The 41,122-nt window shown below is 68.8% G+C and carries 44 protein-coding genes and 1 pseudogene (1 of these 45 cut by a window edge); 24 read left to right on the forward strand and 21 right to left on the reverse strand.

Annotated elements, in window-relative coordinates; all coding sequences use genetic code 11:
* The 4 genes from EJ913_RS16395 to EJ913_RS16410 form a co-directional block, all read right to left on the reverse strand.
* Positions 1–1,095, reverse strand: the 5' portion of a protein-coding gene (locus EJ913_RS16395) for an ArnT family glycosyltransferase (RefSeq protein ID WP_126999752.1). 603 nt of this gene lie to the left of the window's left edge; only the first 1,095 of its 1,698 coding nucleotides appear in the window; its start codon is at positions 1,093–1,095; its stop codon lies off the left edge, out of view.
* A complete protein-coding gene (locus EJ913_RS16400; RefSeq protein ID WP_126999754.1) occupies positions 1,092–1,427 on the reverse strand; it encodes a lipid-A-disaccharide synthase N-terminal domain-containing protein in 336 nt (111 codons plus the stop codon). The genes EJ913_RS16395 and EJ913_RS16400 overlap by 4 nt, the downstream gene beginning before the upstream one ends.
* Before the next feature lie 25 nt (positions 1,428–1,452).
* Positions 1,453–2,199: a glycosyltransferase family 2 protein gene (locus EJ913_RS16405; protein WP_126999756.1), complete on the reverse strand. Its 747-nt coding sequence runs from the start codon at positions 2,197–2,199 to the stop codon at positions 1,453–1,455.
* Positions 2,200–2,403: 204 nt separating this feature from the next.
* A complete protein-coding gene (locus tag EJ913_RS16410; protein WP_126999758.1) occupies positions 2,404–3,969 on the reverse strand; it encodes a Do family serine endopeptidase in 1,566 nt (521 codons plus the stop codon).
* 395 nt (positions 3,970–4,364) lie between these two features.
* On the opposite strand from EJ913_RS16410, the gene EJ913_RS16415 reads away from it, so the two are divergent.
* On the forward strand, positions 4,365–5,228 hold the full coding sequence (locus tag EJ913_RS16415; protein WP_126999760.1) for a hypothetical protein: 864 nt from the start codon (positions 4,365–4,367) through the stop codon (positions 5,226–5,228).
* Between the two features lie 122 nt (positions 5,229–5,350).
* On the opposite strand, the gene EJ913_RS16420 is transcribed toward EJ913_RS16415, so the two are convergent.
* A complete protein-coding gene (locus tag EJ913_RS16420) occupies positions 5,351–7,297 on the reverse strand; it encodes a MacB family efflux pump subunit (RefSeq protein WP_244939381.1) in 1,947 nt (648 codons plus the stop codon).
* Positions 7,294–8,517: an efflux RND transporter periplasmic adaptor subunit gene (locus EJ913_RS16425; RefSeq protein WP_126999762.1), complete on the reverse strand. Its 1,224-nt coding sequence runs from the start codon at positions 8,515–8,517 to the stop codon at positions 7,294–7,296. Before EJ913_RS16425 ends, EJ913_RS16420 begins: the two co-directional genes overlap by 4 nt.
* Positions 8,518–8,788: 271 nt before the next feature.
* Here EJ913_RS16425 and EJ913_RS16430 point away from each other — a divergent pair, with 271 nt between their 5' ends.
* The 3 genes from EJ913_RS16430 to EJ913_RS16440 all read left to right on the forward strand — a co-directional run bounded on the left by EJ913_RS16430 (position 8,789) and on the right by EJ913_RS16440 (position 12,856).
* Positions 8,789–9,295: an RNA polymerase sigma factor gene (locus EJ913_RS16430; RefSeq protein WP_126999764.1), complete on the forward strand. Its 507-nt coding sequence runs from the start codon at positions 8,789–8,791 to the stop codon at positions 9,293–9,295.
* Positions 9,295–10,272: a FecR family protein gene (locus EJ913_RS16435; protein WP_126999766.1), complete on the forward strand. Its 978-nt coding sequence runs from the start codon at positions 9,295–9,297 to the stop codon at positions 10,270–10,272. Before EJ913_RS16430 ends, EJ913_RS16435 begins: the two co-directional genes overlap by 1 nt.
* Before the next feature lie 106 nt (positions 10,273–10,378).
* Positions 10,379–12,856, forward strand: coding sequence for a TonB-dependent siderophore receptor (locus EJ913_RS16440; RefSeq protein ID WP_244939382.1), 2,478 nt, complete (start codon positions 10,379–10,381; stop codon positions 12,854–12,856).
* A gap of 97 nt (positions 12,857–12,953) precedes the next feature.
* Here the strand turns inward: EJ913_RS16440 and EJ913_RS16445 are convergent, their stop codons facing one another.
* Positions 12,954–13,676, reverse strand: a complete 723-nt coding sequence (locus tag EJ913_RS16445) for a TetR/AcrR family transcriptional regulator (RefSeq protein WP_244939383.1) — start codon at positions 13,674–13,676, stop codon at positions 12,954–12,956.
* Positions 13,677–13,804: 128 nt separating this feature from the next.
* Here EJ913_RS16445 and EJ913_RS16450 point away from each other — a divergent pair, with 128 nt between their 5' ends.
* The 6 genes from EJ913_RS16450 (at position 13,805) to EJ913_RS31665 (ending at position 18,245) form a co-directional block, all read left to right on the forward strand.
* The gene (locus tag EJ913_RS16450; RefSeq protein ID WP_126999768.1) at positions 13,805–14,572 is read left to right on the forward strand and encodes an SDR family NAD(P)-dependent oxidoreductase; all 768 of its coding nucleotides are present in this window, start codon (positions 13,805–13,807) and stop codon (positions 14,570–14,572) included.
* Positions 14,573–14,591: 19 nt separating this feature from the next.
* A complete protein-coding gene (locus EJ913_RS16455) occupies positions 14,592–15,788 on the forward strand; it encodes an acyl-CoA dehydrogenase family protein (protein WP_126999770.1) in 1,197 nt (398 codons plus the stop codon).
* On the forward strand, positions 15,785–16,831 hold the full coding sequence (locus EJ913_RS16460; RefSeq protein WP_126999772.1) for a phosphotransferase family protein: 1,047 nt from the start codon (positions 15,785–15,787) through the stop codon (positions 16,829–16,831). The genes EJ913_RS16455 and EJ913_RS16460 overlap by 4 nt, the downstream gene beginning before the upstream one ends.
* A complete protein-coding gene (locus tag EJ913_RS16465; RefSeq protein WP_126999774.1) occupies positions 16,828–17,196 on the forward strand; it encodes a DUF6285 domain-containing protein in 369 nt (122 codons plus the stop codon). The genes EJ913_RS16460 and EJ913_RS16465 overlap by 4 nt, the downstream gene beginning before the upstream one ends.
* Positions 17,193–17,921, forward strand: a complete 729-nt coding sequence (locus EJ913_RS16470; protein WP_126999776.1) for a histidine phosphatase family protein — start codon at positions 17,193–17,195, stop codon at positions 17,919–17,921. The genes EJ913_RS16465 and EJ913_RS16470 overlap by 4 nt, the downstream gene beginning before the upstream one ends.
* Positions 17,922–18,083: 162 nt before the next feature.
* A complete protein-coding gene (locus EJ913_RS31665; RefSeq protein WP_185909799.1) occupies positions 18,084–18,245 on the forward strand; it encodes a hypothetical protein in 162 nt (53 codons plus the stop codon).
* Here the strand turns inward: EJ913_RS31665 and EJ913_RS16475 are convergent.
* The gene (locus tag EJ913_RS16475; RefSeq protein ID WP_126999778.1) at positions 18,214–19,830 is read right to left on the reverse strand and encodes an acyl-CoA synthetase; all 1,617 of its coding nucleotides are present in this window, start codon (positions 19,828–19,830) and stop codon (positions 18,214–18,216) included. The two genes, EJ913_RS31665 and EJ913_RS16475, sit on opposite strands and share 32 nt — an antisense overlap.
* Before the next feature lie 173 nt (positions 19,831–20,003).
* Between EJ913_RS16475 and EJ913_RS16480 the strand changes: the two genes are divergently transcribed.
* A complete protein-coding gene (locus EJ913_RS16480) occupies positions 20,004–20,789 on the forward strand; it encodes an SDR family oxidoreductase (RefSeq protein WP_126999780.1) in 786 nt (261 codons plus the stop codon).
* A gap of 13 nt (positions 20,790–20,802) precedes the next feature.
* On the opposite strand, the gene EJ913_RS16485 is transcribed toward EJ913_RS16480, so the two are convergent.
* The 6 genes from EJ913_RS16485 to EJ913_RS16510 form a co-directional block, all read right to left on the reverse strand.
* Positions 20,803–22,494, reverse strand: a complete 1,692-nt coding sequence (locus EJ913_RS16485) for a methyl-accepting chemotaxis protein (RefSeq protein ID WP_126999781.1) — start codon at positions 22,492–22,494, stop codon at positions 20,803–20,805.
* A 35-nt stretch (positions 22,495–22,529) separates the two neighbouring features.
* Positions 22,530–22,766: a hypothetical protein gene (locus EJ913_RS16490; protein ID WP_126999783.1), complete on the reverse strand. Its 237-nt coding sequence runs from the start codon at positions 22,764–22,766 to the stop codon at positions 22,530–22,532.
* Positions 22,767–22,837: 71 nt separating this feature from the next.
* Entirely contained in the window at positions 22,838–24,013 is a 1,176-nt protein-coding gene (locus tag EJ913_RS16495; RefSeq protein ID WP_126999785.1) for an acetyl-CoA C-acetyltransferase, read from the reverse strand.
* Between the two features lie 90 nt (positions 24,014–24,103).
* Positions 24,104–25,489, reverse strand: a complete 1,386-nt coding sequence (locus EJ913_RS16500) for a TIGR00366 family protein (RefSeq protein ID WP_126999787.1) — start codon at positions 25,487–25,489, stop codon at positions 24,104–24,106.
* Positions 25,490–25,562: 73 nt separating this feature from the next.
* The gene (locus EJ913_RS16505) at positions 25,563–26,219 is read right to left on the reverse strand and encodes a 3-oxoacid CoA-transferase subunit B (RefSeq protein WP_126999789.1); all 657 of its coding nucleotides are present in this window, start codon (positions 26,217–26,219) and stop codon (positions 25,563–25,565) included.
* Positions 26,212–26,874, reverse strand: a complete 663-nt coding sequence (locus EJ913_RS16510; RefSeq protein WP_126999791.1) for a CoA transferase subunit A — start codon at positions 26,872–26,874, stop codon at positions 26,212–26,214. Before EJ913_RS16510 ends, EJ913_RS16505 begins: the two co-directional genes overlap by 8 nt.
* A gap of 475 nt (positions 26,875–27,349) precedes the next feature.
* Here EJ913_RS16510 and EJ913_RS16515 point away from each other — a divergent pair, with 475 nt between their 5' ends.
* The 9 genes from EJ913_RS16515 (at position 27,350) to mog (ending at position 33,940) form a co-directional block, all read left to right on the forward strand.
* The gene (locus EJ913_RS16515) at positions 27,350–28,486 is read left to right on the forward strand and encodes a PepSY-associated TM helix domain-containing protein (protein WP_126999793.1); all 1,137 of its coding nucleotides are present in this window, start codon (positions 27,350–27,352) and stop codon (positions 28,484–28,486) included.
* Positions 28,479–28,952, forward strand: a complete 474-nt coding sequence (locus EJ913_RS16520) for a PA2404 family protein (RefSeq protein ID WP_126999795.1) — start codon at positions 28,479–28,481, stop codon at positions 28,950–28,952. The genes EJ913_RS16515 and EJ913_RS16520 overlap by 8 nt, the downstream gene beginning before the upstream one ends.
* Positions 28,949–29,275 (forward strand): hypothetical protein, encoded by a 327-nt coding sequence (locus tag EJ913_RS16525; RefSeq protein WP_185909800.1) that lies wholly within the window; start codon positions 28,949–28,951, stop codon positions 29,273–29,275. The genes EJ913_RS16520 and EJ913_RS16525 overlap by 4 nt, the downstream gene beginning before the upstream one ends.
* Positions 29,276–29,282: 7 nt before the next feature.
* Positions 29,283–29,849, forward strand: coding sequence for a DUF6162 family protein (locus EJ913_RS16530; RefSeq protein WP_126999797.1), 567 nt, complete (start codon positions 29,283–29,285; stop codon positions 29,847–29,849).
* The gene (locus EJ913_RS16535) at positions 29,846–30,784 is read left to right on the forward strand and encodes a metal ABC transporter solute-binding protein, Zn/Mn family (protein ID WP_244939384.1); all 939 of its coding nucleotides are present in this window, start codon (positions 29,846–29,848) and stop codon (positions 30,782–30,784) included. The genes EJ913_RS16530 and EJ913_RS16535 overlap by 4 nt, the downstream gene beginning before the upstream one ends.
* Entirely contained in the window at positions 30,781–31,560 is a 780-nt protein-coding gene (locus tag EJ913_RS16540; protein WP_126999799.1) for a metal ABC transporter ATP-binding protein, read from the forward strand. Before EJ913_RS16535 ends, EJ913_RS16540 begins: the two co-directional genes overlap by 4 nt.
* Positions 31,557–32,447 (forward strand): metal ABC transporter permease, encoded by an 891-nt coding sequence (locus EJ913_RS16545; RefSeq protein WP_126999801.1) that lies wholly within the window; start codon positions 31,557–31,559, stop codon positions 32,445–32,447. The genes EJ913_RS16540 and EJ913_RS16545 overlap by 4 nt, the downstream gene beginning before the upstream one ends.
* On the forward strand, positions 32,444–33,304 hold the full coding sequence (locus EJ913_RS16550; RefSeq protein ID WP_126999803.1) for a metal ABC transporter solute-binding protein, Zn/Mn family: 861 nt from the start codon (positions 32,444–32,446) through the stop codon (positions 33,302–33,304). The genes EJ913_RS16545 and EJ913_RS16550 overlap by 4 nt, the downstream gene beginning before the upstream one ends.
* Positions 33,305–33,400: 96 nt before the next feature.
* The gene (gene mog, locus EJ913_RS16555; RefSeq protein WP_126999806.1) at positions 33,401–33,940 is read left to right on the forward strand and encodes a molybdopterin adenylyltransferase; all 540 of its coding nucleotides are present in this window, start codon (positions 33,401–33,403) and stop codon (positions 33,938–33,940) included.
* Positions 33,941–33,983: 43 nt separating this feature from the next.
* Here the strand turns inward: mog and EJ913_RS16560 are convergent, their stop codons facing one another.
* Both EJ913_RS16560 and EJ913_RS16565 read right to left on the reverse strand, forming a co-directional pair.
* The gene (locus EJ913_RS16560; RefSeq protein ID WP_126999808.1) at positions 33,984–34,250 is read right to left on the reverse strand and encodes a DUF1858 domain-containing protein; all 267 of its coding nucleotides are present in this window, start codon (positions 34,248–34,250) and stop codon (positions 33,984–33,986) included.
* Between the two features lie 90 nt (positions 34,251–34,340).
* Entirely contained in the window at positions 34,341–35,060 is a 720-nt protein-coding gene (locus EJ913_RS16565) for a Crp/Fnr family transcriptional regulator (RefSeq protein ID WP_126999810.1), read from the reverse strand.
* Between the two features lie 216 nt (positions 35,061–35,276).
* Between EJ913_RS16565 and EJ913_RS16570 the strand changes: the two genes are divergently transcribed.
* Positions 35,277–35,786, forward strand: coding sequence for a DUF2249 domain-containing protein (locus tag EJ913_RS16570; RefSeq protein ID WP_126999812.1), 510 nt, complete (start codon positions 35,277–35,279; stop codon positions 35,784–35,786).
* Positions 35,787–36,038: 252 nt separating this feature from the next.
* The gene (locus EJ913_RS16575; RefSeq protein WP_126999814.1) at positions 36,039–36,221 is read left to right on the forward strand and encodes a hypothetical protein; all 183 of its coding nucleotides are present in this window, start codon (positions 36,039–36,041) and stop codon (positions 36,219–36,221) included.
* Between the two features lie 21 nt (positions 36,222–36,242).
* Here EJ913_RS16575 and EJ913_RS16580 read toward each other — a convergent pair whose 3' ends face one another.
* Entirely contained in the window at positions 36,243–36,716 is a 474-nt protein-coding gene (locus EJ913_RS16580; protein ID WP_126999816.1) for a hypothetical protein, read from the reverse strand.
* 560 nt (positions 36,717–37,276) lie between these two features.
* Here EJ913_RS16580 and EJ913_RS16585 point away from each other — a divergent pair.
* On the forward strand, positions 37,277–37,588 hold the full coding sequence (locus tag EJ913_RS16585; protein ID WP_126999818.1) for a hypothetical protein: 312 nt from the start codon (positions 37,277–37,279) through the stop codon (positions 37,586–37,588).
* Positions 37,589–37,633: 45 nt separating this feature from the next.
* On the opposite strand, the gene EJ913_RS33035 is transcribed toward EJ913_RS16585, so the two are convergent.
* The 3 genes and pseudogenes from EJ913_RS33035 to EJ913_RS31670 all read right to left on the reverse strand — a co-directional run bounded on the left by EJ913_RS33035 (position 37,634) and on the right by EJ913_RS31670 (position 38,575).
* Positions 37,634–37,855 carry a peptidoglycan-binding domain-containing protein gene (locus tag EJ913_RS33035; RefSeq protein ID WP_211098973.1) on the reverse strand — a complete coding sequence of 74 codons (222 nt, stop codon included), beginning with the start codon at positions 37,853–37,855 and terminating at the stop codon, positions 37,634–37,636.
* Positions 37,856–37,891: 36 nt separating this feature from the next.
* Positions 37,892–38,359, reverse strand: a pseudogene (locus tag EJ913_RS32130) (lysozyme); the annotation flags it as partial.
* Between the two features lie 51 nt (positions 38,360–38,410).
* The gene (locus tag EJ913_RS31670; protein ID WP_185909801.1) at positions 38,411–38,575 is read right to left on the reverse strand and encodes a hypothetical protein; all 165 of its coding nucleotides are present in this window, start codon (positions 38,573–38,575) and stop codon (positions 38,411–38,413) included.
* Between the two features lie 320 nt (positions 38,576–38,895).
* On the opposite strand from EJ913_RS31670, the gene EJ913_RS16595 reads away from it, so the two are divergent.
* Positions 38,896–39,780, forward strand: a complete 885-nt coding sequence (locus EJ913_RS16595) for a hypothetical protein (RefSeq protein ID WP_126999822.1) — start codon at positions 38,896–38,898, stop codon at positions 39,778–39,780.
* A gap of 98 nt (positions 39,781–39,878) precedes the next feature.
* Here EJ913_RS16595 and EJ913_RS16600 read toward each other — a convergent pair whose 3' ends face one another.
* The gene (locus EJ913_RS16600; protein ID WP_126999824.1) at positions 39,879–41,048 is read right to left on the reverse strand and encodes a discoidin domain-containing protein; all 1,170 of its coding nucleotides are present in this window, start codon (positions 41,046–41,048) and stop codon (positions 39,879–39,881) included.
* Between the last annotated feature and the right edge of the window lie 74 nt (positions 41,049–41,122).

Genomic DNA, 41,122 nt, shown 5'->3' on the forward strand with positions numbered 1-41,122 from the left:
GCGGCTGCGCCCGAAACCGTCAAGGACAGCGGCGGCGGCCAGTGCGGCGATGGCCGGGAAGACCGGCAGGGTGTAGTGCAGAAGCTTGGTCGGCACCGCCTCGAACACCAGCCAGCTCGGCACGATCCAGGCGATGCAGAAGCGCACGGCGTCGACCCGCCGCCGGGCCCAGACCCAGGGCACCGCCAGCAGGGCCAGGAAGGACCAGGGGGCGAAGGTGACCCAGAAGCTGCCGAGGTAGTATCCGGGCGGCAGCCCCTTGCCCTCCTGCCCGCCGGAGACCTTGCCCAGCATGTCGTGGCCGACCGATTCGGCGAAGAAGGCGCCCTTGGTCTTGATGGCGATGGCGATCAACCAAGGGGCGGCGATGGCCAGAACGATGGCGAGACCGGGCAGCGGCTTCAGCCGTTTCAGCCAGCCCCCCCGGCGGTCCCACACCGCCAGCGTCAGCGCGGTGGTGCCCGACACGAGAAGAACGATGGGCCCCTTGATGAGGATGCCGATCCCGGCGGCGATCCAGAAGACCAGCGGCGCGGTCCAGGCGCCACGGCCGACCGGCGCCACGCGGTCGCGGGTCAGGTAGAGATGCGCCAGCGCCGCCTGCCCCAGCACCACGGTGGACAGCAGCACGGCGTCGGTCTTGGCCATGCGGGCCTCGACGCCCAGCACGACGCAGGACGCCATCATCAGACCGGCGAGGAAGCCGGCCACCCCGCCGAACAGCCGCGCGCCCGTCCAGGCGCTGGCCAGAACGGCCAGGATCGCGCCGAGAAAGGAGGGAATCCGGTAGGTCCAGATTGCCTTCGGCGTCCCGGTGACCTCGGTCGCCAGCGCCGTCGCCGCGTTTTGCAACCAATAGATGCCAATCGGCTTCTTGTAGCGGGTCTCGTCCTGGTAGCGGATGTCGATGTAGTTGCCGCTGTCGAGCATCTGCGACGATGCCTGCGCGAAGCGGGATTCGTCGCGGTCGAAGGGCGGCAGGCCGGAGAAGCCCGGCAGGAACAGCGCCGCGCTCAGCAGCGCCAGCAGCGCGTAGGCGTAGAGCGGCAGGCCGGGCCATGGACCGGGCTTGGCCGGCGCAGTGCCGTCCGTCACGATTTGCTCGGCACGGCGTCCGGCGCCGAGGCCGATTTCTTGTTGGTCCACACGAAATAGATGTTCCGGATGTAGATGACCAAGCCGGCGCCCTGCCCCAGCATGAAGACCGGGTCGAAGCGGTAGAAGGAATAAGCGAACAGGATGGCGCCGCCGGCCAGCGAGAAATACCAGAACATCTCCGGCATCACGCTGCGCCGGGCCTTTTCGCTGGCGATCCACTGGATCACGAAGCGCATCGTGAACATAAGCTGGGCCATGAAACCGATGCCGACCCAGACGAGGTCGGTCGTGCTCTGCCCTTGGAACCACGCTACGGCGCGCTCAATCATCGGATCTTCCAGTCGCGAAAAACGCTCAGAGTTGTTCGGAAGTCGGCGACAGCTTGGTCCGCCGCTTCAGCCAATAGACGCCGAGCAGATCGACGACGCCGATCAGGCCGCGCCGCCAGTTGTTGTACTTGGACACGCCGCGCTCGCGCGGGCGGTGGTTGACCGGCACATAGGCCACCGGATGCCCGTGGGCGCGGAACAGCGCCGGCAGGAACCGGTGCATCGCGCCGAAGAAGGGCAGGTCGAGGAAGGCCTCGCGGCGGAAGAGCTTCAACCCGCAGCCGCTGTCGGTGCAGCCGTCCTGCAGGAAGGACTGGCGCACCGCGTTGGCGAATTTCGAGGCCCAGCGCTTGGACAGGCTGTCCTGGCGCTTCTTGCGCAGGCCGCCGACCAGCATCGGCGACCCGGCCTTGCCGCCGGACACCAGGGCGAACAGGGCCGGAATGTCGGCGGGATCGTTCTGGCCGTCGCCGTCCAACGTCACCACCCATTCGCCATGCGCGGCCTTGACGCCGCTGCGCACGGCGGCGCTCTGGCCAGAGCGCCGGTTGTGGCGCAGCACGCGCAGGCGCCCGGCCAGGACCGCCGGGGCGAGCCTGACCTGGGTGTCGTCGTCGGACTGATCGTCCACGAAGATCACTTCGAAACCGCCGACCGGGATCAGCGCCCGCTCGATCTCGTCGAGCAGCGGCAAGACATTGTCGGCCTCGTTGAAAACCGGAACGACGACCGAAAGCCGGACCGGCTCGCGGTTTTCCGCAAGATTGCTCACTTCTGCCATCCCATTCGCCGAACGGGCGGCAAAATACTCTCGCGGCCCGGCGAACGGTAGAGGAAAAGGATGGGACCGGGCGGAGGCCAGCCCCGCTCCCGCCGCATCGTCCATAACAAAGACGGGCCCGGACGCGCGAGGGCGTCCGGGCCCGTCTTTGTTATGAAGGCGTTAGCGCTTTCCTTGTGGTTCGCGAAACCGCCCTCAGCCTTTCTTTTCCTCCAGCGGCAGCGGGATGTAGCGCAGATCGCCGCCACGGCTGACCAGCATCAGCAGCGTCTTGCGCCCCTGGTCGCGCGCCTGGTTGATGCGGGCGTCGAGGTCGGCGGCGGTGTTCACCGGCTCCTGCCCCGCCTCGACGATGACGTCGCCCAGATCCAGCCCGCGTTCGGAAGCGACACTGTTGTCGCCCACCTCCGTCACCACCAGCCCTTCCACGTCCGACGCGATGGAGAAGGTCTCGCGCAGCCCCTGCGTCAGCGGAGCCAGCTTCAGGCCGAGCACGCTCCTGGTCTCGGGCTGGGCGGAACGCGGCAGTCCGCTCGAACCCGCCATGGCGACCTGCTGCGGCTCGTTGCGCAGTTCGCCGACCAGGACCGGAACGGAATCGGGCTTGCCGCCGCGGATGACGCCCAGCGGTATCGTGCTGCCGATGGCGCTCGACGCGACCAGACGGGGAAGCTGGCGCATCTGCTCGACGGTCTTGTCGCCGAAGCGGGTGATGACGTCGCCCTGGCGGATGCCGGCGGCGGCGGCCGGGCCGTCGGGGGCGACGCTGGTGACCAGCGCGCCGTTGGTGTCCTCCATGCCCAGGCTCTCGGCGATGTCGGGCGTCACCCGCTGGACCTGCACGCCCAGCCAGCCGCGCCGCACCTTGCCGCCGTCCTTCAACTGGTCGATGACCGGCTTGGCGATGGAGGAGGGAATCGCGAAGCCGATGCCGACCGACCCGCCGGTCGGCGAGTAGATCGCCGTGTTGATGCCGATGATCCCCCCGTCGGTGCTGTAGAGCGGCCCGCCGGAATTGCCCCGGTTGATCGAGGCGTCGGTCTGCAGATACTCGTCGTAGGGGCCCTGCTGGATGTCGCGGGCGCGGGCCGACAGGATGCCAGCGGTGACCGAGCCGCCCAGCCCGAACGGGTTGCCGATGGCGACCACCCAGTCGCCGACCTGCACCGCCTCGCTGTCGCCCCAATGGGCCGAGGCCAGCGGCTTGGTGCTTTCGACCTTCAGAAGCGCGAGGTCGGTCGGCGCGTCCGACCCGACCAGCTTGGCCGGTAGGCGGGTGCCGTCGTGCAGGGTGACCGCGATTTCCGAGGCGTCGGCCACGACGTGGTGGTTGGTAACGATCAGGCCCGAGGGGTCGATGACGAATCCCGAGCCCAGCGCCATGGACGGCATGCCGCCATGGGGACCGCCGGACGGCGGCTCCGCGCCCTCACCGCGCTGGCGGTTGCGGAATTCGCGGAAGAACTCCTCCAGCGGGGAGCCGGGCGGGGTGTCCGGCCCCTCGGCCGACCGCCCGGCGCCCTGGGGCGCCCCTTGCGTCGTGGAAATGTTGACGACGGTGTCGACCTGGGTCCGGGCCAGCGCCGCGAAGGAGGGCGGGTTGTAGGTCTGGCTGGCGCCGGGCGCGGAAACCGCCGGGGCGGGGGCCGCCTCCTGGGCGACAGCGGTTTGGGTCGCGAGCGGCATGGCCAGCGCGCCAACCAGCGCGGTGGAGAGCGCCAGCGCCGGCAGGCGTCGGAAAAGGACGGGCGAATGCGGCATGGACGGTCTCCGCCTGACGGACGTGATGACCCGGACGGGTCGGTTCATCCTGCAAAACGCTTTTGCACGGCGTTCGGGTCCGTGACCTTTTTGAAATTGCCCCTTCACCCCCCTTTACCGCCACCGCCGGTTTTTAAAAGCGCATCGGAGTCGCACAGGGCTACCCCCGCCGCATCCAGCGACAGCGGAACAACAAATTCGCGATTCGTTGCAAAGTTATGCTGGCATTTTGGGGGAGAGTTTCCGATAGTCATGTGTACCGAAAACATCGCCCGCCAGCGTGAAGCCCGATGATGCTGACGCACGCGCCTGCGTGGTCTTGTGTCGGAAGCGCGAAATCCGGCCCAACATGCTGACGAATGACTCAAAATTCACTTTGGCAACCGAGCGATATAATGAACGCAGAAACCGGGAGCGAACCGGAGTCTCCCAAGAAGCGCGGGCGCATCCCTCAGTCGGCGTGGCCGCAAATCCTTGAACGCTACCACGGCGGCGTCACGTTGTCGGCGATCGCCCGAGAGTTCGAATGCACGCCGAGCGCGATCTCCTACATCATCAAAAAGGCGGAAGCCGCCAGCGGTCAGGGTGAACTGAGCGTCGGCGCCGACGTCGGCGAAACCACCCCGGCGCAGCCCGAAACGGTCGACGCGGCACCGCCCGAAGCGGCTCCGGTTGCGACTCCGGTGGTGGAAGCCCCGGTGGCCGAAACGGCCGCCGCCGAGACGCCGGCCGCCGAGCCGCGCCGGGACGCCCGTCCGGCCCGCGCCGCCGCCCCGCGCGGCACGCTGACCCGCGCGCCCCGCACGGAACCGGTCGCCGACGCCCAGCCGGCCGAGGCGGCGACCACCGCTCCGGCGGCTCCGGCCCCCACGGAAACCCTGCGGCTCAACCGTCCGGAACCGGCCCCCCAGCCGGCGCCGCAGCCCGCACCCCAGCCGGTCGCGGCGGCTCCGGCAACTCCGGTCGCCCCAGCGGCTCCGGTGGACGGCGCGCCCCGCACGACCGCCGGCCAGCCGACCCCGCCGGTCGATGCCGTGGAGGGTCGCCTGCGCGATACCGCCAAGGCCTGCATCACCGCCTATCGCGGTTGGCGCCAGCAGCCCAGCGAAGGGACCATCCAGTCCCTGTCGGACACGGTGCACGAGCTTCGCAAGGCGCTCGCCCGCATCGAGATCGACATGTCGGCCAGCCGGCGCGAGGAACAGGCGATCCGCCCGATTCCGATCCCCGCGCATCGTGCCTCGCGGCGTCCACAGTAACGACGCCGTTTGCAAGTCACGGCGGGCCAGTTTGTGGCCCGTTGCTTTAAAAAGCCCCGTTCCGCTTGTGCGGTTCGGGGCTTTTTCTATCGTGGAAATACGCAAATCCGGAATCACCCCCTTCACTCGCTCGACAGCGCCGCCACCGGGTTCAGCTTGGCGGCGCGGCGGGCCGGGATGACGCCGAAGATCAGCCCGACCAGCACGGCGGACGCCACCGCCCCCGCGCTCGCCGTCGCGGAGAAGGTCACCGGCATGGCGAGCACACCGATGGCGGCGCCGCTCAGCACGCCCAGGACGGTGCCCGCCACCCCGCCCAGCCCCGACACCAGGGCGGCCTCCATCAGGAACTGCCGCTCGATGTCCCGCGCGCGGGCACCGGCCGCCATGCGGATGCCGATCTCGCGGGTCCGTTCGGTGACGCTGACCAGCATGATGTTCATCACCCCGATGCCGCCGACCAGCAGCGTGATCACCGCCGCGCAACCCAGCAGCAGGGTCATGGTGTCCTGCGTCTCGGTCGCCGCGCGGATGCGCCCGGTCACGTCGCGGATCTGGAAATCCTCCTGCCGGTGACGCTCCGTCAGCAGGGTGCGGATGGCGTCGCGGGTCCGCTCCAGCCGCGCCACGTCGTGGACGGAAACCACGATCAGCGGCAGTTCCGGCTTGCCGATCAGGCGCTGCACGCCGGTGGACAAGGGGATGAACACCCAGTCGTCGGTGTCCTGGTTGCCGGTCAGGTCGCCCTTCTTCGCCATCACGCCCGTCACCAGGAAGGGGATATTGTTGACCAGCACGTGGCGTCCGAGCGGCGACGCGCCGTCCGGAAACAGCCGCTTCGTCACGTTGTGCCCCAGCACGGCGACCGCAGCCCCGGCCCGCTCGTCGGCGCGGGTGAAGAAGGAGCCCTGGGCCACCGGCCATTTGTGGGTGACCGGCAGCGCGGCGGAGGTCGCCAGCCCACTGGTGCGGTGGTCGATGTTGCCGTGGCGGACGATGATCCCGGTGTCGAGATACGGCATGACGCTTTCGATGTTGGGCAGCTCGGCGATGGCGTCGCCGTCCGCCTCGGTCAAGGGCGTGGTCGGCAGGCGCGGGTCGCCGCTGCCCGCCATCACGTAGATCAGGTTGACGCCAAGCGCCCCGACCTTGGCCATCACCACCCGCTTGGCCCCCTCGCCGATGGCCAGCAGCGCGATGACCGACGCCACCCCGATGACGATCCCCAGCAGGGTCAGCGCCGTGCGGAAACCGTTGGCGGTCAGGGAGCGGACCGCCGCCGTGGCCGCCTCGGCCGCGTCGGTCAGCAGCGCCACCCCGGCTCGGACGTGCTTGGGTTGCGGCGCGGGCACGGCGGCGGGGCGGGGCCGCGCGCCGCTGTCGGCAACGATGACGCCGTCGCGCATCTCGACGACGCGGTCGGCCGCCTGGGCGACGCTGCGGTCATGGGTGATGAGGATGACGGTGTGGCCCTGCGCCGACAGCTCGCGCAGCAGGGTCACGACCTCCGTCCCGCTGGCGCTGTCGAGCGCGCCGGTCGGCTCGTCGGCCAGGATGACCGGGGCGCCGTTCATCAGGGCGCGCGCGATGGACACCCGCTGCTGCTGGCCGCCCGACATCTGGTTGGGACGGTGGCCGCGCCGCCCGCCCAGCCCCAGCCGCTCCAGCAACTCGCCGGCGCGGCGTTCGCGCAGCGCGGCGGGAAGCCCGGCGTAGCGGGCCGGCATCTCGACGTTCTCCTGCGCCGTGGCGCCGGGGATCAGGTGGTAGTGCTGGAAGACAAAACCGAACCCGTCACAGCGCAGCGCCGCCAGCTCGTCGCCGCCGAGCCCCGACACGTCCCGCCCACCGACGTGGTACTGGCCGGCGGTCGGGCGGTCGAGGCAGCCCAGGATGTTCATCAAGGTCGATTTCCCTGACCCGGAGCTGCCGACGATGGCGATGAACTCGCCGGCCTCCACCGTCAGCGAGACTCCACGCAGCACCTCCACCGCGACGCCGCCGTCGGTGACGTAGGTCTTGCGGATGCCGGTCAGGCGGAGCAGGGGTTCGGCGGGGCCGCCCGTCACAGCCGGAACCCCACGCGCGGTGGACGGCCGTCGTCGGTCTTCCAGCTCACGACGATCCGGTCGCCCTCGGCCAAGCCGCCCAGCACCTCGGCGTTGAAGCGGTCGCGCACGCCGGTGCGCACCCGGCGGGTGTCGAGCGCGCCGCCGGCCGCGACGACGGTGACGTCGTGGGTGTCTCCTTTTTCCGCCTTCGTGCCCAAGGCGGCGATGGGAACGGTCAGGACGTTCTTCGCCTCGGCCGCGACGAAGAAGACCTGCGCGGTCATCTCCGGCCGCAGGTCGCCCCCGGAATTGTCCACCTCGAACAGCGCGGTGTAGAGCACGACCGTGCTGGCCGCGCCGCCCCCCGCCCCGCCCGATCCGCCCGCCGACGCCCCGCCGGCCGCCGCCGGCTTGGGCGGCGCCGGAAGCAGTTGGCGCAGCCGTCCGGCCCAGCGCCGGCCGGGATGGCCGAGCGTGGTGAAGTAGAGCGGCATGCCCTCGCGCAGGCGGGTCACGTCGGCCTCCGACACCTGGGTCCACACGGTCATCGCCGACAGATCGGCGATCCGCATCAGGACCGGCGCCTCGTAGGTCGAGTTGATCGTCTGCCCCTGGCGCGCGTCCACCGATATCAGCGTGCCCGACATCGGCGCCGCGATGCGCGTGTAGCCGAGTTGCGCCTCGTCCGCCCGCAGGGTCGATTCCGTCTGGCGGATCTGCGCGTGGATCGCCTCGACCTGGGCCTCGGCGGTCCGCGTCTCCATCCGGGCCTGGTCGTAGGCCTCGCCGCGCGACGCCTGGACCCGGCGCAGTTCGGTCTGGCGGACAAACTGGGCGCGGGCGAAGTCGGCGCGCGCGCGCTGCTCGGCCAGCTGCGCCCGCAGCCGGGCCAACTCGGCGCTGCCGGCCTCCACCTTGGCGCGTTGCAGGGCCGGGTCGATCTCCGCCAGCGGGTCGCCCTCGCGCACGCTCTGCCCGACCGCGACGTGCAGCTTCATCAGTTGCCCCGAGACCTGCGCGCCGACGTCGACGTAGGCGCGCGGCTGAAGCTTGCCGAGCGCCGTCACGGTGTCCTCGACCGTTCCCCGGCCGATCCGAGCCAACTCGGCGGAGGCCAGCGGGTCGGCGGGGCGCCACAGCGCGGCGGAGGCGAAGCCGGCCCCGAGAATCGCGACGACAAGGAGCGCTCGGCGGCGGAAGCGAACGCTGGAGCGGACGGTGGATGGCGGTCTGGTCATGGCGGTGGTCGGTGTCCTCGAAGCGCGGTCTTCCGCATTCAGGACGTTTGGGAAAGGCGCCAGCCTCAACAACCGCGTGCAGGGAATGGTTTTTCCGGCGACCACGGCGATCGGGCGCATCACCCCTGTTCAAGAGACGAACGGCGCCCCCCACTCCCTCACCCCGGTTTGAAAAGATAATTCCGCGCCGTCAAAACGAGATTGCGAATCATTCTTATTCTTCGCTAGGTATGGATCTCGTCGGATCGCTGGAACGGGTGTTGTCGTCGTCATGGCCGAAAGAGACCGGTCTTCCCTGCTGCGGTTGCTGATCGCCCATTACGAGGAGATGACCGGCCATCTGGCCCGCCGTCTCGGCTCGCTGTGCCTGGCCGAGGACGTCGTGCAGGACACCTACCTGCGCCTGCGCAGCCTGGGCGCGCTGCCGGAGATCGACAACCCGCGCTCCTACCTGTTCCGCATGGCCGACAACATCGCGCTCGACCGCATCCGGGCGGAGACGCGGATGGGCAAGCGCTTCGCCCCGGAGGAACTCGGGCTGGAGCGCCCGCTCGACGAACCCGACGCGGAGGCGACGCTGGAGCACAAGCAACGGCTCGATTGCCTGTCCCGCGCACTGGACGAGTTGCCGCCGCGCTGCCGGGAAGTGTTTGTGCTTCACAAATTCGACGGAATGAGCCATGCCGACATCGCCGCGCATCTGGGCATCTCGCGCAGCATGGTGGAGAAGCATGTCATGAAGGCTTTGGCCCATTGCCGCGACCGGCTGGCGGCGTGATGGATCGGAACGGCGACAGACCGGTCTCGAACGGCGACGCCGTGCGCGAGGAGGCGCTGGCGTGGTTCGTCCGTCGGCAGTCGGGGGACGCCGACACGGCCCTGTCCCCGGCGGAGCGGGCGGCCTTCGAGGACTGGCTGGCGCGCGATCCGAGTCACCGGCGGGAATACGACCGGCTCGCCGGTTTATGGACCGACATCGGCGCCCTCCCCGACCCGCGCCGGACCAAACCGGTCCGGCGCGCCCCGAAACCGACAACATCCCCCGTCCTGTCCCGCCGCCGCATCCTGACCGGCGGGGTCGCCTGCGCCGCCGCGCTGGCCGCCGTCACGGTGCTGCCGACATGGCGGAACACGGTGCGGTCGGGCACCGGCGAGCGCCGCACGCTGGCGCTCACCGACGGCTCGACCATCGAGATGGACGCCGGCAGCGCGCTCACCATGGAGGTTTCGGAAGGCGAACGCCGCGTGGCCCTGACGGCGGGGCGGGCGCGCTTCGTCGTCGCCCCGGATTCCGCGCGGCCCTTCGTGGTGTCCAGCGCCAACGGCGTTCTGGAGACCTCGAAGGCGGTCTTCGTCGTGCACCGACGGCCGGACGGCGCCGTGGTGGCGGTGGAGGACGGGACGCTCGCCCTCTCGGTGAACGACGGGGCGCCGGAACGGCTGACGGCCGGGCAGTGCCGGCCCTATTGCGCCGATGGCCTGCGCCCGCCGATCGACGGCGGCGTGGCGATGGAAACAGCGTGGCGCCAAGGCCGGCTGGTCTTCCAGGACCAGCGGCTGGAGACGGTGGTCGCCGACCTCAACCGCTACCACCCCGCCCACATCCTGCTGTGGGACGACTCCATCGCCGGGCTGCGGGTCGAGGGGAGCGTGGACATCGCCCGCCCCGACGCGGCGCTGAAAGCGATCACCCGCACGCTGCCCGTGCGGACGGTACAACTTTCGCCCTATCTGGTCCTCCTCCATTCGGCATAATTCAAATCTGAAGGATTTTTTATCCGGAAGGGGTGAGGGGGCACCCTTCGGCCGTCGTCCTGACTTCGCCAATCGGCAAATAATACTTATTCGCACGACGGGGGTCATGGCGATGTTCGATGAAGCGGCGCGTTCGGTCGGGGGACCGCGAAGCCAGTGGAGGCCGGCGCTTTCGGCGGTCCTGTTGACGACGACCATGCTGTGCGCGGTGCCGGCGACGGTCTCGGCGGCCCAGCCCGCCGACAGCCAGCCGGTGGCGCAGGCGGCCGGAACCGTCAGCTTTGCCATTCCCGCCGGGCCGCTGTCGGGCGCGCTCGCCGCCTTCGGACAGGCCAGCGGCCTCCAGATCCTGTACGCCGCCGAGATGGCGCGCGGCGTAGCCTCGCCCGGCGTGACCGGCACCCTGACCCACCGCGAGGCGCTGATCCGCCTGCTGTCGGGCACGGGGCTGACCGCGCGCTTCGTGGACGGGGGCACCGTGACCCTGGAAAAGCCGGTGGCGGCGGGCGCCACGGTGCTCGACCCGGTGACGGTGCAAGGCTCCAGCAGCCGTGACGCCGGCCGCACCGAGGGCACCGGCTCCTACGCCGCCAGCACGACCGCCAGCGCCACCAAGCTGACCCTGACGCCGCGCGAGACGCCGCAGTCGGTCAGCGTCATGACCCGCCAGCGCATGGAGGACCAGGGCCTGAACGAGATCCGCGACGTGCTCGACCAGACGGTCGGCGTGACGCGGATGCAGTCCGGCGCGCTCGGCAGCGACGGATCCGAAATCTACGCGCGCGGCTTCGAGGTCAAGAACTTCCAGGTCAACGGCACGCCGCGCTCAACCGTGTACGGCTTCGGCGACTCCATCTCCGACATGGCGGTGTTCGACCGCGTCGAGGTGGTGCGCGGGGCGTCGGGCCTGATGAACGGGGTCGGCGACCCCTCCGCCTCGGTCAACCTCGTCCGCAAGCGTCCGACCTCCACCGTCCAGGGCACCATCGAGGGGCAGGTCGGTTCCTGGGACCGCTACCGCGGCGAGGCCGATCTGTCCGGCCCGCTGGTCGAGAACGGCCGTCTGCGCGGCCGCGTCGTCGGCGCCTACCAGGACAACGACACCTTCATCGACCGCCTGCACGAGCGCAAGAAGGTGCTCTACGGCGTGCTGGAAGCCGACCTCACCGAGGATACGACCTGGACGGTCGGGGTGGAGTACCAGAAGCACAAGTCCGACGAGGCCTCGCGTGCCGGCTTTCCGCTGTTCTACGCGGACGGGACGAAGACCGATTTCTCCCGCTCCTACAACAGCGGCGCCAACTGGGCGTATTTCATGCACGACAACCTGACCGTCTTCAGCGAGCTGAAGCACCGCTTCGGCGACGGCTGGACGGCGACGCTGAACGTCGAGCACAGCAACCGCGAGTATGACGGGTTGATGGGCTACGGCGTGCGCGGCAGCCTGAACCGCGACGGCACCGGCATGGGCATCTGGCCCGGCCGCTGGAACTCGAACCTGCAGCAGACCTCGGTCAGCGCCGACGTGACCGGCCCGTTCGAGCTGTTCGGGCGGCGCCACGAGGTGATGGCCGGCGTCAGCGGCTATTACGCCAAGCGCAGCGGGCTGGACTACCCGCTCTGGTACCTGACCGGCTACAACTACAACATTCCCAATTACTTCACCTGGAACGGCAACATCGCCCAGCCGACACTGAACCCGACCGGCTGGTCGCAGACCAACGAACGCCAGATGGCCGCCTACGCCGCGACCCGGCTGAAGCCGACCGACGACCTGTCCGTCATCCTGGGCAGCCGCGTCAGCCGCTGGGAGCAGAGCGAGGAGACCCACGCCAATGGCGTGGCGGGGACCTTCAAGAAACGCTCGAAGAACGGGGTGGTCACGCCCTACGCCGGCGCCGTCTACGACCTGAGCGACATCTGGTCGGTCTACGGCAGCTACACCAGCATCTTCAAGCCGCAGGACTACAAGGACGTCAGCGGCCAAACCCTCGACCCGATCGACGGCGACGCCTACGAGGCCGGCGTCAAGGCCGAGTTCTTCGGCGGCCGGATGAACGCCAGCGCGGCGGTGTTCCTGATCCAGCAGGACAATCTGGCGGTCATCGACACCGGCCGCTTCACCCCCGACGGCGGGCAGGCCTACAAGGCCGCCAAGGGCGCCAAGAGCAAGGGCTTCGAGCTGGAGGTGTCCGGCGAGGTTCTGGAGGGCTGGCAGATCGGCGGCGGCTACAGCCACACCAAGGTCAAGGACGCCAGCGGCCAGCAACTGCTGACCTACGTGCCGAAGGATTCGTTCAAGCTGTTCACCACCTACCGCCTGCCGGGCGCGCTCGACCGCCTGACCCTCGGCGGCAACGTCAAGTGGGACGGCGGCATCCACAACGGCACCGGCCGCACCCGTTACGAACAGGACGGCTACGCCGTGGTCGACCTGATGGCGCGCTATCAGGTCACCGAGAAGGTGGCGGCCACGCTGAACCTCAACAACCTGTTCGACAAGAAGTACCTGACCAGCATCCAGAACAACGGCTACTACGGCGAACCGCGCAACGTCCTGCTGTCCCTCAAGGCCAGCTGGTAAGGGAGTTCCGCAAGCGGACCGGGAGCCCCCTCTCCCCCTTGCGGGAGAGGGGCTTGACGGAGATCTTGTTCTTTCCCACGCCCCACCGGGGGCACGATCAGACGCCTCCCGCCACCGTCTGCCGCAAACCGATGGCGGCCTCGACGAAACCCATCACCGACTGGGCGTAGCGTTCCGGCGTCACGCCGCGCCGGGCGTATTTGCCACGCTTCACGTACCAGTCCTGCAACAGCGGCTTGATCAGCGCCGCCGTCATCTCCACGTCCGGCACCGTGAACAGGCCGCGCCGCACGCCGTCGGCCAGCGCGTCCGCCATCAGCCGCTCGGTCGCCAGCTCGCTGGTCACGGCGAGGTCGCGGCCCTCCTTGGAGAACGCCTTGGCCTCCATGTAGGCGAAGACGAACCACGGGTGCATCGTCTCGGTCAGGTAGAGGTGCGTCTCCAGCAGCCAGCGCAGCCGGCCGACCGGGTCCTCGACCAGCTCCTCCGGCGGGTGGCCCAGCACCTCCTCCACGACGCCGACGACCTGCCCCAGGATCATCATCAGCAGCGTGTCCTTGCCGTCGAAATAGGCGTAGAGCGCCCCCATGCTCAACCCCGACTGCTCGGCCAGATCGCGCAGGCTCATCGAATGGAAGCCCTTGCGGTTGGCCAGCGTCAGCGTCGTGTCGACGATGCGCGCCAGATTGGCGATGGCGACCGCCGGCTTCTTCACCCGGATGGTCGCGGCGTGGCGCTCCAGGATGCGGGCGCAGAGCGCCTCCATCGACAGATCGACGCGTGACTGGAACTCTTGCAAACCGCCCATCGAACCGCCCATGCGCCCTTCCTTGCAAAAAGCTCCGTAGCACGAATCATCGTTGTGCGCGAGACCGCTCGGCTGTATATATCGAGCGTTCGCTCGTTTTTTGTTCCGCGTCAAGCGGACGCCTTTCCAGGGGAGGACGCATGAGCGCCAGCATGGACATCACGGGCCGGTCGGCACTGGTCACCGGCGCGTCCGGGGGGCTGGGCCGCCATTTCGCCATCACGCTGGCGAAGGCCGGCGTCCGCGTGGCGCTGGCCGCCCGCCGGGCCGACGCGCTGGCCGAGACCAAGGCCACCATCGAGGCGGCCGGTGGCAGCGCCGTCGCCGTGGCGATGGACGTCACCGACACCGCCTCGGTGCAGAACGCGGTGGCGGAGGCGGCGGACGCGCTGGGCGGGATCGACATCCTGGTCAACAACGCCGGGATCACCGTCAGCCGCTCCTTCCTCGACATGGACGATGAGGACTGGGACCGGGTCATCGACACCAACCTGACCGGCTGCGCGCGGGTCGCCCGCGCGGTGGCGCGGCGCATGCGCGACGGCGGCAAGGGCGGCAGCATCGTCAACATCGCCTCGATCCTGGGGATCCGCGTCGCCGGCGGCATCTCCTCCTACGTCTCCTCCAAGGGCGGGCTGGTCCACATGACCAAGGTCGTCGCGCTGGAGTTGGCCCGCCACAACATCCGGGTCAACGCGCTGTGCCCCGGCTATCTGGAAACCGACCTCAACCAGGATTTCTTCGCGTCCGACGCCGGGAAGGCGCTGATCAAGCGCATCCCGCAGCGGCGGCTGGGCCAGTTGCACGAGTTGGACGGACCGCTGCTGCTGCTGGCGTCCGACGCCGGCTCCTACATGACCGGGTCGGTGCTCGCCGTCGACGGCGGCCATCTGGTTTCCTCGCTCTAGCCGCAAGGATACGCATTCCATGGACTTCACGCTGCCGCCCGAACTCGAAGACTACCGCCGCCGCGTCCGCGCCTTCGTCGAGCAGGAGATCCTGCCCGTCGAGGCCGACCGCGCCAACTGGGACGAGCACGAGAACATCGCCGAGGCCCCGCTGGAGGCCCTGCGCGCCAAGGTCAAGGCCGCCGGGCTGTGGGCGGTGTCGATGCCCAAGGAGCGCGGCGGCCAGGGCCTGCCTCTGGTCGGCGTCGCCGCCTGCTACGAGGAGATGAACCGCTCGATCTTCGGGCCGGTCTGCTTCAACGGCTCGGCGCCCGACGACGGCAACATGCGCGTGCTCAACATGGTCGGCACCGAGGCGCAGAAGGAGCGCTGGCTGCAGCCGATCATCGACGGCAAGGTGCGCAGCGCCTTCGCGATGACCGAGCCCAACCCCGGCAGCGGCTCCGACCCCGGCATGATGAGGACGAAAGCGGAGCGCAAGGGCGACCGCTGGGTGATCACCGGCCGCAAGTGGTTCATCACCGGCGCCGACGCCGCCCAGCACTTCATCCTGATGGCGCGGACCTCCGACGACACGCGCAAGGGGCTGACCGCCTTCCTGTTCGACAAGGACCAGCCGGGCTGGCGCATCGAGCGCCGCATCCCGATCATGGGGCCGGAGGAGCATGGCGGCCACTGCGAACTGATCTTCGACGGGCTGGAGATCCCCGACGAGAACGTGTTGATGAAGGTCGGCGACGGGCTGAAGGTCACGCAGATCCGGCTCGGCCCGGCGCGGCTGACCCACTGCATGCGCTGGACGGGCCTCGCCAAGCGCAGCCTGGAGATCGCCGGCGCCTACGTGAAGGAGCGCGAGAGCTTCGGCATCCCGCTGGCCGAGCACGAGGGCGTGCAGTGGATGCTGGGCGAGGCGGCGATGCAGATCGAGATCGGCCGCCTGCTGACCATGAAGGCGGCGCACGCGCTCGACCACGGCAGCTTCGCCCGCAAGGAGGTCTCGATGGCCAAGGTGCAGGTCGCCGACACGCTGTTCAAGGCGGTGGACACGGCGATCCAGCTCTGCGGGGCGCGCGGCTATTCCAAGGACACGGTGCTGGAGTGGATCTACCGCTACGCCCGTCAGGCCAAGCTGGTCGACGGCGCGTCGGAGGTCCACAAGATGGTGCTGAGCCGCAGCTATCTGGCCGAGGGCGACGATTTCTGGAGCTGGGCGTGAGCGGCGCGCCCTTCCTCGACGCGGACCGCAAGGCCGCGCTGGAGGCGTGGTTGACGGCGCAAGCCGGCGCGCGCCGCGTGACCGTGACCGACGACGGGCGCCTCAGCGGCGGGGCGATCTCGCTGAACCTCGGCGTGACCCTGGAGATCGACGGCGGGCCGCTCGACGGCACTCACGCGGCGGTGCTGCGCACCGGCTCGGCCTCGGGCGTCTCGGCCAGCCTGGACAAGGCGGAGGAGGCCGCCGTCCTGCGGCTGGCCTTCGCCACCGGGGCGACGGTGCCGGAGCCGCTGTTCATCGGCGCCGATCCGGCGCTGCTCGGCGCGCCCTTCTACATCATGCGCCGGGCGCGCGGCGTCGCCGCCGGTTTCCGGGTGGTCAAGACCGAGGCGCCGCAGCGCGAGCTGGCGCGTGAACTCGGCCGGCAGCTCGGCCGCATCCATCAGGTGCGGCCGGGGGCGCCGGGGCTGGAGTTCCTGCCCCTGCCCGCCCCCAGCGCGGCGATGCAATGCGTGAACGACTACCGGGGCTGGATGGGCCGCTTCGCCGACACCGACCCGGTGCTGGCCTATGGCTTGCGCTGGTTGACGGTCAACGCGCCGGAGCCGGGCGAATTGGTGCTGTGCCACCGCGACTACCGCACCGGCAACTACATGGTCGAGAACGGCGAACTGACCGCCATCATCGACTGGGAGTTCGCCGGCTGGTCCGACCCGATGGAGGACCTCGCCTGGTTCTGCGCCGCCTGCTGGCGCTTCGGCCGCTACGACCGCGAGGCCGGCGGCATCGCCGACCGCGCCGACCTCTACGCCGGTTATGAAGAGACCGCCGGACGCACGGTGGACGAGCGCGCGGTCGCCTATTGGGAGACGGCGGGCTACCTGCGCTGGGCCACCGTGGCGCTCCAGCAGGGCATGCGCCACAGCTCGGGCACCGAACCGTCGCTGGAGCTGGCGCTGACCGGGCGAATGCTGCCGGAAATCGAACTCGACCTGCTGCGGCACCTCGACGCCGTGGCCGGGATGTGGGGGGCCAAGCCATGATCAACGACGAACCCGACGCCCGCGACCTCGTCGCCATCGCGTTGCGGAGCTTCCGCGAGACGATCCTGCCGCTGGTCCCGGCGGAACAGCGCTTCACCGCCCTGATGATCGCCAACGCGCTGGCGACCGCCGAGCGGGAACTGGCCGCCGGCGCCTCGGCCGAACCGGCGCTGGCCGCCGCCGTCGGCGGACTGCTGGGCGAGACCGGCGATCTCTCCACCTTGGCCCCGCGCCTGTGCGCCGCCATCGGAGAAGGCCGCTTCGACGACGACGAACCGCAGGCGGCGCTGCGCCGGGTGCTGTTCGACCTGACCCGCGCACGGATGGCCGTGTCCAACCCGAAGCTGCTGGCGGCCGGGCGATGAGCGCCGTCCCTCCCCCCTTCACGCCCCTGGCCGGCACGGTGGCGCGCCGCCGCCTCTACCTGATGCGCCACGGCCACGTCGCCTATTACGACGCCGAGGGCCGTCCGCTGAATCCGAAGTTGGCGGAGCTGACCGAACGCGGCCGGGAGGAGGCCCGCGCGGTCGGCGAGTTGCTCGCCGGGGTGCCGCTCGACCGGGTGGTCTGCTCCGGCCTCGCCCGCACGCGGCAGACCGCCGAGCTGGCGCTCGCCGGGCGCGGCCTGACGGTGGAGGACGATCCGGCCTTCCTGGAGATCCGTGCCGGGCGGCTGTCGACGATCCCGCGCGCGGAGCGTGAGGCCGCCTATGTCTACGGCTTCGAGGGGGCCGGGGCCGAGGGGGCCAGCTTCGCCGGGGGCGACGGCTTCGCGGCCGTGCGCGACCGGGTGTTTGCGGGCATCGAGCGGCTGGTGCTGGAGCCCGGCTGGACGCATCTCGCGCTGTTCGCCCATGACGGGGTGAACCGCATGCTGATGGCCTGGGCCTGCGGGGCCGGGCTGGGCGCCCTGGCGGCGTTCGAGCAGGATTACGGCTGCGTCAACATCCTGGACGTCGACGTGGCGGACGGGCGGATCCTCCGCCGCTTCATCCGCGCCGTGAACATCACGCCTAGCAATCCTGCCAAGAACGGCCTGCACGAGACCAGCCTGGAAATCGCCTTCCGGCCCGTGCTGACGCTGGACTAGTTCGGAGGGCGCTTGCCCCCTCCCTAACCCTCCCCCGCCTGCGGCGGGAGAGGGAACTCCGCCGAACGTTGGCAAGCCTCCTGCCCCCTCTCCCGCGAAGCGGGGGAGGGATGGGGAGGGGGCAACCCGCCCGACCACTTCCCCACAACCAAGGAAACCACCATGCTGACCTTCGACGACTGCGTCGCCCTGTCCGACGCCGAGGCCCCTGACGCCGAACTCCACGCCCTCGACACCCACACCGCGTTCCGCGTGATGGCCGGGCAGCCGGCCCCCGAACAGCCGCGCCGCCCTACAGCGCCTTCGCCTGATCGCGCAGCATGAACTTCTGAATCTTGCCGGTCGAGGTCTTGGGCAGCGGCCCGAAGATCACCGTCCTCGGCACCTTGTAATGCGCCATGTTCGCCCGGCAATAGGCGAGGATGTCCGCCTCGGTCACCGCGCTCTCGGAACCGGGCTTCAGGGTGACGAAGGCGCAGGGCGTCTCGCCCCATTTGGCGTCCGGGCGGGCCACCACGGCGGCCTCCATCACGTGGGGGTGGCGGTACAACATCTCCTCGACCTCCAGCGAGGCGATGTTCTCGCCGCCGGAGATGATGATGTCCTTCGACCGGTCCTTGATCTCGACATAGCCGTCCGGGTGCAGCACCGCGAGGTCGCCGGTGTGCAGCCAGCCGTCGCGCAGCGCTTCCTCGGTGGCGACGGGGTTCTTCAGATAACCCTTCATCACCGTGTTGCCGCGCAGGGCCAACTCGCCCATCGTCACGCCGTCGGCCGGCACCGGAAGCCCGGTCGCCGGGTCGAGCACGGTCTGCTCCGACATGGTGACCATCGCCACGCCTTGCCGCGCCATCATCACCGCGCGCTCGGCCAGATCGAGATCCGCCCACTCGTCCTGCCACGCGCAGACGCTGGCCGGGCCGTAGCATTCGGTCATGCCGTAGAGATGGGTCACCGCGAAGCCCAGCCGCTCCATCTGGTCGATCACCGCGCTGGGCGGCGCGGCACCGCCGGTCGCCACCGACACCGGCCCATGCTCGAACGACCGTTTCGCCGTATCAGGCGCGTGGATCAGCATGGTCAGCACCACCGGGGCGCCGCAGAGATGCGTCACCTTCTCCTCGGCGATCAGGCGGAAGATCGCCGCCGGGTCGACCTGCCGCAGGCAGACATGGGTGCCGCCGACCGCCGTCACCGCCCAGGGGTAGGTCCAGCCGTTGCAATGGAACATCGGCAGCGTCCACAGATAGACGCTGCGCGGCCCCAGCCCGAAGGTCAGCGCGTTGCCCAGAGCGTTCATGTGGCCGCCGCGATGGTGATAGACGACGCCCTTCGGGTTGCCGGTGGTGCCCGACGTGTAGTTCAGGGCGAGATCGTCCCACTCGTCCTGCGGCATGACGAAGGGACGCTCGGCGTCGCCGGTCGCCAAGAAATCCTCGTATTCAAGCTCGCCGACCGGCTCGACGGACTGGGCGGCCTCGTCGTCGACCCAGACCACGCGCGGCCGCGCCGTCCCGGCGGCGAAGGCGGCGCGCACCACATCGGAGAAGCCGCGATCGACGATCAGGACCTTGCTCTCGGCGTGCTCCAGGATGAAGGCGACGGTGGCGGCGTCCAGCCGGGTGTTGATGCTGTTCAGCACGGCGCCGCAGCCCGGAACGCCGAAATGCGCCTCCAGCATGGCCGGCGTGTTGGGCAGCATCACCGAGACACGGTCGCCCCGCGCCACCCCGGCGTCGGTCAGGGCGGCGGCCAGCGCGCGGGCGCGGGCGTAAACCTCCGCGTAGCTGCGGCGGAGCGCGCCGTACACCACGGCGGTCTTGGCCGGGTAGACCTGGGCCGCGCGGCGCAGGAAATCGAGCGGAGTCAGCGGAACGTGGTTCGCCGTCCGTTTTGGCAACGCATCCATGGGAAACTCCGCTGACATCCGTTCATTTCACGCCGCCGCATCGACGGCCCGTCCGTGCCGCCGATGTAGCGCGCTGGAAAGAAATGAGCAAGACGCGACGCATACCCCATGATTTTCTTGCGGAAATCCGTATGATCCCAGCCGGATCGAACACAGCGACCGGCGGGTGCGGCATGACGGATTCAGCGTTTCCCTCTCTCTCGATGTTCTCCCTGGCCGGCAAGGTCGCGCTGGTGACCGGCTCGGGCCGTGGCCTGGGGCTGGAGATCGCCCGCGCGATGAGCGGCGTCGGCGCCCATGTCCTGCTCAACGGCCGCAACCCAGAACCCTTGCGGGCGCAGGCCGACGCCATCACGGCGGCCGGCGGCAAGGCGTCCGCCCTGCCCTTCGACGTGGCCGACCCGGCGGCGGTGCGCGAGGCCTTCGATCATATTGAGCGGGAGCACGGACAGCTCGACGTGCTGGTCCTCAACGTCGGCCAGCGCAACCGCAAGCCGCTGGCCGAGTTCGCGAACGAGGAGATCCGGCATCTGCTGGACGTCGACCTCGCCTCGGGCCTGATACTGGCGCGGGAGGCGGCGCGGCTGATGGTGCCCCGGCGCGAAGGCCGCTTGATCGCCGTGACCTCCGTCGCCGGGCAGATCGCCAAGGCCAACGACGCGGTCTACACCGCCGCCAAGGCCGGCCTGACCGGCATGGTGCGGGCGCTGGCCGCCGAATACGGGCCGGTCGGCCTGACCAGCAACGCGGTGGCCCCCGGCTTCTTCGCCACCGAGACCAACGCCGCCCTGGTCGCCGACCCGCGCGCCTCGGCCTATTTCGAGGAGCGCACCCCGCTGCGCCGCTGGGGCCGCCCGGCGGAGATCGCCGGGGCCGCCGTGTTCCTGGCGTCCCCGGCGGCTTCCTACGTCAACGGCCACGTCCTGGTGGTGGACGGCGGCGCCACCATCCAGATGTAAACGCCGGGCGGGATCAGGCCGCCCGGATCTCGGCCAGGAAGCCGTCCACCTCGCGCTTCAACAGCACGGCCTGACCGGCAAGCCCGTCGGCCGAGCGCTTCACCCCATGGGTCGCGGCGCTGGTCTCGCGCTCGGCCCGCTGGATGCCGTCGACGTTGCGCGCGACCTCCGAGGTGCCGACCGCCGCCTGCTGGGCGTTGCGGCTGATCTCAGCGGTGGCGGCGCTCTGCTGCTCCACCGAGGCGGCCATCTCGGCGGTCGAGCGGTCGATCTCCTCGACCTGCCCGATGATGCCGCGCATCGCCTCCACCGTCCGGCCCGAGGCGGCCTTCACCGCGCCGATCTGGGCGCCGATCTGCTCGGTCATCGCGTGGGTCTGGTTGGCGAGGTTCTTCACCTCCTGCGCCACCACCGCGAAGCCCTTGCCGGCCTCGCCCGCGCGGGCCGCCTCGATGGTCGCGTTCAGTGCCAGCAGGTTGGTCTGCGAGGCGACGGCGTTGATGGCCGACACGATCTGGTCCACCTGCTCGATGGCCGCCGACAGCGCGTCGAGCTGCGTCTGGGCCTGCTCGGTCCCGGCCGCCGCCGCCTTGGACCGCTCGGCGGCGCGCGCCACGCGGTTGGACAGCTCGCGGATCGCGGTGGACATCTCCTCCGACGCGGCGGCGACGGTCTGGACGTTGGCCGAGGCCTCCTCCGACGCGGCGGCGCCGGCCGCGCATTCGCCGCCGACCCGCTCGATGGCGCCGGAGAGCTGCGTGGCCGAGACCTGGAACTCGGTGGCGGCGCTGCCGACGGTGTCGACGATGCGGCCGACCGTGCCCTCGAAGCGGGCCGCCAGATCCAGCATCGCCGCGCGCCGTTCGCTGGCGGCACGGGTCTCGGCCTCGCGGGTCTGCCGTTCCATGGCGTCGTTGCGGGCGATGTTCTCCTTGAAGACCTCCAGCGTGCGGGCCATGCCGCCGATCTCGTCGCGACGCCCGCGCTCGGGCACCTCGGCGTCCAGGTCGTGGTCGGCGAGCCGGACCATCACCGCGTGGACCCGCGACAGCGGCAGCGTGACGCTGCGCGCCACCGCCCAGCCGAGCAGCAGCGCAACGGAAGACAGACCGGCCACCACCAGCCCGAACACCGTCATCATGCCGGCAAAGGCGGATTTCAGGTCGTCGGTGTAGACGCCGGTGCCGATCACCCAGTCCCACGGCTTGAAGTGCACCGAGTAGCTGAGCTTCTCATAGGTCGGCCCCTGGGGGGCGTTGGGGCGCGGCCATTCGTAATGGACGAATTCCGGCACCGGGGCCAGCGCGCCGCGAACCGCCTCGCGGATCACGTAGACCCCGTTGCGGTCGCGGATCTCGGCGCCGCTCTTGCCGATCAGCTGGCTGTTGGCGTGCATCACGCCAATGATTTGCGAGGTCCAGACCCAGAGATACTCGTTGTCGGCGTAGCGGATGGCGCCGATGGCGGTCTTGGCCCGCTCTTGCGCCTCCGCCTCGCTCATCGCGCCGTCCTGCGCCAGCTTGTGATAGCGCGCGGCGATGCTGGCGCCGCTCTCGGCGATGAAGCGCACGCTGTTCATGCGCTGCTCGACCAGAGCCTGGTTGACGAAATAGCCGCCCACGGCGGCCACCAACCCTGCCGCGATGATCGACAGGGAGGCGAGGAAACCGATACGCCAGCGTAAGGGCAGCTCCGATAAACGCATTTTACGAACTCCAACTCACAAGGGACTGGGCGGCCTCAAGCCGCGCGGTCCGCGGTATGCACGACGCTGGTCACCGCCTCGACGACGCCCTTTCCCTGCGGATGCACGCGATTCACCTCGTTGAAGGCCGCGATCTGGGCGTGGCTGACATGGGTGAAATGCTCGGCCGCGAGCGCGGCGATGGCGGCAGCCTCCGCACCGCTCGGCGTCCCGTCGACGGGATCGGCGATGACGACGCGCAGGGTGACGGGGATTTCGATGATCTGTGGCATGGAACCGCTCGTTGATGGGGAAGCAGAAAAGGGAAGGCGCGGCCCGGAACGGACCGCGCCGTTGGGGGGACTCAGTCGCGGGCGACGCAGAGCGCGACGCCCATGCCGCCGCCGATGCAGAGCGTGGCGAGGCCCTTCCTGGCGTCGCGCTTGCCCATCTCGTGCAGCAGCGAGACCAGCACGCGGGCACCCGACGCGCCGATGGGGTGGCCGAGCGCGATGGCGCCGCCGTTGACGTTGACCTTGGCCGGGTCCCAGCCCAGCCCGGCGTTGACCGCCAGCGCCTGAGCAGCGAAAGCCTCGTTCGCCTCGATCAGGTCGAGGTCGTCCACGCTCCAGCCGGCCTTCTTCAGCGCCAGCCGCGAGGCCGGGATCGGGCCGGTGCCCATGATCGACGGATCGACGCCGGCCGTCGCCCAGGAGGCGATGCGGGCCAACGGGGTCAGGCCGCGCCGCGCCGCGTTCTCCGCCGTCATCAGCACCAACGCGGCGGCGCCGTCGTTCAGGCCCGACGCGTTGCCGGCGGTCACCGTGCCGTCCTTGGCGAAGGCCGGGCGCAGCTTGGCCAGCGACTCCAGCGTGGTGCCGAACTTGGGATGCTCGTCGGCGGCGACCACGGTGTCGCCCTTGCGGCCCTTGATGGTGATGGGAACGATCTCGTCGGTGAAGCGGCCGCCCTTGATCGCCGCCTCGGCCTTTTGCTGCGAGGCCAGCGCGAAGAGGTCCTGCTGCTCGCGCGTCAGGTTGAAGGCGCGGGCGACGTTCTCGGCGGTGACGCCCATGTGGTAGCCGTGGAAGGCCTCCCACAGCCCGTCCTTGATCATGCTGTCCAGCATCTCCGCCGGCCCCATCTTGGTGCCGCTGCGCAGGTGCATCAGGTGGGGCGAGAGGCTCATGCTCTCCTGCCCGCCGACCACCATCACCTCGGCGTCGCCGTTGCGGATCGCCTGATGGCCGAGCGCCACGGCGCGCAGGCCCGAGCCACAGACCTGGTTGATGCCGAAGGCGGTGGCCTCCACCGGGATGCCGGCGGCGACGGCGGCCTGACGGGCGGGGTTCTGACCTTGGCCGGCGGTCAGCACTTGGCCCAGGATGACTTCGGAGACCTCGGCGGCGTCGGTGTGGGCGCGGGCGACGGCCTCGCGGATGACCGCCGCGCCCAACTCATGGGCGGCGACGGCGGACAGCCCGCCGTTGAAGGCGCCGATGGGTGTGCGGACGGCGCTGGCGATGACGATCTCGGTCATGGAGGTTCCTCCGGAACGTTCGGTTCTCTGGGATTGGTCGGGAGTCTCGAAGCCCCTCTCCCGCGAGGGGAAAGGGGCTTCAGGAAGCGGTCAGAGGTAGAGGCCTATCAGGAAGATCGGCAGCGTCAGGATCAGCGCCGTGGCGCAGTAGCCCATGATGTCGCGAACCCCCAGCCCGGCGATGGCGAGCGCCGGCAGCGCCCAGAAGGGTTGCGCCATGTTCATCCACTCCTCGCCGTAGGCGATGGCCATGGCGGCCTTGCCCAAATCGACGCCCAACTGCTGCGCGGCGGGCATCACGAAGGGACCCTGCACCACCCAGTGACCGCCGCCCGAGGGCACCGCGAAGTTGATCAGGCCGGAGGACAGGAAGGCGAGGACCGGGAAGGTCTCCTTGGTGGCGATGTCGACGAACCAGTTGGTGATCAGCCCGCCCAGGCCGGAATGCTCCATCATGATCTGGATGCCGGCGTAGAAGGGGAACTGGACCATGATCCCGGCGGTGCCGCGCGCGGCGTTGGCGACGGCGCGGGCGTAGGCCATCGGCGTGCCGTGCAGGATGACGCCGGCGATCAGCATGATCAGGTTGACGGTGTTGATGTTGAGGTCGAAGCCCTTGGCCCGGAAGTACAGGAACAGGTAGACCAGACCGAAGGCGCCGACGACGAAGCCCAGGATGCGGCTTTCCTCAAGACGTTCGGCCGGGCTGGCGTCGGGGCCGAGGATGCGGCGGGTCGATTCCTCCGGCTTCAGCAGCGCCGGATCGACGGCCACCACGTCGCTCGCCTTCGGGTGCATCATCCAGCAGATCAGCGGCAGGACGACGATCAGCGCCAGCGTGATGCCGATGTTGTAGCCGGTGAACAGGGTGTCGTTGATCGGGATCAGCCCGACCGTCTTCTCCATCGGGTTGCCCTTGGTCGCGGCGACCAGCGGCACCGAGCCGGAGAAGCCGCCGTGCCACGTCATGAAGCCGATGTAGGCCGAGGCGATCAGCAGCCGGTAATCCGATTTCGGCACGCGGCGGGCGACCTCGCGGGCGAACATTGCGCCGACGACGAGGCCGAAGCCCCAATTGACGATGTTGGTGACGGCGGCGGCGAAGCAGACCAGCATGACGCCCTGGGCCGGGGTCTTGGCGATCGACGCCACCCGCCCCAACACCTTGCGGATCGGCTCGGAGCTGGCCAGCGCGTGGCCGGTGACCAGCACCAGCGCCATCTGCATCGAGAAGGCCAGCAGGTTCCAGAATCCGCCGCCCCACATCTGCACGAGGTCGGTCGGGCCGCTCGGCGTCAGCCACCACGCCAGGACGAAGGTCAGCACGGTCAACAGGATGGCGAAGACCAGCGGATCGGGAAGGTAGCGGCTGACCAGCCAGGTCAGGCCACGGGAGATCGGGGTGATCGGGTTGAAACGGGCGCCCTCGTCGGAGGATGGTCCGGGCGACGGTCTCGGGGTTGCGCTGACGCTCATGGCGGGTCTCCAACCGTCCCCCGCCGCGATTTGGATCGGCGGGCGGGGGCGGCGTGTGCGGTCAAACTGCGGTTCAGGCGCCGATCGGCATTTCCGGGACGCTGTCCGGGACGATCAGTTCGGCGCCGGTCACGGCCAGGACGTCGGCCACGGACACGCCGGGCGCGGTCTCCTTCAGGACCAGACCGGCCTCGGTCGGCTCGATCACCGCCAGGTCGGTGACGATGAGATCGACCCGGCGGACCGAGGTCAGCGGCAGGGCGCAGCGCTTGACGATCTTCGGCTCGCCCTTGGCGCTGTGCTGCATGGCGACGATGACGCGCTTGGCGCCCGACACCAGATCCATCGCGCCACCCATGCCGGGCACCATCCTGCCGGGCACCATCCAGTTGGCGAGCCGGCCCTCCTCGTCCACCTGCAACCCGCCCAGCACCGTCACGTCGAGGTGCCCGCCCCGGATCAGGCCGAAGGACATGGCGCTGTCGAAGGCCGCCGCGCCCGGCACGGCGCCGATCGGGCTGCCGCCGGCGTCGCTGAGGTCCCAGTTCTCCGCGCCGGCCTCCGGCACCGGGGCCATGCCGACGATGCCGTTCTCCGACTGGAAGAACACGTTCACGCCGGCCGGCAGATGCGCCGCCACCATGGTCGGCAGGCCGATGCCGAGGTTCACCAGATTGCCCGCCCGCAGTTCCAGCGCGACGCGCTTGGCGATCAGGGTTTTCTCATCCATGGCGTTGCTCCTTGGCGACCAGGCAGTCGACCAGCACGTTCGGGGTCACGACGGAATCCGGCGGGATGACGCCGACCGGCACGATGTCCTCGGCCTCCGCGATCACCGTTCCGGCCGCCATGGCCATCAGCGGGTTGAAGTTGCGCGCGGTCAGCGCGTATTCGAGGTTGCCGAGGTAATCGGCGCGCTTGGCCGCGATCAGCGCGAAGTCGGCCTTCAGCGGCTTTTCCAGCAGGTAGACGACGCCGTCGACCTCGACCCGCTGCTTGCCCTCCTCCACCACGGTGCCGACGCCGGTCGGTGTCAGAATGCCGCCCAGGCCGAAGCCGCCGGCGCGCACGCGTTCGGCCAGCGTGCCCTGGGGGACCAGTTCGACCTCGGTCTCGCCGGCGATCATCTGGCGCTGGGTTTCCGGGTTGGTGCCGATGTGGCTGGCGATCACCTTGCGGACCGCCTTGGCGGCCACCAGCCTGCCGATGCCCACGGTGGGGCGGGCGGTGTCGTTGCAGATGACGGTCAGGTCGCGCTTGCCCTGGCGCAGCAGCTCCGCGATCAGGCGGGGCGGCGTGCCGACGCCCATGAAGCCCCCGATCATCAGAACGGCGCCATCGGGAATGGCCGCGACGGCCTCTTCCAGTTTTCGCACTTTGCTCATTAGACGTCCCCCTTGGGCATCGGGGTGCTGCGGACGCCTGTCCGCGCAACATCCCGTGGCATTGGCGCGCGTTCCACCGGTCGTCAACCGGTCGCTGGGCGCCGACGCCCATTCGTTGATTCGTAGCGCTGAGACCTCAGGGGCGCCGCGCCGGTCGGCGTTCTGGCTGGACCGAGTGGGAGCGCTGAGGGTCGATCACACATACGCAAGCGTTGTGCCAAAAGGCGTAGGGGTAGTTCCAAAAGGAGAAATCCAGCAAACGCGCCGATCCGGCGGGGCGGGTGTGAAGGATGGGCGGAGGGCGGGTGCGCAACTTTGTGCGTGCTGCGCAAACGTTTGCGCAGTGGGCGCCGTCGTCCCCGGATTCGACGCGAACGGATGGGAATGAGAAGCCTTCGCATTTTTATGCTGCGGATCCCTCCCCTCCCGTTCGTCTAAGGAGGAAGGGCGCGGGTCGCTTTCCGGAGAGTATGAGATGAGCGCTGGCAAGTCGCGGACGCGGCTGTGGTTCCTGTGGCATTCCTGGTTGGCCATGCCCCTGTGGGCGTTTCTGTTTTTCGTCTGCCTGACCGGCACCATCGCCGTGGTCAGCACCGAGATCATGTGGCTGGTCGATCCCTCGATGCGGGCGTCGGGCGAGGGCGAGCCGCTGCCGCCCAGCGCGCTGATCGCCGCCGCCGAGGGCTCGACGCCGGGCGCGCGGGTGACCTCGCTGACCTGGGGCGGATCCCACATGGCGGTGGGCGCCCGGATAGCGCTGCCCGACGGCACCTTCGCCACCGCCTGGGTGAACCCGGTCAGCGGCGTCGTGCAGGGCCTGTCCGGCAACAACTCGTTCCGCCAGTTCGTCCGCGCCCTGCACGGCTGGCTGCTGACCTTCCCCGTCGGCTGGTATCTGGTGACCCTGCTGGCGATCCCGCTGCTGGGCTCGCTGATCACCGGGCTGGTGGTCTACAAGAAATTCTGGAAGTCCTTCTACCAGCCGCGCATCCGCTGGAGGCAGGCGCCGCGCGTGATGCTGGGCGATTTGCACCGCGTCGCCGGGACGTGGTCGATCTGGTTCATCGCCATCATGTCGGTCACCAGCCTGTGGTTCCTGATCTACCTCGCCCTGATCCATCTCGGCATGGGTCTGGGCGGCGGCAAGCCGCCGGTGCTGGTCGCGCGCGAGGACATCCCGGTGGCGGCGACGCCGCCCAAGGTGAACCCGAACGCCATCCTGGCCGCCGCCACGGCCGCTCTGCCCGACATGCGGCTGCGCTACCTGGGTCTGCCGGGAACCGCCTACGACCCGGCGTCGGTGATCGGCTCCAGCGGCCAGACGCCGTTGCTGCCGGACTTCATCCGGCTGAACCCCTTCACCGCGACGGTGATCAAGGTGGAGGGCGGGCTGGACGGCGCGTCGGGCATCGAGCTGACCCGCACCATCATGCGCGCCCTGCACACCGGCGATTTCGGCGGCCTGCCGATCAAGCTGATCTGGTTCGTCTTCGGCTTGGTCATGACCACCCTGGTGTTCAGCGGCATGCTGATCTGGGTGAAGCGGACGGCGCGCGCCACCGTGGACGCGGTGCGCCGCGTCAAGCTGGCGGAGGGCTCGTCCAATGCGTAAGCTCCTGGCGAGCAAGGCTTGGCAGCGCAACAAGTTCCACCTCAGCGCGCTGATGATGCTGGTGCCGCTTCCCTTCCTGCCCGGCTATTTCAGCGCGAAACCGATCTTCGCGCCGCCCGAGATCCACCGGGCGGTCAGCGTCGGCCCCTTCCCGATCACGCTGGTCACCTTCGACCAAGCGCCCCACCGGGGACCGGCGGGAGATTTGGTGAAGGACTACTCGATCCGTCTCCAGCCCGCCGACCTCGACCGCGTGCGCGGCGTCTTCCTGCGGGTGGGCAAGCCGCGCAATCTGCGCGCCGCCGGGGCGCTGGGCTTCGGCAACCCCTACGAACGGGAGGCCGAGGTGGCCATGCCCGCGAATCCGACCGGAACGGAGGAGCTGTGGCTGACGGTGGAGGATTGGACCGGCACGGTGCATCAGACATCGCTGCCGCTGGCCGAGGTCTTGGGAGGAAAGCGATGAGTCCGCGCGTTTTGGTGCCGGCGGCGGGGCTGGCCCTGTCCACCCTGCTGTTCACCGTCTCCACGGCCCAGGCCCACTACCCGATCTGCGAATGCAGGATGGCGGACGGCCAGACGGTGGTCTGCACCGGCGGCTTCTCCGACGGGTCGAAGGCGGTGGGCGTGGTGCTCGACGTCATCGCCTACGACGAGCAGATCCTGGTCAAGGGCAAGCTGGGGGAGGATTCCACCCTCTCCTTCCCGCGTCCCGCGCAGGATTTCTACGTCCTGTTCGACGCCGGTCCCGGCCATACGGTCGAGGTCGAGCACACTTCGATCAAATAGCGGAACCATGCATCATCAGATCGTCCGCCGTGCCGGGGCCGAGCGCGAGACCGCGTGGGTCCTGCTGGCCTCCGCCGCGATTATCGCCTGTGCCGTCGCCGCCGTCGGCCTGCGCCCGGCGCCGCCGCCCGAGCCGGTGGCCGCCGCCCACCAGATCGACTCCCGCACCGGGCTGACCAGCGCCGAGCAGGGCCTCCACGCCGACCTCAAGGTGGCGGGGGCGGAGATCGCCGCCCTGCTGCGGGAAACCGGCGCCGCGCCGAAGCCGGCGGAGCTGGCCGCCCAGGCCCTGCCGCCCTTCGCCCGCGACACCAGCGCCACGGCGCGCGGCAGCCATGCCTGGACCCTGGCGGAGGCCGGCCACGGCGTCGCCTATGCCGGCGTCTCCGCCGCGCCCGAGCTGGCGGGGTCGATGGTGCTGGTGCTGGACACGCACGGCAAGGACCACGCCGAGCCCCAGGTCTGGCTGAAACGGGCCGCCGAGGCGCCGCCCCCCGGCCTGGACGAAAAGACGCTGGCCGCCGCCGGCTGGAAGCAGGTCACCGCCACCTTCACCGCCGGAGTGACACGATGACCAGTGACACGATGAACGGCACCACCATGAACCGCCGCCGCTTTCTCGCCGCCGCTGCCGCGACCGGTCTCGTCGGTGCCGCCGGGGGAGCCCGCGCCGCCGTTCCCCAGCGCTTCGGCGTCACCCTGCACCCCTATTACTCCTACGTCGCCAACGTCGTCGGCAATCTGGCCGAAGTCGTGCCGATCATCCCCTCGGGCTTCAACCCGCACGCCTACGAACCGCGTCCCGAGGACATCCTGCGCATCGGCAGCCTCGACGCCATCGTGCTGAACGGGATCGGGCACGACGACTTCGCCGGACGCATGATCGCCGCCTCCTCCAAGCCCGCGCTGCCGGTGGTCGAGGCCAACGCCGACGTGCCCCTGCTGCCCGCCGCAGGATCGGCGGCGCGGGCTTCGGGCAAGGTGGTGAACCCGCACACCTTCCTGTCGATCACCGGAGCGGTGCTCCAGGTCGCCACCATCGCCCGCGAGCTGGGGCGGCTGGACCCGGCCAACGCCGAGTCCTACGCCGCCAACGCGCGCGCCTACTCCCGCCGTCTGCGGCTGCTGCGGGCCGACGCGCTGGGCAAGCTGGCCTCGGCGGGCGACGCGCGCCTGCGGGTCGCGACCATCCACGGCGCCTACGACTACCTGCTGCGCGAGTTCGGGCTGGAGGTCGCCGCCGTGGTCGAGCCCGCCCACGGCATCGAGCCCAGCCCGGCGCAGCTCGCCGAGACCATCAGGACGATGCGGGCGCTCGACGTGCAGGTGATCTTCTCGGAGCTGAACTTCCCCAGCGCCTATGTCGACACCATCCGCCGCGAGACCGGCATCCGGCTCTACGCCTTCTCGCACATCGCGCACGGCGACTACGCCGCCGACCTGTTCGAACGCGAGATGACCCGCAACATGGACACGCTGGTCCAGGCCATGCTGGAGGCCAAGCCATGAGCGGCAACACCGGCGGCACCCCCAAGGGCGGCCCCGCCATCCTGTTCGACCGGGTCGATCTGACGCTCGGCCGCACCGTCATCCTGGACCAGGTCTCGCTGCGGGTCGAGCCGGGCGCCGTCCACGCGGTGGTCGGCCCCAACGGCGGCGGCAAGTCGTCGCTGATCCGCGCCCTGCTGGGGCAGGCGCCGCACCGGGGCATGGTCCGGCTGGACTGGCCGGGAGAGGCGCCGGGCGTCACCGCCTATGTGCCGCAGGCGGTCGAGTTCGACCGTGGCCTGCCGATGACGGTGGAGGATTTCCTGGCCGTGCTGTGCCAGCGCCGCCCCGCCTTCCTGGGGCCGGACCGCCGCATCGACTACGGCGCGGCGCTGGAGCGCGTCGGCATGGCGGGCAAGCGGCGGCGGCGCTTCGGCGCGCTGTCGGGGGGCGAGCGCCAGCGCGTGCTGCTGGCCCAGGCGCTGATCCCCGCCCCCGATCTCGTCATCCTGGACGAGCCGATGACCGCGCTCGACGAGACCGGCTGCACCATCTTCGAGGAGCTGCTGGCCGATTTCCGCGCCGCCGGCACGACCGTCCTGTGGGTCGAGCACGACCTGGCCCAGGTGCGCCGTCTGGCGACGCGGGTGTCGGGGCTGAACCGCCGGGTGCTGTTCGACGGCCCGCCGCCGGCGATGCTGTCGCCCGACCGGGTGCTGGACCTGTTTTCCGCCGTTCCCCGCCGCACGACCGGCAACGCAGGCGACGCGCGCGTGGTCGAGAGGGCAGCGCTATGAGCTTCGACGGTTTGCGCCTGCTGATCCAGGGCTGGGCCGGGGCCGGGCTGCTGCCCTCGGGCCTCGCTCACGGCTTCCTCGTCAACGCGCTGCTCTCCGGGCTGGTCATCGGCCCGGTGCTGGGGGGCCTGGGCACGCTGGTGGTGACCAAGCGGCTGGCCTTCTTCTCCGAGGCGGTGGGCCACGCGGCGCTGACCGGCGTCGCCATCGGCATCCTGGTGGGGGAGCCCTACACCGGCCCCTACGCCAGCCTGTTCGGCTACTGCCTGCTCTTCGCCATCCTGGTGAACTACACGCGCAACCGCAGCGACCTGACCTCCGACACGCTGATCGGGGTGTTCCTGTCGGTGTCGCTGGCGCTGGGCGCCAGCCTGCTGCTGATCCTGGCGAGCCGGGTCAACATCCACATCCTGGAGAACGTGCTGTTCGGCTCGGTCCTGACGGTGGACGACCGCGACCTCACCGTGCTGCTGGCGGTCGCCGCCGGGGTCGTGCTGGTGATGCTGCCGCTGTTCAACCGACTGCTGCTGGCCAGCTTCAACCCGGCCCTGGCGCGGGTGCGCGGGGTGCCGGTGAAGGGGCTGGATTATCTGTTCATCGTGCTGATCACCGTGGTCACCGTGGCGTCGGTCAAGATCATCGGCGCCATCCTGGTCGGCGCCCTGCTGGTCATCCCCGCCGCCGCCGCGCGGGTGGTGGCGTCCAGCCTGCGGGGGTTCTTCCTGCTGTCCATCGCCTTCGCCAGCGTGGCGGCGGTGGCCGGGATCCTGCTGCCGGTTCAACTGTCGCTGCCGGTGCCGTCGGGCGGCGCCATCATCCTGGCCGCCGGAGCCCTGTTCCTCGGCGCGCTGCTGGTGCGTCTGGTCACGAGAGGGGAAGAAGGATGAGGCGTCTCGCGCTCACGGCGCTCCTGCTGCTGCTGCCGCTCCCGGCCTGGGCGCAGACCATCCTCGCCGGGCATCCCGTCACCGCCGGTCTCGCGCAGGCGCTGACGCAGGGCACGGCGCTGACGGTGGAGAAGGTCGTTCCCGACGCCATCCCGATGGGCCGGCAGAACGCCCTGCTGACCGGGCGCGGCGAGGCCAAGCTGGCCGACGCCGCCAAAAAGGCCGACGCGGTGCTGACCCTGCGGTCGGTCTGGATCGACGACCCGGTCTATCCCTTGGCCCGGCGCCACAACATCCGGCTGGTGGAGATCGACGCCGCCCGGCCGGTGGACGGCGCGCTGCCGGGCGTCGCCTTGCGCGACGGCGCCGCCTTCCCCTGGCTGGGCGTCGCCAACGCCGGGCGGATGGCCGACATCGTGGCGGCCGACCTGCGCCGCCTCTATCCCAACGCCGCCCCCGCCATCGACGGCAATCTCGCCAACCTGAAGCGCGCGCTGCTGACGCTGTCGTCGACTTCGGTGCGGACGTTCGCGGGCCTGCCCGATCCCTCGGTGGCGGCGCTGTCCGACCGCTTCGCCATGCTGGCCGCCGATCTGGGGCTGGATCTCCGCAAGGTCTGGACCCGCGACGACCGCGACTGGACGCCGGAGCGGCTGGCCGAACTGACCGCTTTCCTCAAGGCCGAACGCATCCCGGCGGTGCTGCACCACCGCCAACCGGCCCCGGAGATCGCGCAGGCGATCACGGCCGGGGGTGCCCGGCTGATCGTCCTCGACAGCCTGGAAAGCGGCCCGCCCGCCGCGATGGACATCGCGCTGGGACGCATGGTGGAGCAGTTGGAGACCGGCCTGCGCTGAGCGAAGCGCCGGTCGCGCCGCCTTGCGGCCGGGGGGGCTTCCGGGTGTATCGTCCCACCCTCAACGGAAGCCCCAACCTTGCAAGGACCGCACGCCATGACGTCACTTGAACCGGTCAAAATCGGCATCGTCACCATCTCCGACCGCGCCAGCCAGGGCGTCTACGAGGACAAGGGCGGCCCCGCCATCCACCACGAACTGACCCGCATCGTGTCCTCCCCCTGGATTGCCGAGGCGCGCGTCATCCCCGACGACCTGGACGGCATCGCCGCCACGCTGGTCGAGCTGTGCGACGTGGCCGGCTGCGGCTTGGTGATCACCACCGGCGGCACCGGCCCCGCCCCGCGCGACGTGACGCCGGAGGCGACGGAACAGGTGTGCCAGAAGATGATGCCCGGCTTCGGCGAACTGATGCGCAAGGTCAGCCTGGAGGTCGTGCCGACCGCCATCCTGTCGCGCCAGACGGCGGGCATACGGGGCTCCAGCCTGATCCTCAACCTGCCGGGCAAGCCGTCCGCCATCCACGACTGTCTGGCTGCGGTGTTCCCCGCGATCCCCTATTGCCTCGACCTGATCGGCGCCGGGCGGATCGAGACCGACCCGGTGGAATGCCGCACCTTCCGCCCGAAGTCCTGAGCGCGCCTGACCCATCGCCATGGGCTGCGGCGGATGCCGTGGCCTACGGCCTGGGTCCGTGTCGTGGACTGGCTGGTGAAAGCCCCCCGGCAATGGCCTGCGCGAAGGCGTCCAGCAGTTTCGAGCTGTCCACCCCGTAGATCTCCGCCGCCTCGGCAACGGTCTGGAACCCCGCCATGAGGCAGCCGGGACAGGCCATCCGGTGCTTCACGAACACGGCGATGGTTTGCGGCCAGCGCTCCATCACCGCCTCGACCAGATCGGAGGCGGACGGGGTGGAAACGCCGGATTGCTGGGGCGCGTGGATCATGGCGCGACCCTAGCGCCGCCGCCCCCGCGCCTCTTTGCGCCCGCGCAAACTGCCCGAGCGAACCGGCGGGACCGGACGCCGTCTTTCGCCTCAGGCCGGCGGCAGGGGGCGCGGCAGATCCTCGGCGATGGCGACCAGGGCGTGCGGCCGGCGGATCGTCACCTGCTGGCGCCCGCCCTCGACGATGCCCTGCGCCTCCCACCCGCTGAGGATGCGGCTGACCGTGTGCAGCGTGGTGCCGGTCATCTCGGCGATGTCCTGGCGCGACAGCGGGAAGTCGATCTCCACCCCGCCCTCCACCCGGCGTCCCGCCTGCCGGGCCAGACGCAGCAGCGCGTGGGCGACCCGGCGTTCCACCCGTTCGGTGGACACTTCGCGCAGGCGGGTCTGCACCTCCTGCAGGCGACGGCCAACGATGTCCAGCGCGTTCATCGCGACGCGCGGGTGCCGCTCCATCAGCACGCCCATCGCGGCGGCCGACCAGTGGATGGCGACGCAATCGGCGACGGCGAGCGCGTCGGCGGGGTAGACCCCGCCCGCGAACACCGCCGCCGTGCCGAACATCTCGCCGGGACCGATGTAGCGCACCACCATCTGTTGCCCGTCGGCCCCGGTCTGGACGATCTTGACCCGCCCGTCGATCAGCGCGTGGCAAAGCGTCGCCGGATCGCCCTGGGAGAAGATGGTCGCGCCCTTCTCCACCCGTTGCGTCTGGGCGGAACGGACGGTCTCTGCGAGCGCCGCCGCGTCCAGCCCGGCAAAAAGCCGCAGGCCACGCAGCACGTCGGGATCGGGAGCAAGCGGAGTCATGGGCGTCCGGCTGGGAAACCGGCTCCCCTCGCGGAGGACCGGCATGGAACGGGGGATGTCCTAAATGCGCCTTCGCGCGCCGCGCCGCAACCGGCCTGACCGCCATTTGTGCTGGAACAAAGAACCCGCCGGTCCCACCGCTTAAAGACTGCGCCGGGGATCGTCCGTCCCCCTTCGAAAATCCGTTCGAAATCCATCCTCGCACTGGAAACCGCCATGACGACTCCCGCCCAGCCCGACACGCTCGAACCGGTCATCGACGTCCAGACCATCCCGCCCCACGAACGTCAGCCGCTGATCCTCCAGACGGCGCGGGCGCTGGAGCCCGGCAGCGGCTTCCTGCTGGTCAACGACCACGACCCGCGTCCCCTGTACCACCAGATCCAGACGCTGTTCGGCAACACCGTGACCTGGAGCTATCTGGAGCGCGGTCCGGACCGCTGGTGGGTGCGCATCGCCAAGCCCGAAACGAACGCGGCCTCCACCGTCCGTGTCCGCATCGCGCGCGAGGGCGCGGTCTCGCTCGCCGACCCCGACGAAGCGCTCGGCGGCGCGGCGGACGGCGCGCTGGTCTGCGCGATCACCGACTGCCCGCCGGGCACGACCACGGCGGAGGTGCTCAACCTGATGCACGGCGTGATCCCGCCGGCCGGGCAGCAGAGCCTCGCCTTCGAACGGCTGGTGGCGCGGCGGTCCGGCTCCTGCTGCGGCGGAATGTGCGGATAACGGCTTAATTTTCCAGCATTTTCAAAATGTTAAGCGGAGCGAAAGGGGTGCTGACAGCTGGTAAGAACCCGCAATGCCCGCTAATAACTTCAACAGCTTGGCGGGAGATATCGAACTCGCCGGCGCCCCACCTCACCCCTTGGGCGGTGGGCCATCGGTCGCCTCTTTGACGCAGACGATGACCGGCACCGACCACTTCGGCGATCCGGAAGGGCACTCCCAGCCGAACCGCCCCAGCCAAAGGAATGCACGATGAACAGGAGTTGGCACGAAGCCCACCCCATGCCGCCGAAGGCGACCCGGCAGCAGCGAGTCGAATGGCATCTGGAGCATGCCCAGGCCTGCGGGTGCCGGCCACCTCCGGCGTCACTGCTCGACGAGATCCGTGAGTTGGAGAAGCGGCGCCTGACGCCGGCCGGAGAAGGCGCCACTTGATGGCGGGGATGCCCCGCCAACTCATCGCTGCTGGATGAAAGCCTTCTGCTTGGCAAGGTTGCCGACGCCGGCCGACAGGTTCTGCATGTTGCCGATGTTGCCGCCGCCCAGCGGGCCGCCGCCGCCGAACTGCTTGACCAGACCGCTCTGGATGGCGGTGTTGCCCACCCCCGCCGCCGTGTTGCCGACGAACGCCGTGTTGGCGCCGCCGCCCAGCACCGGCACCCCCATTGGGCCGCCGAAGCCGCCGCCCTGGACCACCGTCGCGCCCTGGCGGGCGACGTTGCCGACGCCGGCGGCTAGGTTGCTGACCTCGGCGCTGTTGGAGGTTCCCAGCACACCGCGTCCGGCGAACTGCTTGGTCATCGCCGACTGCGAGGCGAAATTCCCCACCCCGGCGGCCGTGTTGGTGATCGAGCTGACGTTCTGTGCGAAGGCCGGGGCCGACAGCAGGGCGAGGGTGGCGAAGCCGGAGAGCAGAGCTGTGCGGAACATGGGGCGGTTTCCTTTGGGGCTGGCCGGCTCTCGGTGTCCGGCTGTTGGTCGATGACCAGACCCTACCCAAGCGCCCGCTGCGCCGATGTGAGCCGAGCCACAGGGAGGTCCATTTTAGGGAGCCAGCCTATTTTCAGCCACTTAGGGTCACGAGAAGGCGCCATCACCGCCCCCTTGACGGTTTCGGGGTGGTCGAGCATCCGCCTTCAACCAACGGTCAGCTCGGTGATGGGGCAAGCGGTGATGCCGAAGGAAGACTTCCGGGCTTGGATAAAAGCCATGGGCACGAAGACGTGTTCGGAAGCTTCTGAGGCACTGGGGTATCCGTTGAGATGATCGGTACCCTCGTGGCCAGTCAGCATCGGGACAGAAAGATTGCCCTTACCGACTTACGGACGGCTTTGGCACGCGTGGCGCTCGCCGAGGGCGATTGGGCCTCAGAATGCAGAGAGTTGACCAGTGCGAATGCTTCAAACAAAGTGGGTACCAACTAAGTTGACATCAACCTACCAACGAAACCATTCTGCATGAGTCGCCGAACGAGAAACTTGGAGATAGCGATGAACGCGAAAATGCTGGCTATCACAGCATTTGCCAGCCTTATGGGTATTGCCAGCGCTTCCCACGCACAAACCGGGACGGTGCGGGGCAATTACGTAGGCTGCATCACTGAAGAGGCTTTGGATCAAGCCACCCAGGCAGCAGTCAAAAAAGATGAGCGCCTTTTTAATTCACTTATGGGTAAACAATGCATACCTATAAGTGGCCAACAATTCTCGATCCTTGATCGAGGATTTATTAGATCAAAAATTCGCGTATATGTTGGCAATAATCACATTGATCTCTACACGCCAAGCGAAGCGACACACTAAGCAACGCGGGGGCCGCCTCTCTAAAAGCGCCCCCAACGGTTGTGCCTACTGCCCCAGCGGCACCGGCACCAGTTGGCGCACTGCATCGCTGAGGAACAGGTCTCCGACCACCCCATCGGCCACCAGCCCATGCGCCCGCTGCCACATCGCCACAGCGGCCTTGGTCGCCGGCCCATAGACGCCGTCCACCTCCGTGCCGACGATCCGCTGGATGGCGCGCACCCGGTCCTGCTCGGCGCCGACCGGGGCGCGGCCCATCTGCGGCATGGGCAGCGGCGAGACCCGCGCGACCGGCACGGCAGCCGACCGGAACAGCGCCGCCTCGGCAGCCCGACGCGCGACGAGGCCCGGCAGTTGCGTCTTCACCCCATCGACCGTGGCGTAGACCCAGCGCCCAAACTGGGCGGCGGCGCTCTGGTAGTCCCCGGCGTTGAGCATCACCAGCAGGGTCGAGCAGGCGAGCGAGCCCGCCCCCAGGTTGAAGGTGAACGAGGCGAGCGCGCCGCGCTGATCGTCGGCCACCGGCACCTTGACGAGCCGGTCGACGTCGGCCGCAGCCGCCGCAAGGTCGGCCGCCAGCAGCATGTCGGCCATCGCTTTGGTGATGGTCTGGCCCATCTGGACTCCGGCAGTGTGGCCGTAGCCGATGGTCGGCACACCGGCCGGGCAGCGGTAGGCGGTCAGGTAGAGGCCTTCGAACCGCTTCACCAGATCGACGGTGGCGGAGGTGATGGCGCGCGGGATCGCCGCGCCGGTGGGCGTGGTGGGCATGGTGGCCTCCATGATGTGGGAATTATGCGTTACAGGTCGGCTGTAACGCGATTACCGGCGGTCGGCCGGCAGCAGCCGCAGCAGCCCGGCAGACAGGCCGCGCCGGGCATTGATCAGGCTGTGGGCGAGCACGAGGAGCGCGGCGTCGCGGTTGCCCTCGCAATCGGCGAGGGTTCGGGTGACCGCCTCCTCGGCGGTCTCGGGTCGGTCGGGCAAGGTGAGCACCCCTTTTGAGCGAATAGCCAAGGCACAGGTTTGGGTGGACGCTGGAGGCTGACAGCTGATCGAACCGGAACACTCGGGCGGCTTTGCCCCACGGAGCCGCCCGCCCCTTTTTAGCCGGGCATGAAAAAAGGCCGCACGCGGCGACCGGGTCGCACCGGATTGGTGTCGCAAGATCAGAAATAATCCCCAATGTTGGGATCCTTGTCAGTTGTATGGCCCCTAGCGTTTGGCTAAGATTTGCGTTTCTTGGCGGAGGGGTTATACACAATGGTTGCGCCTCCTTTCACGGCCAGGATTTCAGGAAAAATACGATGAAAATACAACCAAGCGAAATTGTTGAACGCAGATTTGATAGAATCGATAGAACATTTGTTGGATATCTCTATGAGTCTTGGAAGGTTTGCGAGATAATAAATAGCGAACAACCGAATTTTTCCTCTAAGTTTGTTGTGAACATTGGCGCTGGGGATGGCGTCGAATGCAATGATCCTTGTTATCCGTTATACAAAATAGGGTATGGCGGACTTGCCATAGAAGGAGAAAAAAATGAATTACTTCACAAAAATCTTTCATCTGAAAACATAACCACACTTACAAATACTTTTATTAATCCATTCAATGCTGGAGCACTGCTCCAACAGCACAAAACTCCGGTAAATTTTGATATGCTAAAAATTGATATAGATGGCTATGACGGACCAGTTTTGGATGCAATTCTGTCTGCCGGATATCGACCCAAGCTAATACAAGCTGAGATCAATCACGAAATACCCCCTCCGATTGAATTTAGTGTGATGTACCATTCTATCTATAAAGTGCATGATAGCGATGGGATGTTCAGCCCATTCTATGGCATGTCGCTTTCTTTTCTTGCAAAAATTGCAAGAAAATTTGGTTATCATATCGCCTATCTAGACAATATAACACCACTTACTCACGATGCGATATTGATTAGGAACGATCTTTCCGAAATTGTGGGGAGCAACTTAGACATGACAAATCAATCAATTGAAAAAATGTATTATGATCACCCTCCGACAGGATCTCATTTTTTGTCATATGGGATAAATCCATTTGAATGGAGAGATGAAAAAGACAAGACAAAACTTGCAAATTCCGTTTGGATTGCGTGCTTTGCTTCATCTGTTAAAAAATTTAACGGCGCATATCCATTTTATTTTTCTATAGCCGAATAAAATGAAGATCGCGCTCTGTTTTAGAGCGCGATCTTATCCGCCTATAAAACGCTGCATGCGGCAGCCAAGTCAATCAAGGTTGGATTGTTGTCGCGGGGCTATTGGAGGTAGGTGAACACCTGCTTGCCGGCCCCGTTGACCGGGGCGATGGTCGCCAAGGTCGCCCAGGCCAACGCATCGTTCGAATACTGCACGAACACCGTCCCGCTGATGCGGCCGGTCTGTGGGGTGATCGACAGGGATCGCACCGTCACCGCCGTCCCGAAGTCCACGTAAATCCAGGCGTTGCTCGCCGCCCCATCGGCGGTCGACCATTCCGTCGAGGTGTTGTCATCAAGGGCGCGGCTCGCCGGGAACCCGCTGTAGACGCTGCTGGCGGTCGCGGTCTTGCCCGTCGTGAGGTCGCTGCCGGAGCCGTCGCTCGCCGAGAACATCTCCAGCTCGAAGAGGGCCGTGTAGTCGCCGGCCCCCGTGTAGGGCGCCCCGTTGGAAAGCAGCCGCCAGTACCGGCCCGCCACCAGCCCGTGCCCGGTCACGTCGACGGTCAGGGTGTTGGCCGCGTCGTTGTGGGTGATGGCCACGCCGTTGCCGCCCACCATGAAGGCGGCGACCGTGTCGCGGATGAACTCGGCCAGATCGGGCAGATCGGCCACCGTCAGGGCGACGTCCCCGACGCGGCCGGCGACGGAGCGGACGCGGTCGGTGTTGTCCACCTTGCCCCAGCTGGCGCCCGAGGAGACGATCCAGTCGCCGACCTGCCAATCCGCTTCGCCGTTGATCACGGTGGTGCCGGCGACCGAGACGACGTAGTAGCGGCCCTTGTTGCCCGAGGCCGCCGCCGGAATGGCCGGTGTGTTCGTTGCGGCGTTCCAGGTGCCCTGGTAGTTGAGGGCGCCCAGGATCGCCGCCGGCAAGCGGCTGGTCGGCACCTTGCCGTCGCCGTCCAGTTCGCAGATGCCGCCCGGCTGGCCGGGGAGGACGGACGCGGCGGCGACCTGCGCCGCAGCAGCAGCGGCATCAGCGCCCACCCGGTCGTTGTGGGTGGCGGTCTTATCGGCCGCGACCGTTGCTGTGTCGGCTGCCACGGTCGCCCGATCCGTTGCCGCCGCCGAGGCCGAGGCTTGGGCCGAGGCAACGGCATCGCCGATCCCAGCGGCCCGCGCGTCCAGCTCGGTCAGGACATCGCCGAAGAACGGAGTCCAATTCTCGAAATATTTGAAGGGCTGGAAGTCGGCGAGCGTCCAGTTCCGGCCGTTGAACATCGGCATCAGATCAGCTCCTCGGCGTTGATGGCCCAGCCGTAGCGGCCGAGCGAGGTCGTGGTGATGCCGACCGTATCGGT

This window comes from Azospirillum doebereinerae (genome assembly GCF_003989665.1).
Classification (GTDB): Bacteria; Pseudomonadota; Alphaproteobacteria; order Azospirillales; family Azospirillaceae; genus Azospirillum; species Azospirillum doebereinerae.

Excerpts from the sequence above, each read along its gene's own strand:
- mog (WP_126999806.1), top strand. The coding sequence starts at position 33,401 with ATGACGTCACTTGAACCGGTCAAAATCGGCATCGTCACCATCTCCGAC.
- EJ913_RS16440 (WP_244939382.1), top strand. The coding sequence starts at position 10,379 with ATGGCGATGTTCGATGAAGCGGCGCGTTCGGTCGGGGGACCGCGAAGC.
- EJ913_RS16510 (WP_126999791.1), bottom strand. The coding sequence starts at position 26,874 with ATGAGCAAAGTGCGAAAACTGGAAGAGGCCGTCGCGGCCATTCCCGAT.
- EJ913_RS16485 (WP_126999781.1), bottom strand. The coding sequence starts at position 22,494 with ATGCGTTTATCGGAGCTGCCCTTACGCTGGCGTATCGGTTTCCTCGCC.
- EJ913_RS16490 (WP_126999783.1), bottom strand. The coding sequence starts at position 22,766 with ATGCCACAGATCATCGAAATCCCCGTCACCCTGCGCGTCGTCATCGCC.
- EJ913_RS16480 (WP_126999780.1), top strand. The coding sequence starts at position 20,004 with ATGACGGATTCAGCGTTTCCCTCTCTCTCGATGTTCTCCCTGGCCGGC.
- EJ913_RS16450 (WP_126999768.1), top strand. The coding sequence starts at position 13,805 with ATGAGCGCCAGCATGGACATCACGGGCCGGTCGGCACTGGTCACCGGC.
- EJ913_RS33035 (WP_211098973.1), bottom strand. The coding sequence starts at position 37,855 with ATGCCGCAGATGGGCCGCGCCCCGGTCGGCGCCGAGCAGGACCGGGTG.
- EJ913_RS16400 (WP_126999754.1), bottom strand. The coding sequence starts at position 1,427 with ATGATTGAGCGCGCCGTAGCGTGGTTCCAAGGGCAGAGCACGACCGAC.
- EJ913_RS16540 (WP_126999799.1), top strand. The coding sequence starts at position 30,781 with ATGAGCGGCAACACCGGCGGCACCCCCAAGGGCGGCCCCGCCATCCTG.
- EJ913_RS16505 (WP_126999789.1), bottom strand. The coding sequence starts at position 26,219 with ATGGATGAGAAAACCCTGATCGCCAAGCGCGTCGCGCTGGAACTGCGG.
- EJ913_RS16600 (WP_126999824.1), bottom strand. The coding sequence starts at position 41,048 with ATGCCGATGTTCAACGGCCGGAACTGGACGCTCGCCGACTTCCAGCCC.
- EJ913_RS16575 (WP_126999814.1), top strand. The coding sequence starts at position 36,039 with ATGAACAGGAGTTGGCACGAAGCCCACCCCATGCCGCCGAAGGCGACC.
- EJ913_RS31665 (WP_185909799.1), top strand. The coding sequence starts at position 18,084 with ATGCTGACCTTCGACGACTGCGTCGCCCTGTCCGACGCCGAGGCCCCT.
- EJ913_RS16435 (WP_126999766.1), top strand. The coding sequence starts at position 9,295 with ATGGATCGGAACGGCGACAGACCGGTCTCGAACGGCGACGCCGTGCGC.
- EJ913_RS16445 (WP_244939383.1), bottom strand. The coding sequence starts at position 13,676 with ATGGGCGGTTCGATGGGCGGTTTGCAAGAGTTCCAGTCACGCGTCGAT.
- EJ913_RS16565 (WP_126999810.1), bottom strand. The coding sequence starts at position 35,060 with ATGACTCCGCTTGCTCCCGATCCCGACGTGCTGCGTGGCCTGCGGCTT.
- EJ913_RS16455 (WP_126999770.1), top strand. The coding sequence starts at position 14,592 with ATGGACTTCACGCTGCCGCCCGAACTCGAAGACTACCGCCGCCGCGTC.
- EJ913_RS16410 (WP_126999758.1), bottom strand. The coding sequence starts at position 3,969 with ATGCCGCATTCGCCCGTCCTTTTCCGACGCCTGCCGGCGCTGGCGCTC.
- EJ913_RS16425 (WP_126999762.1), bottom strand. The coding sequence starts at position 8,517 with ATGACCAGACCGCCATCCACCGTCCGCTCCAGCGTTCGCTTCCGCCGC.
- EJ913_RS16570 (WP_126999812.1), top strand. The coding sequence starts at position 35,277 with ATGACGACTCCCGCCCAGCCCGACACGCTCGAACCGGTCATCGACGTC.
- EJ913_RS16430 (WP_126999764.1), top strand. The coding sequence starts at position 8,789 with ATGGCCGAAAGAGACCGGTCTTCCCTGCTGCGGTTGCTGATCGCCCAT.
- EJ913_RS16580 (WP_126999816.1), bottom strand. The coding sequence starts at position 36,716 with ATGTTCCGCACAGCTCTGCTCTCCGGCTTCGCCACCCTCGCCCTGCTG.
- EJ913_RS16585 (WP_126999818.1), top strand. The coding sequence starts at position 37,277 with ATGAACGCGAAAATGCTGGCTATCACAGCATTTGCCAGCCTTATGGGT.
- EJ913_RS16520 (WP_126999795.1), top strand. The coding sequence starts at position 28,479 with ATGCGTAAGCTCCTGGCGAGCAAGGCTTGGCAGCGCAACAAGTTCCAC.
- EJ913_RS16470 (WP_126999776.1), top strand. The coding sequence starts at position 17,193 with ATGAGCGCCGTCCCTCCCCCCTTCACGCCCCTGGCCGGCACGGTGGCG.
- EJ913_RS16545 (WP_126999801.1), top strand. The coding sequence starts at position 31,557 with ATGAGCTTCGACGGTTTGCGCCTGCTGATCCAGGGCTGGGCCGGGGCC.
- EJ913_RS16525 (WP_185909800.1), top strand. The coding sequence starts at position 28,949 with ATGAGTCCGCGCGTTTTGGTGCCGGCGGCGGGGCTGGCCCTGTCCACC.
- EJ913_RS16560 (WP_126999808.1), bottom strand. The coding sequence starts at position 34,250 with ATGATCCACGCGCCCCAGCAATCCGGCGTTTCCACCCCGTCCGCCTCC.
- EJ913_RS16475 (WP_126999778.1), bottom strand. The coding sequence starts at position 19,830 with ATGGATGCGTTGCCAAAACGGACGGCGAACCACGTTCCGCTGACTCCG.
- EJ913_RS16530 (WP_126999797.1), top strand. The coding sequence starts at position 29,283 with ATGCATCATCAGATCGTCCGCCGTGCCGGGGCCGAGCGCGAGACCGCG.
- EJ913_RS16550 (WP_126999803.1), top strand. The coding sequence starts at position 32,444 with ATGAGGCGTCTCGCGCTCACGGCGCTCCTGCTGCTGCTGCCGCTCCCG.
- EJ913_RS16535 (WP_244939384.1), top strand. The coding sequence starts at position 29,846 with ATGACCAGTGACACGATGAACGGCACCACCATGAACCGCCGCCGCTTT.
- EJ913_RS16595 (WP_126999822.1), top strand. The coding sequence starts at position 38,896 with ATGAAAATACAACCAAGCGAAATTGTTGAACGCAGATTTGATAGAATC.
- EJ913_RS16465 (WP_126999774.1), top strand. The coding sequence starts at position 16,828 with ATGATCAACGACGAACCCGACGCCCGCGACCTCGTCGCCATCGCGTTG.
- EJ913_RS16495 (WP_126999785.1), bottom strand. The coding sequence starts at position 24,013 with ATGACCGAGATCGTCATCGCCAGCGCCGTCCGCACACCCATCGGCGCC.
- EJ913_RS16515 (WP_126999793.1), top strand. The coding sequence starts at position 27,350 with ATGAGCGCTGGCAAGTCGCGGACGCGGCTGTGGTTCCTGTGGCATTCC.
- EJ913_RS16415 (WP_126999760.1), top strand. The coding sequence starts at position 4,365 with ATGAACGCAGAAACCGGGAGCGAACCGGAGTCTCCCAAGAAGCGCGGG.
- EJ913_RS16500 (WP_126999787.1), bottom strand. The coding sequence starts at position 25,489 with ATGAGCGTCAGCGCAACCCCGAGACCGTCGCCCGGACCATCCTCCGAC.